The following is a 57,671-nucleotide window of genomic DNA, read 5'->3' as shown; positions in this document are numbered from 1 at the left end:
CCCATTGTGGAAGATTCCCTACTGCTGCCTCCCGTAGGAGTCTGGGCCGTGTCTCAGTCCCAGTGTGGCCGATCACCCTCTCAGGTCGGCTACGCATCGTCGCCTTGGTGAGCCGTTACCTCACCAACTAGCTAATGCGCCGCGGGCCCATCCTATAGCGACAGCCGAAACCGTCTTTTAGAATTGTCTCATGAGAGACAACAAGTTATTCGGTATTAGCCCCGGTTTCCCGGAGTTATCCCAAACTATAGGGTAGGTTGCCCACGTGTTACTCACCCGTCCGCCGCTAACGTCAAAGGAGCAAGCTCCTTATCTGTTCGCTCGACTTGCATGTATTAGGCACGCCGCCAGCGTTCGTCCTGAGCCAGGATCAAACTCTCCATAAAAGAAATTTGATTAGCTCAAATTGTTTTGCTGGCATCAATTTTGATGTCCAAAATTTTGTTTCGTTCACTAACGAAGTTAGCTAGTAAAAACTATATTGATTACGTTTTGCTTGTTCAGTTTTCAAGGTTCATTTTGCTAGCTACTTAATAAGTAACTTTTTATAATTTAACATACATTCAATATGATGTCAACTATTATTTTCTTTCTGTATGTTGTTCGCTTGTTTCGTAACAACGTGTTTAAATATATCATCTCACATTATAGTTTGCAAGTGTTTAATTGAAATAAAACTATTCAGTCAATAGTATGATAGTAGTTTCTTCTATATTATTAAGTGCCAGGCACTCAAACAATTTTAAATAAAAAAAGCTCCACTTAGTTTTCACTAAGCAGAGCCCATTTCGGCCTTACATTATCGAACCCAGATAAAGTACGCAAGGAATACGAAGAATAATCCGTACATCATTGGGTGAATTTCTTTTTTACGACCTGCTAAAAGCATTGTTACTGGGTAGAATACGAAACCAATTGCGATCCCTGTTGCAATGGAATAGCCAAGAGGCATCATTAAAACAGTGAAGAACGCTGGAACTGCAATTTCGAATTTATCCCATTCAATTAAACGTAGTGACGAAACCATTAACACACCGACGATAACAAGTGCTGGTGCTGTTACAGCTGAAGTAACAACCGCAAGTAATGGTGAGAAGAATAGTGCTACTATAAATAATACAGCAGTAACAACTGCAGCAAAACCTGAACGAGCACCGGCTGCTACACCAGAAGTTGATTCTACATAAGCAGTAGTTGTTGAAGTACCAAATAAAGAACCAATTGTTGTTGCTAGTGCATCTGCCATAAGTGCACGGCTTGCACGTGGTAATTTATCGTCTTTTACTAATCCAGCTTGTGTTGCCACAGCCATTAATGTGCCGGCTGTATCGAAAAAGTCAACGAATAAAAATGTTAATACAACAACTAAAAATTTAACGTTTATTAACGAACCGAAGTCATGAATAATTGGGTTAAGTGCAACCATAAATGTTGAATCTACACTTGGGATCGATGCTACAACAGCTTCAGGAGGTGCAATAACACCCGTAATCATACCAACGATTGCTGTAATAACCATTCCTAAGAAAATACCGACGCTACGGAATTTAAGGATTAGGATGATTGAAATAATAATGCCGAATACTGCTAAAAGAGTTGAACCTGTAAATGCTCCTAATGTTACTAAAGTTGCTGGACTATCAACTACAATGCCAGCTCCTTGTAACCCTACAAATGTAATAAATAAACCAATACCAGCTGACACAGCATATTTAAGTTGTGCTGGAATTGCATTAATAACTGTTTCACGAATACCTGTTAATGAAAGGATAATAAATATAATCCCCGAGAAGAACACACCTGTTAAACCAGTTTGCCAAGGAATGCCATACGTCCCTACTACCGTGAAGGCAAAGAATGCATTTAACCCCATACCTGGCGCCAATGAGATTGGGAATTTAGCGAAAATACCCATAATCAAAGAACCGACTGCTGCTGCTAATGCTGTTGCCACGAAAACAGCACCTTTATCCATTCCCGCACTTTCCAGAATCCCTGGGTTAACAGCTAAAATGTATGCCATAGCTAGGAATGTTGTAATACCGCCAATTATTTCGCGGCGATAATTAGTACCTAATTCATCGAACATGAAATATTTTTTCATTTTAAAAATATCCTCCGTATTGTCGTCTTCAATATCGAAAACAAAAAAGACACGCTGACTATTCTACTAGTCGCATGTCTACGATACATTTCATCACTAATAATGTGTGAAATAAATTAGTTATTATACATCCGTATAAAAACTAAAATCGTAGTCAAGTTATTTACGGTAACTTGGTAGAAACTCACGGGCCATATTCCCGACATTATACGACGACTTATTTACTTTACAATCGTAATATATCATTTCGTTTTTTAGATTTCAACCCCATTTCCGAACATTTCTTATAAAAAAAATACGAAAGTTCGTGTAAAATACGGTATTATTGTTCTGATTTTGTAAAAACAGCGTAAAAAAACAGGAAAAATACTAACTTATACAAGTTGCTTTTCCTGTTTTTTATTTACGATTAAAGGCTATAATCGACCATTTTGCATTTGTTTTGAAAAAGTGAGCTTTTCAAATGTATGTAAATATGTCAAAGGCTTTTATATCGAATTACTCACCTAACTCCTACACAATAAGAAGTACTTAGGCAATAAATACGAAACCACCGAACATATTACGCAAGAGCTCCCATTCTCATTTCCATCATTATCCTTACTTCTCTACTCGACTCTCTAATAATTGAATTCTTTTTTCTAATTTTTGTTTCCAATCCATCGCTAATGCATCTACTGCTTGAATACGTTTCATCGCAAGTGCGTTGTTGTTTTCAAAATATACTTCATTGCAATGTAAAACCGATATACGAGCAGGGTGTCTTTCAACTATTTCAATTTTTGAGTCTACACATATTGTTCCCTCACTTAGTACACGTGCTAGGAAGCCTGTATAACCTGTTTCAATTAATCGTTTAAGTAATGTGTCAGCCTTTGTATATTTATCAATCGTACTACACGGAATACGTCCTTGCGTAATTTGAATGACTGCATCACCAATTTTATAAATATCTCCAATACAAACATCCGCTTCAAGCATATTTGTTACCGTTAAGTTCTCACCGAATGCTGCTGCTGGCAATGCCTTACCAAGTTCCTTTTCCCATTGTTCGTAATGCTCCGCAGGATATAGACAAACAGCGCGATCAGGTCCACCATGATGCTTTTTATCTGCCACATCATCTCCCTCAAATCCACGAGTAGCTAAATAAACTTCGTGCACTTTCCGTTTTTCAATCCCTGTAATCATTGATCGCCCTTTACTATAGTCCAATTCTTTCGGCATACCAACAGCAAGTGTATAAATCGTCGCTATACTTTTCTCCATTTTAATCCCCCTAAATTAAACAACAGCGTAATCATTTTACATAAATTCAGTTTACTATATCCAACGCTTTGCCAGCAATTTTGCCCTCACTACGTTAGTTTATATCATATAAATATTTCCAGTTAAAAATGACCAGAAAAGTTCTATTGTTACGTCACTTGGTGCACATCAGACAACTAAAAAAAGCCCTAAAAACCCTGTGTTACTAGGGCTTTTAGGACTCTTGCTATTAGCTATTATTCCCACTCAATTGTTGCTGGTGGCTTAGAAGTAATATCATACAGCACGCGGTTTACGTGTTTTACTTCGTTTACTAGGCGTACAGAAATTTTTTCTAGAACATCCCAAGGGATACGTGCCCAGTCAGAAGTCATACCGTCGATAGACGTTACTGCACGGATACCGATTGCGTAGTCATACGTACGAGCATCGCCCATTACACCAACTGAACGGATATCAGGTAATACCGTGAAGTATTGCCAAATGTCAGGGCAATTAATTTTATATATAAGTTAAACTTCTATTTAATTTCAACTTCTAAATAGTAGCACGTTTTTCATAAAAAATCTAGATTATTAATAAGGAAACTAGTCATTATGGGTCAACAAACTATCATTATATTTACAAAATGCACTCGAAAGAGTGCCCTGTTTTATTGCTTGTTGCGTAAGGTATGGATTGCGATGTCGTGTTCTAAAATCTTATCAGTGATGTATTTCAATGTATTAGATAGTTGTTCATCTGAATCTTGCTGTAGCTTCACGGTATGTTCAACCATTTCGACAAGACTGTCAATTTTGCCTTTCACTTCAGCCATTTCTTGCTTCATACCAACCATTTCGAATTTCATTTCAGCCATTTCAGCTTTCAATTCTTGCTTCATTTCGTCCATGCCTTTAGTGATGTTTTGAAGCATTTCAATAATTAAGTTTTCGTTTGTGTTTGTCATTTTGACCACTCCTAAGATGTTTTTATTTCATGTCTCGCATTAAATGAAGTGCTTATCTTGTTGTTCCTCTATCTATTCAGGAAACTTTAATCTTTCTAGCATTTCAGCGTACTGTGCTTTTCGGTTCTTTTCACGTTGTATTTCTTCTTCAGCTAGTTGACTGATTCTATCAAGACTTTTGTCGATTGAATCAAATTGTTTGTGCATGTCGTCAAAGTGCTTATCCAATGAATCAAAGCTTTCATTCATTGAATCAAAGCCTTCATTTATTTTACCTTGTAAAGCCTGTAGCATGTCCATAATCGCTTTTTTAGCTTCATTGTCGTTCATATCATCCATTGTTAATTTCCCCTTTCAGTCGGAATAAAAAGGCACTCATTTGAATGCCTTGTTTTACTTCTTGTCTATTACATTTAAAATCATGCTGTGCTTGCCAACTTCACCAGCTAGGTAATTAATATACCCTGCATGTTTAGCTGTTTTCTGTGTGATAGTGTCAACATTTTCAACTACTCTATTGTGTTCTTCCGTAGAAACCTGTTTGAACTCATTTACTTCAATTCGTAGTTCTTTGATTTCCTTTTCCAGCCCATCAAAGCGTTTGTCCATTGCATCAAAGCGTTGGTTCATGTCTTGGTTCATTTCATTCATTTTAGCTTGCATACCTTGAAGCATTTCCATCATTTGTGTAAGTTCGTTTGTGTTGTTTGTCATTTTAGTACACCTCAGTATATTCAACTTCATCCTAATGAGTAGCTTCTTGGATTAACTTTTCCTTCAATAAATTTATATCCTTATTTTCTTCCGTAGAAGTACAATATTCAAAATTACATCATCAGTAGCTTCATCCCTGACATTGAAGTCAAGGCAATTTAATAATATAGAAAACATCTTTAAGGAAGGTTAGCCAACTGGTCGTTATCTGATGTATTTTCTAAATATTCAGTTTCATTGTAAATGCTTATGTTCATAGTTTAATTTATTGTAGTAAAGTAGCGTCAGTTATCACTACCATCTTTTCTAATGATTCAAGTTTGATTTCGACTACCCTAAGACGCTGGTGTACTTCAGCAACTTCTTTCTTCAATTCTTTAATCTCGCCTTTCAAGTCTGTTTTCATTACACCTATATCTGTAGAAATTTCTTGAAGTCTCTCGATAATCTTTAATGTTTCAATTGCCATATTCCAACACCTCTAAACATGTATTTTAAGTATATATTAATTATGTATTAGTCATATTTTAACATGGGTTGTAGCATAATAACATGGGATTTAAGTGCTGTTTGACTAGAATAAAATGTATAACAATGCAAAAAAAATCCCCTACCAGTTCATAACGAACTAATAGGGTGACAACTATGGGGGCATAGCTGGTAATAAAACAATCTGAAGATGGCTGAAGTCTTCAGATTGCTACTAGATTGTAAAGTCTTTTAATTTCGCAACACTGTAAGGATTGCTTACCACAATTGAGACGTACCATTCAATTAAAGTTTCGTAGGTAGTCCCACGTAACCCATTATCTACGGCTGTAATTTCACCAGCCTGAATACCAGTTACTGCATCAGGACCAAGTGACATTGCATAGATAGCGTTGTCAGGCAAGAATGCATCTTCTACAACTGCAATTCGAACATCTCCGAAGCGTTGCACTGGACGTCCGAAGGCATCTTGTGAAGGTTCAATGAAGGCTTTCTGTGCCATGAATAGCTGATTCAATTTACGTCTTGTACGCTTATTCATAAAGATAACGCTAGCATTTCCCTGAACCTTATCTAACAGCTGGTGGATTAATCCTGTGTGTAATGGGAAGCCACTAGCATCAACTACCTGTGTAGCGTCCATTCGCTTATTTAAGCCGTCAAACTCCATAGGGTTTACAGATGAATCACCGTGGAAGAAAGTCTGTGTAAAGTGGTTGGCAATAGCCTTTGCCTTGCTTACTGTGGCTTCAGCACGTACATTGTTTAGATTTCCAGTCAATTCAATATAACGGTCAACTTCAACCTTTGAACCTAGTCTGCGTAGTTCCTCGAAGTGTTCCGAATTGGTAGGGTTCTCAACAATATATTCTTCATTTACTGCACGAAAAGTTGCACCACCGTCTGTTTCTTCACGGATAAAGCCATACGTAGCACCAAAAATCGTTTCGAATGGCAATACTTCTAATACAGCTGATTCACGTGCAATCGTTTGGATGATACCTTTCTTCATTGGGTTGCTTGTTAAGTAGCTAGCTTCAGTAAGTGTAATTCCTGGCATATAAAATCAATCTCCATTTCTTTGTAAGTTTTTTGCAATGAAAAAAGCCAACTGGATTTCATCAGTTAGCTTTGTTGGGGTGCATGGGTGCACTAATATTTGGTTGTTTTAAAGGTTGTTTTCTACTTCATGAATCGAAACTGTTGCACCAGCACCTAAAATCTCCATTTTGTATGGCAGATAGACGTTAGGTTGCTTTCCTAAATCCACTAAGAAGCTTTGCAGTAGTCCTTCTTCTTTAATTGCAGAATCATACTGTTCACCTAAAATTGAAAGCTTTTGCAGATATTCACTCTTTGCTTCTGCAATGCCTTCTTTAATTGCTTGTATTTCCTCTTGCTGTGCCTTATTCATTTCTGCTTTGTTAGATTGAATCTCCGCAATCACGGCATTTACATCTTCGGTCTTATACAATTCAATTTGTTTCATTTCAAGCTGGATAGATTGAATTTTATCAGTCATAGATGTCACAACTTGCTTCTGTTCCTCATACGTTTGTTCAGAAACTTGCTGAAGCAATGCTAGTTTGTGATAATCCTTTAACTTTATTTGTTCATCCTGAAGGTGTAGCTGTAGCTGAACCAACTCTTCTTGTTTACGTTCCAATGCAAGTTCATAGCTTGTGGATGCATCGGAAGCTTTGTTCAACAAGCCAGCCACTATTTTCTTTATATTTTTCATAGTATCTATTCCCCTTTTTGAATATAAATCTTCAATTGTTCAATACCTAGCCCTTCTTCATAAGCCTTCCCAGCAATTGTGTCTTGCGTTCTTCCACACTCATAGCATTGGAAGTCCCAGATGAAGTTTTAGTCAATCCTAATCGTTCCATTTGAATGCGTTTGTCATTCTCTGCTAAATACCCGAATACATCCATAAACAACTCTGTTTCTTTAATAGTAGGATTTTCTTTATAAGGAATCTTCAAGATGTGTTTTTTCATTTGCTGAAATGCATCCTTTTCATCTGCTGGTATAACAAGATTCTGTATATCTGCCATGTACTTTATGAAGGAAGGAATTTCGAGAAAATCATACCATGTATTTGTGCTGATTCTATTTGCTTTACAGAAACCAGCTATGGTATGCCCTTCCAGCATCTTTGCACGGGTGTACTGTTGTGCAAGTGCTACATGCCTATCTGTTAAATCAGGGGGCATGGGAACAGTCTTTAATAACTTTTCATCGTATATGGTCATACTAACTCACCTCCAGCACTTCAATTTGAACTGTTTTTTTACTTTTTACGGTGGCATCTTTTAGCAATCGCTTTTGTAATTTGTCTGTGTAGTAGCTGGTTTCTAGGATTGTATTCAACCAGTACAAAGCCAACTTCTTGTTAGGGTGCTTATAATTTAATTCACGCTGAACATCTTCCAAAGTGGTAATTAATCTTGCCTTGTTCTGCTTGCCATATGATTTGAAAGTTTTCAGGTGTTCTTGTAAGTCTGAATGCACCGAATTAGCCTGATACTTGAATGTGATTTCACGGGCTTCAGCAATCGCTGAAGTAAGTTTGCTATTCACGTGAGAAGAATCATATTTACTCTTTCCAATGGTGGAAATAAGGTACTCAATTTTTGTTTGTAGTGTCATGGTTGTTCACCAGCTTTCGTTTTTAATACTGCTTGTGCTTTTGCTGATTCAGCTACTAACTGCTGAAGCACCATCAGGTCAAGTTCCGTTATGCCGATTTCCTTTGCAAGTTCTTTCATACGTTCAGCAACTTTTGCTGGAATCTCAATAGTGCCAATTTCATAACAAGCAATCGTACTCTGTGATTTGCCGAGTAGTTGCCCTAATCCAGTTTGATTCAGTCCATAAAAGCCCCGTAATATGCGAAATAGTGTAATGTTCATTTTTTTCAAGCCCCCTTTTATACTCTTTGTGCTGATAATTTATTAGTCATAAGGCAATAGAAAAAGGACAACCCTGAAGGTTGCCCGTTAGTCTAATATGTAGTAGTGAATGGCTGATTCAACTAAATGCTTTATGCTTAGGTTTCTCTATATATAGGGTTCGTGAAAAGGGGCATTTGTAAGACACCGATTCAAAAGATGGTGGTTTGTACCCATGACATACAACTGGTACACCACTGGGGAAAACACAGGAAAACTTACAGTACAAAAAATTAGAAAAAAATTTAATGTTGGATATCCCATATATCAGAATCACTATTTATGAATGCCCCCCCTTGGAATTTTCAGGACATAAGTGCAATAGATGCGATTTACAACAAGCGTTCAGACGGATTCAGGTGGGTACTTATACGTTTAGAAGGATTTCACTTGCTTACAAGTCACTTTCACGGTAGTTACAAGAAGGGATTCTGGTGGATAGAAGGCATTCAGGTCACTTACTGAAAAGGTACTTAAAATATAGGGTGCTAAAAATAGGATATCCATTTTTAATACACTAAATTAATAAAAAGAGTACCCCTGTCCCCCGTGTACCCCCTATCAATATTTATTATTAATTTATTTTTGAACATTAATATTCAAGCATACAATTTACTTCGTTTGTATGAAAATGATACTTATTAAAAATGCATTCCTTCTTCATATGGAGTACGAATGTGCATGTGGATATGGGTAGTAATAGGCCGTGGCTGATAGTAGCGTAACTCTATTAAATAAAGCACACCCACCGTCTAAAAGTTACAACTTCAGGACACCCAACAAAGACAACCCAAAACTTCTAAAAATAATACTTTACATTATCTAAAAGTTAGTCTAGAATTCATTGTACATAAGTCCTTTAGACTTTAAGACTGAAAAAGGAAAGTGATACATATGGAAATTATAGGATATGCAAGAGTTTCAACAAAGGGACAAGATTTGACTAATCAAATTGAAGTATTAAAGGAATACGGCTGTGAAAAGATTTTTATGGAGAAGGAAAGTGGTGCAAAGTCTGATAGACCAGAACTGAAGAAAGCACTGGAATATTTACGTGAAGGCGATAAGCTGGTAGTTCATAAATTGGATAGGCTAGCACGTTCTACATTTGACCTTTTAAAGATTGCTGAAGATTTAGAAGCACGTGGAATTGGGCTAGTATTCATTAAAGAAGGCATTGATTTCACTACACCTAATGGAAAGCTAATGCTTACAATGCTAGGTGCTATTGCTACATTTGAACGGGATTTAATCAATGAAAGAACGTCTGAAGGTAGAGAACGGGCAAAGGCAAAGGGTACACATATGGGGCGTGTTGGACAAGATGAAAAGCAAGTAAAGAAAGCATTGTCACTCTTTCAGGATAGGGGCAATAATGGGTTATCAGTTAATGAGATTGCAAAAATGACTGGTGTACCCCGTTCAACCATATATGCAAAGGCTAAAGAACTGGTTTGATTACACTGGTTCTTTTTTTACTTCTTTGTTCAGGTACACTTCAGGAACACACCCCATCTAAGCCCACACACTTCATTTTAACAGGCTTCATTTATTCTCCAATATGAACATATGAACCGCTAGAACGCCTTCAGTGACGGGCTACAATCGTTATAAATTGCCTGTAAAAGAAGATAGGCACTCATTTTCGTTTACGTCCACGGGGTGCATTATATGGGAATTTCAGCTGTATTTTCACCAGTCATTCCACTGATATACAGTCACATTTATGACACAGATACCTAACACTTTCAGCACCATCAATAATTTCAGCCATTCACATTTCAAAAGCAGCTACATTAAATTTTTTATACAAATAAATTTTAACAAGTACCAAGTACCCCACTTCCCTTACGGTATCTGAAAATTAATATTCAATATTTAGCCTAATAGTTCAAGGTCAAAACATCAGCCGAAACTTGTTTCGTCTGCACTAAATCATCACTGTATCTTTTCATTGTTAGCTGAAGAAATATACGTACTACTTTTCAGATAGCATTTTTTCATTTTAGCGTGGAAGTGCTTTTCTTCCACGTGCGAAGCATCTTCTTTGTTCTTTTTTATACTCTTCTCTTTTAAAGGGAATTTGCTACAAACCCAGTCATATCAAGGGTTTCAGCAAACGTTTACTAAGCAGTGAAAGTAAAGATTTTTTTCAACATCAAATTACTTGTCTGAATATCCCCATTTCCTTGTTTAAAGGTATGAAGAAACATTTACGAAATCGGGGGAATATCACCATGAATCTAATCAATCCAGTACGACAACTAAACACTCCAACAATCAAAGTCATTGATTCAATTATGGGAAGTGGGAAATCCAGTTGGGCTATCCATCACATGAACAATGCACCAGCACGGCAAAAATTCATCTACATAACACCATTCACGGATGAAGTGAAACGTATCATTTCAGATTGTACCAGTAGAGAATTTGTTCAGCCATCAAATGAAGATGGCACAAAACTTGAAGATATTAAACGCCTGATTTCTGAAGGTGCTGATATTGCTTCAACTCATTCGTTATTCCAGCGTGTGGATGCGGAACTATTAGACTTATTAGCAAGCGAAAACTATACACTTATTTTGGATGAAGTAATGAATGTAATTGCACCATTAGAAGAATATACAAAGTCCGATTTACGGCTATTATACAGTGAAGGAATTATAAAGGTGGATGATGGGGGTTTTGTACGCTGGAATAAGCCTGAATACGATAGCGATGACGGTTATTTCACTAAAATACGCAACCTTGCTAACGCTGGAAATTTGATGATGTATGAGAATGATGAAGGGCAACCCGTTGTCTTGTATTGGACATTTCCAGCAGAATCTTTCCATTGTTTTGATGAAATTTATTTACTGACATATTTATTTGATGGGCAAATTCAACGGGCATATTTTGACCTGTTCAGAGTTCAATATAATTATCATTCTGTTGCCAACATTGAAGGCACATATCAGCTAACTGAATACAACCAATATCACAACGAACAGCTTGCACATATCAGGGACAACATTAATATTTACACACCTTCACCAGCTGATAGAAAGGATATGAACAAAGTTGGCGATAAGCGTATAGATTTCAGCATGAGTAATTTGCGAACAAGAACCAAACAAACAGCAATAAAAAAGGTACTCAAAGATAACGCTTATAATTTCTACCGCAATAAATGCAAGGTTTCAACGGATGAAGTCATGTGGACAACATTCAAAGAATTTCAAGATACATTAACACCAACGGGTCTGAAAAATTCCTTTGTTTCCGTGAATTGTAGGGCTACCAATCAATATCAAGATAAATCTGTATGTATTTATCTAGCAAATCGTTTTATGAATCCAGTAACAAAGAATTTCTTCTTTAAGCATGGCGTTCAGGTTGATGAAGATACTTTTGCCCTTTCTGAATTGCTTCAGTGGCTGTTTAGAAGCCGTATCAGACATGGGCAACAAATAAACGTATATATCCCATCAAAGCGTATGAGAACACTTCTGACTGACTATTTGGAAGGGGACTTGTAGTATGGCAAATAGCATATATAACGTAAAACTCACTGATAAGGATGTTTACAAAATCCTATATCTAAACAAGGTTAAAAAGCTTCTTCCTTATCAGATAGAAAAACAATTTCCAGTATCAAAGGCAACAATTAAAAAAATCGTAAATGGCAAAAGCAGAAAAGACTGTTACTATTCATTTATGGACTACATGGAACGCCATCCAAGAAAAATAAAGAAGCTATTTCCTGACCTTACACAACAACAATTAAACGGTATGGAAAAAGAGTCGAAGGGGAAATCTGAAGGATAGGATATTCAAATTCCAATAAGCCCACCGTTTCAAGAAAGCCCATCAACTAAAGGTGGGCTTTTCTTATTTTTCCAGGTTTTTCTACCCTAAATTTACCTCAATAATACAATTAACACCAATGCCCTATCAGCTATGCAATGTGTGGTAAAAATTGTGCCTTGCGATACAGTTGCAAAATGAATACCATTAACATTGTTTGTAGAAAGGTTTGGTGAAAATATATGAATTTAAAAACTGCTAAGGAAGTTATTAAAGAACTACATGTAACAATGAAGTCAAATATGAGTTCAGAAGAAAGAATGAACTTGGAGGTTTTACTTATTGAATATTATGTAGACGAAATAGTTAAACAAGAAAGCATAGAAACACTTCAAGGAACAGCTTTAAATTAAAATCCCATATTGCGATAAAAAAAGCATTCTATATACTTGTTTAAAAAGGGGAACGAAGGTGGCTGTTAATGGTTGATAACAAAAATTCTTTATACGGTGAATTATCGTTAGAAATGTTAGCAGGGTTTTATTATCATATTAGCAAAAATATAGAGAATGGAATTTTGTCTAATTCTATGTACCACGAGATAGATTTAATTAAACAAGTAGCTAAAAGAAAAGGTGTCTCATTGACATACTTATATAAGCAGGGTTCACTTCTAAAATGATATATTAAGTGTTATTCCATATTTCCACATTCATAAATAATACATTTCAAACCCAAGCTAATATAGGGTGATAGCAAATGCATGATACCGTTTTTTATTTAAAATCCTTAAATTCTCCACATGGAATAGGAATATTATTCTTAACTGGAATTGGTCTAATCATTTTATTGTGCTAGTGGTTATATAAAGGCGTAGACAAACAGAACTAATGTTTTCCCATATACAGACTCCAAAAGATTGATTTTACGGGCATATATTACTTCCGAGTAACTTAAAACATGCCCGTATGATTCTGTATTCTTGCAATTAACGTATCAACAACTTTTTCGGCTGGTAAAGCGTGTGGAAGTGCTTGAACGTATGAAAGGGTTGTTACTACTTCCAGCGTTAGAAATGGCGACACTGAAGCAAGTTGCAACGTTTTATGATGTTAGCGAAGATGTAATTAAATTTTTAGTTCATAATCACAAAGACGAAATTATTTCAGACGGGTTTGTCACATACAGGAAAGATGAAGTTATTGATTCTTTAAAGGTAGATGTTCTATCTTTTACAAACTGGTAGAGGGAAAACAATCGTTACAGTGTTAGGTGGGGGTGAAATAACTATTCCTTCACGTGGCTTACGGCTATTTCCAAAACGTGCGATTCTACGTGTAGGAATGCTATTGCGAAATTCAGAAATTGCAAAGGAAGTTAGAACACAGCTATTTCCGATGGCTACACAGCCAAAAATGGTAAAGAATTAAAAGAGTTCATGCAATAATCATAAAAAACAAAGTCGAGTTCCAGTATGTTAAGGAATCGACTTTTCTTATTGAATCTTATTGAATTAAAGCACTTGTTAGTTGAATAATAAATGAATCTTAAATTGCTTTAATAATCTCTACTCTATTTCCAAAAGGGTCTCTAAACTCAAAACGTTCAAAATTTGGAATTGGTACTGAATCCAATATTTTTATATCATTTTCCACCAATACTCTCCTCCAATATGATACATCTTCTACTTGGTATGCTAAGTGGGCTTTCGTTGTTAATCTATCAAAGCCATCTTCTGTTCCTACATGTATCTCTTTATCATCAACTTGTAACCAAAAGCCCCCTCTCCCTTGAAGTGAAACGGGCTTTTCAATTTCTTCTAATCCTAACACATTACAATAAAATTTCTTACCTTCTTCTTCAGCACCTTTCGGAATAGTTATCTGTGCATGATGTAATCCAAGAATCATATAGATACCCCCTGAGTATTAAAACTATTTCTTTTCATTATTATAGTACTAAACGATATATATAAGTAAATAATGGAATATTTATGTAAATTTATAATTATTTCTTATTAAAATAACTGGGCAGTTTAGTTGAATAGCAACAACAGCCATAAAGAAAGAATCGTAAGGAACTTAAAAGCCCTTCTGATTCCATTTAACAAACTCGGTTTTTGCAAATATACTGTCTATTGGTCCATCATCATTTTTTATAAACAGACTGTCTAAATGGTCTTTAACTTTTGAATACTCCTTTATCAGTGCTATTCCCATATAAGTTTTAATAAATTGGTTGACTAACTGATGCTTGTTATAGCGATTTTCATTTTTTTCATAAAAATCAGCCATCTTACATCCTAATTCAATTGGGTATATCTTCATAGAATTTTGTCCACCGTCTACTAAAGTAACGCAAAACATAAAAAACTTTGTCACTTCACCAGTAAAATACTCCAGCTTTTCATCTGTAACTTTATCCAACATTTTCACTCCCACTCACCCATAATAGATTCCCTAAAGATATATCCTTACAGGTAGATACTTCTCTTTTAATCTGTCACTTGTACTAATTTATCTTCAACTACTTTCAATACAGGACTTTCAAATGCTTTACGTATATACTCGTAATCTTCTTTTAATTCATCAAATGATTCAGCAGGCATTATTTCACCCCACGCATAAGGCTTATCGTTTTCATCATAATGAACTTCACATATCTCAAAGTATGGTTTGTTCTGTTTATTAGTAAATTCAACAACTCTATAATTCCAGTACATAAATGCCCTCTCCTTCATAAATAAAAACATATACACCTATATCTTAATTTGAATCCTTAATGAAAGTACAATCTTATTTTTCTAACATTACGTTATATCGTATAACGATAGTACATGAGACAAATCGACTGCACAACCTTGTCACAATTATAAATCCACTTCATTAAATCTCACTTTCAGTAAAATAACTCTTTACAGTTTTAACAGTTCCCTTCACCATGAAACCGAGATATGGAAAACGGCTGGTGCAAAAAATGATTGCCTACGTTTCAGAAAACTAAATTAATAGAATCTGAAACATAGACAAACATCTGCATTATGTATTTTCATGAAACGTCAATTATGGTTTCCGTATGTATGCCCTTGTTTAAATGCGTGATTTCTCACAATACACCTACTGCACTACTATTGCCCCCATGAGTTCATACAATCCGTTAAATAGCGTTCTTGCTATAAAACGTTAATACATATCCAACTATTGTGGAACTCTGTAAAATCGTATTCTATGGTGTATCTTGCGTTGCCGTAACAACTCAATACTTCCACTCCTGACCGATTATGTGCGTCAACCACATTCAGATACCCAAGCCAACAAGGAAGCTTTTAGTGATATCCTAGACGTTTGTGTGCGATGGGAACGTCATAACCTGTCAAGTTTAGTTTCAATTGGTGTTACTAGGTTTCCACCAATGAGTTTTTGCTAAAAAAGGCAATAGCAAAATAGGCCTTTGCATTTTAACTTTTTTTCAAGTAAAATAAAGGCAATATAACTCATATTCAGTTATCGATTGTTGGTCGATTTGTTAATGGGTTCGCACTACTATGTCACAAAACATATAGTGCACTTCTTCAAGAGGGTGTTCCTAGCACTCTCTTTTTTCTTTTTATAGTCGTACTTTGTTTAAAGGTGACTTTATTCTCCCTATTTGTAGTATGGTTTCTTCTTCTAATCCTCGTAAATAGTTAGACGTAATTTGGGTATCATAATGCCCCATTAGACGGCTAAGGCTATAGATGTCTGTACCATTCCTTAATTGCTTATGTGCGAAATAATGGCGACAATCGTGTGGTGAACACCTTACTTCTTTCCTAACACCAGCATTTTTACAATGTTCTTTCAGAATTTTATTTATCCTAGACCTTGATAATCTTTCAGCTGATTGGTCTAAGAAGTAATAGTCTGCTATCTCTTCAGGATGCTTATTTTTGAATCGTAACTTTTTTAACGCTTCGTACTTCCGCATATATCTTCTCATAATACGTGATACATAAATTAACCGTTGTTTCGAACCTTTACCGTGAATGACAATGTGCTTACTAGTAACATCTTGTACTTTAATGTCACACAATTCGCTAACACGAATGCCTGTATCGAATAAAATGATAAGAATCAACTTGTCACGTACATTTGAATACGTATACTCCTTTACATCACGTAAAATCCGTTTCACTTCTTCGTCATTAAAAGTATGAATGATTTTACGTTCCTCTTTTAAATTCTTAATCCTTCTCATCGGATTGTCCGTTTCATCAAGAAACTCTTCTTCAACTAGGTCATTAAAAAACACCCTTAGCGTGGCTATACTACCGTTGATTGTAATTGCCTTCTCTTTACCTAACTCCTGACAAAAACGAATGTATCGCTTAATATGAATGGTTTTAACACCTTCAATTTCAGTGATGTTAAACTGTTCTTCCATGTAGTCTTTCCAGCGGTTTAAACGATACCTACAAAGTGCAATATATTCCTTCTTCCGTTCCTGAACCTGTTGATTCAATTCAAAATCATCTATCAGTTCCATAATTTTAACCAATAAAAAAACTCCCCCCTATTTTAGTCGCTGAAACTAAATAGAAGAGAGTTTAAATTTACATATAAATAGTTGCACGTTAGAAGTGATTTCACTAACTAAGAATACAAGATAAACGTTGATACATCAACATTTACAGCGTATAAACAACCTTATAATTCACAAGGTCATTCCCACTCAATTGTTGCTGGTGGCTTAGAAGTAATATCATACAGCACGCGGTTTACGTGTTTTACTTCGTTTACTAGGCGTACAGAAATTTTTTCTAGAACATCCCAAGGGATACGTGCCCAGTCAGAAGTCATACCGTCGATAGACGTTACTGCACGGATACCGATTGCGTAGTCATACGTACGAGCATCGCCCATTACACCTACTGAACGGATATCAGGTAATACCGTGAAGTATTGCCAAACGTCGCGTTCAAGGCCAGCTTTTGCGATTTCTTCACGTAAGATGAAGTCAGATTCACGAACAATTTCAAGTTTTTCTTCTGTTACTTCACCAAGTACACGAATACCTAAACCAGGACCTGGGAATGGTTGACGCCAAACGATTTTTTCGTCAAGACCAAGCTCTAAGCCAAGTGCACGAACTTCGTCTTTAAATAATGTTTTTAATGGCTCAATCAATTTGAACTGCATGTCTTCTGGAAGACCACCTACGTTATGGTGAGATTTAATTGTTTGAGCAGTAGAAGTACCAGATTCAATGATGTCTGTGTATAAAGTTCCTTGTGCAAGGAAATCCATACCTTCTAGTTTTGAAGCTTCTTCATCGAACACGTAAATAAACTCGTTACCGATAATTTTACGTTTTTTCTCTGGATCAGACACACCTGCAAGTTTGTCCATGAAGCGTTGACGTGCATCAATCTTAATTAGGTTCATATCGAAATCTTCCGTGAAAGTTTTCATAACCTGTTCAACTTCACCTTTACGGTTTAAGTTGTGGTCTACGAACATACATGTAAGTTGATCACCAATTGCTTTATGAATAAGTACTGCAACAACAGAAGAGTCTACTCCGCCTGAAAGTGCACATAATACTTTTTTATCGCCAACAATTTCGCGAATTTTTGCGATTTCAATTTCGATAAAGTTTGCCATTGACCAATCGCCTTTAGCACCACAAATATCGAATACGAATTGACGTAGTAAATCGTTACCGTATACAGAGTGACGAACTTCTGGGTGGAATTGTACTGCATATAATTTACGTTCTACGTTTGCCATAGCAGCAATAGGGCATGATGCACTTGTTGCGATGATTTCAAAGCCAGCAGGTACTTCTGTTACGTGGTCGCCATGGCTCATCCAGACGATTTGTTCTGTTGGTAATTCACCGAATAATTTATTTGTAGCAGTCACTTGAATTTCCGCTTTACCGTATTCACGTGTTTCAGCGCCTTCAACTTTACCGCCTTGAGTATAAGCCATTAATTGCATACCATAGCAAATACCTAGGATTGGTAAGCCTAATTCAAAAATGGCTTGATCTACATGGAAAGCATTCTCATCATAAACTGAGTTAGGACCGCCAGAAAAGATGATACCTGTTGCGTTCATTTCTTTAATTTCTTCTGCTGTAATCGTATGTGGATGTAATTCACTGAAGACACCGAACTCACGAATACGACGCGTAATTAATTGGTTAAATTGGCTACCGAAGTCTAGAACGACGATTTTTTCTTGCTCTTTTAATAAAGGGCTTGCTGACAATATTTCCACCTCTTCTTGTATTTTTAAAGGACGTTTTCATAGGTTCAAAGAAAAACGCGTATGAAAGTAAAAAAACTTCCTACGCGTCCATAAGTTCATGATTTATAAAGGGGAATGCGTAACAAAGAAAAGTGATTTATAAAAACTCCTCACCTAACCAAAACATTCACCTTCATAGAGAAATCATTTACGGTGATTTCGTAGAAACATCCGAACCCTATTTTCGAACTTATATGAAAGCCATCCTAATCATATATAATTTTTTTCATTTTACTCTTTGTGCCCATTAAAATCAACTGATAGTGCGATTGATTAAATATTCCCAACTTTCTCTCAGTTTAACGTAGTCAACATTCTGCGTATTCTTGCTATAAATATGTTGCTCGTATATCGCTGTTAACTTCCGCATTTCTTCCGTTTCTAAAGCGGCATCCACCCGTTCAGCAAACACTCGTAATGTCTCGCCATCTTTTCGACGTAAGCCAATACGTACTAATTGTTTCGTTAATGCCTGATAAGATGAATCAAAGCTCGTCCAATCCGCTTCTTTTTTACGATAGGCACGCACATGCATTTTAGGAATCCATGTTTTTCGTTGTACAAATAATGTCACACCAATAATTATTAGCAGAACAATGAGTGCCAACCAAACATATTTTAATGTTTTTATCCACGTCCATACACTATCAAAACTAAATGCTGACTGGGTAGTTGTTTTCTTAGTTGGTTGGTCTTTCTTTTGTTGTTGCTCTGTTTTTTCTTCTGGTTGCAGTTCCTGTTCTTGCTGAGGAACATCTCGTTGCAAATCATAATTGATATTAACATTCCCAGAAAAACCAATTGTAGGTTCAAATTCTATCCAGCCTGTACCTGGAACATACGCCTCTACCCATGAATGCGCATTATCATTTGTTATCGTATATTTACGATAACCATCAGATACTCCACCTGCATTACCTGGTGCAAAACCCTTCACCCAACGGGCAGGAATACCAATAGACCGAAGCATAACGACCATTGATGTAGAGAAATTATCACAGTACCCTACTTTCGTATCGAACAGAAATTGATCTACATAATCTTGATTTTCCGAAGGATAGGCGGCAGCTGTTTTATCATAACTAAAGTCACCTTTTGAAAAATACCCTTCTATCGCCTTTATTTTTTCATATATCGATGTTTTATTGCGCGTAATATCAATTGCTAAATCTTGTACTCGCTGCGGAAGCGTATCTGGTAATTGTAAGAAACGATTATAGGAACTATCTAATGTTTCTAACATAGCTGGCTCTGACGTCTGAAGTTGTTGCAAGCTATAATTTGGTTCACTATAAGATATCGTGTAACTTGATAGTAATTTATTACTACCATTACTCATAGTTACTAATTCACCACTTGGTTGTTTCGTTACTATTTTTTCCGTTTGTCCATCCTGTACATACAATGTTGGCTCCTCTGCAGAAACGGACAGCATACCATACGTTTGAATTAAAAATGGCATAGGTACAGCCATCTTCATCTGTATTTGGCGTTCATTCTGTGTTGGTCCAACAGGCAGAGAAGTAAAGATCGGGGTATCATTTTCAAAAACTGCTTCCCCTATATATTCACCAGACAATACCCAACCTTTTGATGTATACGTATCTTTTGTATCTATACGCCAATAATGACGGTCGCGGGAAGTTGCAGTGAAAATTAATGTATTATCGCCTTTATACGGGCCACCTAATCTACTATCATCATCACTATAGCCAACTGTTTTTTGACCATCTCCCACGCCACCTTGTCCTGTAACGCCTTTAATAAACGGCACTGGATCGGCCCACGTAGGCCCTGCTTTTGGTAAAAAGAATGCTACCATACTAACGAGTGCCACCGAAATTAACATCGGTAATATAATTTTCCACTTTCTAACTAAATCACTTGGCGCATCAACTTGGAGTCTTAATCGTTTTAAGAAAAGTACACCAGTCATAATAAGACCCAGTACTACTACTTTAATAATAGCCGGTTTTCCATTATATTCGCTGAAAGTATCAAGAGTAGCGATGAAAAATACAGTTAGTACGAAGAAATAGAAAATATTATGATGTACCGTAATCCAATGGTGAATTAAATATATTAACATCCAGATCAATGCCAAAAACAGTACTGTTCTAAATGCATCTGATACTTGTCCGAAATTACCCGAAAAAATATTCACCATATTCAATGTCACTTCATTCACTAAAAATGGAATAGTGTGACCTGAGAAAAAAGGGTTCTCGCTATAAACAAATATAACGAACCATGTAATGTAGCCTAACTTGACAAGCCCCGACAATAACGGCCGAACTTTAAATAGGCACAGTACTAGTGCTAAGCCAATAAAAATTAAAAACAAATGACTTACACCTGTATTTGTTAATTGCATTACTGGTATTAACCACTCACGTAATATAAAGAAAATAATGAGATAAGCTATAGCCAATTCAATAAAACTTTCTAGTGATTTTTTCACGGCTTCATCACCTCCGTGAACAAGTGGTAATAATCTGTTGGGTCTACATACACGACTTGAATATGTTTATAACGCTTTATTACATCAGACTGTGTTTCTGTCTGTTGTGTCACAACAAAACAAATACAGCTTTTCACCGAATTACCTAAAGTATGTAATAGTTCATCTGATATATCACTCGTAACATATAAAAGTGTTGCAACACGCTGAAAAACTTGTTGATCGCGTAATTGGAATTGTGCATTTTCAAGAGGTTTTACACTAGCTAAATGTTGCATCACTCGATCTAGTTGCTTTTCCCCTTGAATGGAAGTGAACACTTTCGTCTTCGTGCCTGTTGACACAAAAGAAATTTCTCCACGACCTTGCACTATTGCTTTAAACATCGAAGCTACCAACTCAATTTTCTCTTCAAATAATGGAGAAGCACCTTCATCAAGCATTAACAGAAGTTCCTGAGATTGACGATCCTCAAACTCCTTAGACTGTAGCGTTTGCGTTTTTGCAAAAGACTTCCAATGAATCCACGAAAAGCGGTCTCCTGGTACATATTCGCGTAAACCAATAGCCATTGATGTGTCTTTCACAATGGAATAAGGAGCCATCATAGACCCAACATCTAATTTTGCTTGCAATGTAGCATATTTCATATCATGCACTCTTGGATAGACAAGAACTGTTTGTTCTTTTTCTATCTGAATGCGTTTTTTTGCCCATCCGAAAAAATCATAGAAGATTATATTTGCACCTAAATATTGATGTTCACCGCGCGGTAAGCTTTCAAGAGTATAACTCCAATTAAAAACCTTTTTAAAGCCTACAAATTTGATAGCGTCTTTCTCTTGTACCTTTGACTGAACTAGCATCGTGCTGCCAACAAGCTCTTCTACTAGCATATATGCAAATGGAAATCGTGTTTTTCTTTCAACACTAATTGTTACGTTAACGGATTGTCCGCTTTCAACACGGGAAGGCTCAATTTTCCGCTCTATACGGTAAATGTCCTCCCTAACAAGTTGAAAAATAAAGGCGTATAGCAAAAATGGACTCACTGTGAAAAATACAAACCAGCTTACAAAACCGCCTTGAAACATTGCATAGCAAAACGTAATAAGCATTAGAAAGCTCACTAATAGAAAATGTTTACTTTTCTCAAAAAGAGCACGCCACTTCTTCATTTCTCTGCAAACCTCTTTGTTGGCACAGGGGTTTTCGCCAAAATACGCTCAATAATTTCCTCTGCTGTTACATCATCATAGCGTGCATCTGGCTTAAGCACTAATCGGTGACTAAAAACATATGGCGCCAAATGTTGAACATCATCTGGTATTACATAGCTACGCCCTTTCATAAACGCATACGCCTGCGATGCCTTCATCAAAGCAATTGTTGCGCGAGGACTAACCCCTAAATACACATAGTTATTCTCTCTCGTTTGAGAAGCAAGCTCAACCATGTAGTTTTTTACGGAGTCTTCGACATACACACCTTGCACAAGCTCCTGTAATTCAATTAATTGCGCAAGCGTAAGTACAGCATCAATTTTTTCAATGGACTTACCGTTTTCTGCACGTCGCAATATTTCTACTTCCTGTCCTCTAGTTGGATAGCCCATTTTTATTTTCAGTAAAAAACGATCGAGCTGCGCCTCTGGCAGTGGATACGTCCCCTCATGTTCAATCGGATTTTGCGTAGCCATAACGAAAAATGGCTGGTTAATTTCAAGTGTATTGCCGTCTATTGTAATTGACGCTTCCTCCATTGCCTCAAGTAACGCTGATTGTGTTTTAGGTGATGTTCTATTAATTTCATCAGCTAATACTACATCACCCATAATTGGTCCTGGTCGAAATTCAAATTCCATTGTTTTAGGGTTATAAATAGAAACACCTACAACATCTGATGGCAGTAAATCTGGTGTAAACTGAATACGTTTAAACTGAGCATCGAATGATTTGGCAAGTGCACGCACCATCATTGTCTTACCCACTCCAGGCACATCTTCAAGTAATACATGACCTTGGGCAAGCAAAGCGACGATACTAAGTTCAGCAACCTCCCTCTTCCCAATCATTACTTTTTCTATATTTTCTAATACCATTTGTATTTGTAAATTCATAAAACAAAATCCCTCCCATTTCCACAAACCAATTATTTGAATTGCACGATAATTTTAGTTTAAGCATATCGAAAACTGCAATGTAACACAATCAATGTGCCATTAGCCGTCGCATACACGAATTATATATTAAATCCACGAGAATATTCCCCTTGTATTTACCTCAAAAAATAGCTTATTTGAAGTTTTTTATAAAACAAGCCTATCTAGTAGTATAACGGTTCACTTACAAAAAAGTTACAAATTTTAATTTTTTAGCCATGAATTTAATAGGTCAAAAGAACTGATTATATAACTGATGGCTTACCGATAACTTAAAGGGAATCAATAGAGCAATGTTTAGTAATATCCAGTAGCAAAAAACCCTATACCAAGTTTGGTATAGGGTTTGATTTTACTTTATATGGAAGTTCGGTAACTATTGTGGCGCTTCTTTAGCTTGCTAAGACGGCTCAGCTTTCCAGCTGTTTCATTTAGTTCATTATGAATTTGTACGTTGCCTTCACTATCAACAAAAGTAGCCTCAATTTTATTGTGACGTTGTTGTTGAATTTGTCTCTTCTTATTTAGTAGTTTTTTATCTTTAATTTTTTGAATACTTTTTTTAAATCGTTGCTGTGCGTTATGGCTAAAGTCATGACTAAGATCACCAGCATGTAAATACTGTTGTTCATTACGAAAAGTACTATTTGTCGTCGCACTTACACTAGAAGTCCTCATAATTAGTTACCCTCCTTTTTATTTTACTACGTTTATAGGTATTTATATCGACATTATATGCAAGAAATTAAGCAAACAGAACCAAAATACATAAAAAAGAATAGAATCGTTAAAAAAGTTTCTATCACTTTTTTGTACAACTCTATTCTCACAGGCTTTATTTCCAAAAATCATCAAAAATTGTGATAGGCATATGACGTTTATGTTGAGATCGCAAATAGTGCTGCTCTAGTGTTTCACGAGCATCCTTAGGAATTTCCTTCCCTTCTAAATAATCATCAATTTGCTCATATGTTAAACCAAGCGCCACTTCGTCTGGTAGAGATGGGCGGTTTTCCTCCAAGTCTGCTGTCGGCACTTTCAAATACAGATGCTCAGGGCAATCAAGCGCAGCTAACAATTGTTTTCCCTGACGCTTGTTAAGACGGAAAATAGGCATTAAATCTGCCCCACCATCACCAAACTTTGTATAGAAACCTGTAATTGCCTCTGCTGCATGGTCTGTTCCTAAAACGACTGCACTATTCATAGCAGCAATAGAAAATTGCACTTTCATGCGCTCACGTGCTTTTTCATTCCCTTTTACAAAATCGCTAAGTGTAACACCGGCATTTTCTAAAGCACGTACACTGGCATCGACTGCTTCCTTAATATTCACTGTGTAAGTATTCGTAGGCTTAATAAAATCAATAGCGTCCTGACAGTCCTGTTCATCCATTTGAACACCATATGGCAAACGCACTGCCCAAAATGAATATTTCTCCTCGCCCGCTTCAGCATTTAACTCATCAATAGCTAGTTGTGCTAATTTCCCAGTTAAAGTAGAATCTTGTCCACCAGATATACCAAGCACAAATCCTTTTACAAAGCTATATCGACGTGCATATGCCTTTAAAAAATCAATGGATTTACGAATTTCTTCCTGTGCATCAATTGTTGGCAAAACGCTTAATTCTTTAATTATTTGTTGTTGTAATGCCATAACATTCTCCACTCCTTAACCTTTCACAATTCGATTAACCATTTCGCGCACTTCTTCTATATTGCGCATTTTATTGTCCCAGCATTTTTGACTTAAATCGACTGGATATTCTTCTGGATTCATCGCACGTTTGTATTCATCCCATAACAATTCTAAATTTTCAGCTGCATAATTGCGCATGTCTACCAACGACGGGTTTTGATAAATTATTTCCCCTTTATTAATCACATGTTGATGTAAGTTTTTCGCCTCGAAATTCGTCACGAATTTTGACACAAATGTATGCACAGGGTGGAACATTTTTATGCGTTCTTCGGATTGAGGGTCTTCATCGTGCATTGTAATGTAATCGCCCTCTGATTTACCATTTTTCAAGTCGATAATACGATAAACATTTTTCAAGCCTGGTGTTGAAACCTTTTCCGCATTCGCAGATATTTTAATCGTATCTTCCAACTGACCTTCTTCATTTTCAATAGCTACCATTTTATAGACAGCTCCTAATGCAGGCTGATCATAAGCTGTAATGACCTTTGTTCCAATTCCCCACATATCTACGCGCGCGCCTTGTGCCTTTAAGTTCAAAATTGTGTATTCATCTAAATCATTCGAAACAACAATTTTCGCATCAGGGAAGCCCGCTTCATCGAGCATACGACGTGCTTCTTTTGACAAGAAAGCAATATCTCCACTATCTAGACGAATACCTATAAAATTAATTTTATCCCCTAGTTCTTTTGCCACTTTGATCGCTGTCGGTACACCAGATTTCAACGTGTTATAAGTGTCCACTAAAAACACACAATTACGATGACGTTTAGCATAGGCGTGGAATGCATCATAATCATTTTTATATGCTTGCACAAGCGCATGAGCATGCGTACCAGCTACTGGTATGTTAAATAGTTTACCCGCACGAACATTACTTGTGGAAGCAAATCCGCCTATAAAGGCTGCACGAGTTCCCCAAATTGCTGCATCCATTTCATGGGCACGGCGTGTACCAAATTCCATAGCCATTTCATCTTTTACGATTTGCTTAATACGACTTGCCTTAGTAGCAATTAGCGTTTGGTAATTCACAATATTCAAAAGAGCTGTCTCAATTAGCTGAGCTTCCACTAACGGTGCCTCAATGCGTACAATTGGTTCGTTTGCAAAAACGAGTTCCCCTTCCACCATTGAATACATATCACCTGTAAAGCGAATATTTTTTAAATAATCAATGAAATCTTCTTTATAGCCAACTTCTTCACGTAAATAGTCAATATCTGACTCACTAAAACGAAAGTCTCGTAAAAACTCAAGCATGCGTTCCAATCCGGCAAATATGGCATAGCCATTACCAAATGGTAATTTTCTGAAATATAACTCAAAAACCGCTTTTCTATTATGTATACCATCAGCCCAATAAGACTCTGCCATATTGATTTGGTATAAATCTGTGTGTAGCGCTAAGCTATCATCAGCATAGTTTGATCTCATAGGAAATCCCTTCTTCCACTATCATTGTTAGTCTTAGTATACACTATATACCCAAAATCTTGCGTTTTACACGTTTTCCTTCCTATGTTAGGTTTTCTAACATGAATATTCAGAAAATTTAGAACCGTTCATAATTTAGACACAAATTTTAGTACCGCTTTCATTCCTTTAATAATTAGCTTTTTAGTAATCTATTACGGAAAATGAAATATATGATGTCATAAAACCTAACATGTAAATCAAAAAAACAATTGCGCCGTTTAACAGCTCCCTATAGTATGTAAATTAAATTTACGCAAGGAGCTGGTGTGAGTGAAAAAAATCGAGGCAATTATTCGTCCAGAGGTATTTGGGGTTGTACGAGACGGACTTGCAAAGGTTGGTATTGCAGGTTTAAGTATTTCTGAAATCGCTGGCTGCGGTCGTCAATTAGGTCATACAGGTTTGTTTCGTGGAAATGCTTACGAAATTGAGTTTTTACCAAAATTAAAACTTGAAATGATTATCGACGACGAAAAAGTAGAACCGATTGTGGAGGTTTTATTACGTGATGCTGCAACTGGTAAGGTTGGAGACGGAAAAATATTTATTTATCCAGTAGAACAGGCAATTCGTATCCGTACTAAAGAAGTCGGATCAATTGCTGTAGATTAAGGGGGAGATAGCTATGGAAGACGTTATATTATCTGTAAATTTAGTTTGGGTTATGCTTGGTACAATTTTAGTTTTCTTCATGCATGCAGGATTTGCAATGGTAGAAGCAGGTTTCACACGTTCTAAAAATGCCGTAAACATTATTATGAAAAACTTCTTAACTATATCGCTTGGAGGAATTGTTTATTTTCTATGTGGCTATGCAATAATGTTTGGCGACACAGCTGGGGGCATCTTCGGAACGAGTGGATTCGCTTTAAACGGTGTAGATGACCTCTCCTTCTTTATTTTCCAAACGATGTTTGCTGCAACAGGTGCGACAATCTTATCTGGTGCCGTAGCAGAACGAACAAATATTTTTGCTTATATCGGTGTAATTATACTTATGACATTACTCGTTTATCCTGTTGTTGGGCATTGGATTTGGAGCGGTCAAGGCTGGTTAACTGATTTAGGCTTTATCGATTTTGCCGGTTCTACAGTTGTCCATTTAACAGGTGCTGTAGCTGCCTTTGTAGCTGCAATAATGATTGGGCCACGTCTAGGTAAATACGAAAATGGCCGCGTCAACGTTATTACTGGTCATAGCATTCCACTTGGCGCATTAGGCGTGTTTCTACTGTGGTTTGGCTGGTTCGGCTTTAATGGTGCCTCTACGTTAGCTGCAGATCCTACCCTCGTTCCAAAGGTAATTGCCAATACATTTTTCGCAGCTTCTGCAGGCGTTGTTGCTACTGCATTTTATACAAAATTCCGCTATGGTCACATTGATGGCTCACTAACTCTCAACGGTGCGTTAGCAGGGCTCGTAGGTATTACAGCCGGTGCAGCGAACGTCAGCATTATCGGTTCACTCATTATTGGTTTAATTGCAGCACCCTTATTAGTAGAAGGTGTCCGCTTTATTGAATGGAAATTAAAAGTAGATGATCCTGTAGGCGCAATTGCAGTTCATGGTATTTGTGGCATTTGGGGCACACTTGCGGTCGGTTTATTTGATATTAGCGGTCAAGGGCTATTCTACGGTGGTGGCCTAAGTTTACTAGGCATTCAAGCAATAGGTGTAATTGCGACAATCGCTTGGGTTGGCGTTTCCGTCTCAGCGGGTCTATTTATCATTAAAGCATTTATCCCTTTACGTGTGTCAGTAGAAGAAGAAATCACAGGCCTCGATGTTATCGAACATGGTACACCCGCTTATGAATATCAAGAAGTTTTTAAAAGCTCTGCTATTAATGGTGAAACATTTGCACACCGTCTAACTCACTTTGGTAAAACTCAAACGAGTGTCACAGAAGAACATGTCTAGACATTAAAATGATTGCACCTATGAAAAAATTACAAAAACCTGCTGGATGTCCCTAGTGAAGTTATGGGAATCCAGCAGTTTTTTGTTACAGCACTGCTTAAATATTTATTCAGCTCTTTCTAATTCAAGTAAAAATTCTTTCATTGTTAGCCCACTACGGAAACCTGTCAGCTTACCGTTTTTTCCGATGACACGATGACACGGAATAATTGCCAATATAGGGTTGGCACCTATTGCACTGCCTACAGCTCTTACCGCCTTTGGATTACCAATTCGCTCCGCAATTGCAGAATACGATGTCGTCGTTCCATATGGCAACTCTTTCAACGCATCCCATACAGCTAGCTGAAATGATGTTCCTTTCACATGTATAGGTAAATTAAATTCAGTAAGCTCTCCATTAAAGTAAGCTGTTAATTGCTCAACATACGGCGTTAATTTTTCTTTATTTTCTTCAAAACTGTAGCCCTTAAACGGCTTTTGAGCCCATTTTTCTACTTCTTCAAACGCTGTATTCGGTGTTCCTATATATACAAGGCCTTCATCTGAAGCAATAATATACATATCACCTTGTGCGTATGTTAGTGTATCTACATATAAAACATTCATTATTCCATTCTCCTTACTTGTTTTCATTAGAAGTTTTCTTTAAATAAGGTAAAATAACTGTAGCGTCGAATCATTTCATATGAAAGTTATTTACCTATAATCTTAAAGGAGGTTCAACGACATGACAACGTTATTTGAGCCCGCTATCCACCTTCAACAAGTGAGTTTTTCAGCTAACGATAAGAACATTTTAAAATTAATTACTGGTTCATTCCCAAAAGGAAAAATTACAACACTTGTTGGTCCATCCGGTGCTGGCAAAACAACATTACTGAAAATGTTTAACGGCCTACTCTCACCGACAGATGGCCTTATCTTAATTGATAATCAGCCGATTGCTTCCTATGAGCCTACCACTTTAAGAAAACATGTAGGAATCGCTCTTCAGGCAGCACCCATGATTAACGGAACCGTATTTGACAATTTGGCACTTCCACTTGTTTTACAAGGAAAACAACTCTCACAGCAAGATGCATTCCGCTATTTACTGGACGTTGGTCTTGATGAAAGTTTTTTACATCGCTCCATCAATAAGTTATCTGGTGGGCAACGTCAAAAGGTTTCAATTGCGCGCACTCTAATCAACCAATCTTCTATATTATTGTTAGATGAAATTACTTCTGCATTAGATCGTCAATCCGCACAAGATATCGAAACACTCATTGTGAAATTAAACAAAAAATATGATGTCACGATAATATGGATTACACATAATTTACAGCAGGCATTAACGATTGGGCATTATACATGGGTCATGATGGGAGGAGAGCTGATTGAAACAGGAGAAAGTTCGTTATTAAAAGCTCCTAGTAATCCGAGAGTCGCTGAATTTGTACAGGGGGTAAACTCATGACTTATACATCGCTTTCGCTGACATTAATTTTCGTATTAATTCCGCTATTACTTTCAAAAACGTTTAAACTAGGCCTTGAAAAAGACACCGTTATTGCAACAATTCGTTCTATTATTCAATTACTTGCAGTCGGCTATATTTTAAAATTCGTTTTTGAAGCTGGAAGTTTTATTTATATATTTCTAATGGTAGCATTAATGATTTTAGTTGCAGCGTTTAATGCCCGTAAAAATGGTAAAGGAATTAAGGGAATCACTTGGAAAATAATAATTACGCTTGTTGTGGTGGAAATTGTCACACAAGGTGTTTTACTTGGCTTCGGTATTGTCCCTAGCACCGCACAGTATATTATCCCTATTAGTGGTATGTTAATTGGCAACACAATGGTATTATCCATTTTATTTTTAAATCGTTTCACTGCAGAAATTACAAGTCACCAAAACGAAATCGAACTCATTTTATCTCTAGGAGGCACACCTAAACAAGCAATTCATCGCCAACTAATCAATGCCATTAAAGCAAGTATGATTCCTACCATTGAAAGCCAAAAAACTATTGGACTTGTACAATTACCAGGTATGATGAGCGGTCAAATTATCGGTGGTGCAGACCCTATCCAAGCAGTTCAATTTCAACTTTTAATAATTTTCGCGCTATTAACAACCGCAACATTATCGAGCATAATGATAGGCTTTTTAAGCTATCCTGTGCTTTTCAACGAGAGATTACAGATGTTGGAAATGAAATAATTGTTTTCGTGATATCATGACATTCTCTATAAATATGTTATACTAGTAAGAAAAATGCAGTGAGGAGAATGACCCATGTTATTACGCGATTTTTTCATCCAATTATCTGAAAACCAACTATTAAATAGTGCTGCTAAAAAATACGGCTTAAAATTAGGTGCCCAAAGTGTGGTGGCTGGTACAAATATAGAAGAAACGATTGCAAGCATCAAAGAATTAAACGCACATAATATCTCTTGCACAGTGGATAATCTAGGGGAGTTTGTTGCGAATGAAGAGGAAGCTACAAAAGCTAAGGATCAAATCCTCGCTGTCATTGAAGCTATTCATGAAAACAATGTTGATGCACATATTTCGTTAAAGCCTTCTCAATTAGGCTTAGACATTGATGTTGATTTTTGCTACGACAATTTATATGAGATTGTAGAAAAAGCAGCAGCCTATGATATTTTTGTAAACTTTGATATGGAAAATTACGGCCGTCTACAAACATCATTTGATATGGTAGAAGAGCTTTCAAAAACATTCAATAATGTCGGTACTGTTATTCAATCATACTTTTACCGAGCAAAAGACGATCTTGAGAAATTTAAAAACTACCGTTTACGTATCGTAAAAGGTGCATATAAAGAGCCTGTGGAAGTAGCCTTCCAAGATAAGCTAGATATTGATTTAAACTATATCGAACTAATTGAATACCATTTATTACATGGTAAATTTACATCGATTGCTACACATGACCATAACGTCATTGCACACGTAAAGCGCTTTGTTGCTGATAACAATATTCCATTTGATAAATTTGAATTCCAAATGTTATATGGCTTCCGTACAGATATGCAAAAAGAACTTGCGAAAGAAGGCTATAACTTCTGTGTCTACGTTCCATTTGGCGAAGATTGGTACGGTTACTTTATGCGTCGCTTAGCGGAGCGTCCTCAAAATCTTAACCTTGTGACAAAACAAGTATTTACGAAGAAAACGAATACAGTTCTTGCTGTAGCAGCTGGTGCATTCGTTCTTGGTCGCTTAACAAAGCGCAAAAAGTAATAAAAAGAAGTTGGGACATAACTATTAAAATATTAAGCAGATAATACCAGTTGATGGTAGCGAAGGCGGTGACTCCTGCGGAAACGCACGCAAGCGTAAGACGCAACAAGTCGCGCGTTAGCGAGGGTTGCCGCTTACGTGTGTGCCCGCCGTAGCGAACATCAACGGCATAGCAAAAAAGTGTTAGATTGATGGCAGTCAATCTAACACTTTTTCTGTTGGAAATCTACTTTTAAGGGTTTGTTGACCATAGACCTGCATGTTTTAAAACAACACGCGGATGTAATTTTAATTGAGCTACCATTAAGTCTGCTAAATCTTCTGCCTGCATGACTTTTTCCGGATTGCCATCAGTTAATTGTAATTCAACTGCCATATCAGTTGCAACAGTACTTGGTGTTAACGTTACAACACGAATATTATGTTTTCGAACTTCTAACATTAATGATTCACTCATGCCAATAACAGCCGCTTTCGATGCACTATATGCACTCGTAATCGGGGCACCTTTTTGACCTGCTGTAGATGAAATATTAATAATATCCCCTGACTCACGTTCAATCATTTCTGGTAGGACGGCACGTGTTGTGTAATAAACACCTTTAACATTTACATCTACAATATTCGTCCAATCTTCAGGTGAAAGTTCTAAAAACTTACCGAATTTCGAAATCCCCGCATTATTTACTAAAATATCGATTGGTCCTAATTCAGCTCGAATACTTTCTACAGCCGTTGTGATGGATTGCAGATTTGCTACATCAGCTGTAGCAATCGCGACTTTTACATCATATGCCTTTAGTTGTTTTTCAACTTGTTGTAAATTCTCTAATGTACGACCCACTAGCCCAACGTTGATGCCCTCTTTTGCAAAGGCGATGGCTGTTGCACGGCCAATACCACGACCGGCTCCAGTAATTAAAGCCGTTTTACCAGTAATAGTTTGCATATATCTTGCTCCCTTTTGAATAGTGATAGATAAAATCTATGTTTTTTAGCATACCTATTCGCCAATCAAAAGTACATTCAGAAGACTTACTTATTCCATCCTTTTTCCTTAAAGCGTGCAATAGCCTCAATACGGTTCCCGACATGGAGCTTCTCTAATATTGTTGAAATATAATTGCGCACAGTCCCTGCCGATAAAAATAACTCCGCTGCAATTTCTTTTGTTGTTTTACCTTCTGCTACAAGTGTTAACACCTGACTTTCACGCTCAGTTAGTGGATTTTCACTATCGTCCTCGTAAACAAAATCAACAAGTTCTGGTGCGTAAATTCGTTTACCATCTACGATTGTCCGAATAGCACTCACCAATTCCTCGATAGGACTATCCTTTAATAAGTAACCTCGGACACCTGCTTTTCTTGCTCGTTCGAAATAACCAGGTCTAGCAAATGTAGTTAATATAATTACTTTACAGTCGGAACTCTGCAATTCTTCAGCCGCATCAAGTCCAGTTTTCACTGGCATTTCAATATCCATAATACAAATATCAGGCTGATGCTCTTCTACAAGCGCCAATGCTTCCTCACCATTTTTTGCTAACCCGACGACCTCCATATCTTCCTCCATACTAAGTAAGGAACGAAGTGCGCCTAATAGCATCCCCTGATCTTCAGCAATTACAATTCGTATCAAGCCATAACCCTCTTTCTATAGGTTCTTCAAATTTTCTTTAACTTTTTGATGTGTAATAGTCACCGGTATAGATACCGTTAAAGTAGTGCCATTTTCACTTTCTATTTTAAATGAACCATTTATAAACTCTAAGCGTTCATGCATCCCTTTTAAGCCATTACCTGACTTCAATGCTTGTTTTTTCGTAATCCCCTGTCCGTTGTCACGAACAACTAAGTGTACTTCTTTAAAATTTTGATGGAAGGCAATTTCACATTTAGTTGCTCCGCTATGCTTTACAATGTTCGTTACCGCTTCCTTTAAACACATAGATAAAACATTTTCCACGAGAGGTGGAACTTGCAATGATTCCTTATCTCCCTCAAAAACAAATTCCATCTCTGCCGCTTTTAAAATTTGAGAAATACGCATAAGCTCATCTTCAAATCTAGTTGTCCGCATATCTGACACCAATTCTCGTACCTCTTTTAAGGCAATACTAGCTGTTTGACGAATATCCTTAATTTCAATTAAAGCTTGCTGTGGATCACGAGCAATCAGTCTCGAGGCTAAGTCGCTTTTCAAACCAATCATCGACAACTTTTGACCAAGCGTATCATGTAAATCACGTGCAATACGTTGTCGTTCCTCAAAGACAATTAATTCAGCTATTCGTTCATTTGCAGTTTCTAGTTGACCTTCTAAATTTTCACGCTTATTTTTCGAATAAATCGTTAAAGGTAGAAGTACTACTGCCAATATCGTTAGTACGACAAAAGGTAGCTGCGATAAAAATAAATGTAGCTCTACAAAGAAGCCAACTCCTGTAGAAATCACTGTAAAGCCGATATGGAGCCCATACATTATGTAAAAGCCAACAGGTCTACGGATATTGCCTATGAAAAAGGCCGTAAAAATCGATAAATACACATAACCATACAATATAGTTAAAATAATATTAATGACCATTTCAAAGCTAATCCACATATACACTAGTCCGTTTTTAGAGTTCACAGAAAATCGATAAAAAATAAAATAGAGCATTAAAAAAGTTATCCCAATTGATATTTCAATGTACGATGATTTTCTGAATATAAAGAAAAACGGTAGAAAACAAAAAATAACCCATAAATAAACACTGAGCATAGGACTATTCGGAATGATACTATGCCATTTCTTCATCATAATCTCACGCTCTTTCCTACTTTTCCCTACATTATAACAAGAAAAGAATATTTGCGCCTTCACTTGCTATCCTGTAACTATCAAACGGACATATCCTTATTTATATAAAACAGCCATCCCAAAAAGAGATGGCTGGCTGTATTCTACTAAGCAGCAATACTGCCTTTCGCTTTTCGTTTTATAATTTCATTTACATCTTTAAAAGTTACAAATTTGCCAAGGTCTTCATCGTATAATTTATAGCGTAAAGATTCTAAGCTTGTACGCAATGTAATTGTAGTAGCAGAGTGCAATGGCGGTGTTTCATTATGTGCTTTTTCAAGATTATAGTTCGGTACACGCGGTGCTAAATGGTGCACGTGGTGGAAGCCGATATTGCCTGTTGCCCATTGTAATAGCTTCGGTAGTTTATAGTACGAACTGCCTTCAACAGCAGCTTTTACATAATCCCACTCTGAATCGTGCTCGAAGTAAGAATCCTCGTACGTATGTTGAATATAAAATAACCAAATGCCAAGGGAACCAGCGACAAATAAAGTAACGCCTTGAACTAATAAAAATGCTTGCCAACCCATAGCGTAAATAAGACCTACACAGATACCTAAAATAATTATATTTGTTACGTAAGTGTTCGTGCGTTCCTTTTGTTTCGCATCTTTTCGGTTAAAACGATTCAAAATTAACACCATGTATAACGGCCCTAAGCCGAACATTACAAGTGGATTACGGTAAAAACGATACCATAAACGTTGACCTTTAGAACATTGTAAATATTCCTCTACTGTCATCATATCAATATCACCAATACCACGCTTATCTAAGTTCGAGCTTGTTGCGTGGTGGATTGTATGCTCACGCTTCCATTTTTCATATGGGAAAGATGTAATTACCCCAGTTACTAAGCCAACCCAGTCGTTTGCTTTTTTACTTTTGAAAAATGAACCGTGGGTACAATCATGGAAAATGATAAATGTTCTAACGACAAATCCAGCAGAAATAATACTTAAACCAGCAGTTAACCATGGCGAAACATCCACTAACATATAACCAGCAACCCATAGGACAATTAACGGAACAATTGTATTGACCATTTGAAAAATACTTTTACCTGTATCTGATTTCGCAAATGGCGCTACATCTTGGCGCAATTTCTTCGTTTTTTCTTTATCTGTTGCCATTCCCTTTTCCCTCGTTTCCTTTTGCTTATGACCTCATCATAAAACAAGAGTATAACTAGCAACAGACGCAAACATCATGAAAAGCGCATGACATTTGTCATACACATCTACGATAGCCAAGTAAGATTTTTACTCCCCACTATGCATACGTTTTTATCATTAAAGCCCATTCACACTACTTTTGTGGTCCAGGTAAATGTAGTTGATAGAATACTAAATCCAACCATTCGTCAAATTTATAACCAGCATTTTTAATTGTTCCTGCATATTCAAAGCCTAGCTTCTCATGCGCCTTTATGCTTCCAATATTTTCTCCGTCAATACCAGCAACTAACGTTTTCACACCTTGCTCCTGTGCAAGCTTAATCAACTGATGCATTAACTTTGTTGCGATGCCTTTCTTATAATGGTCCTTGTGCACATATACCGAATGCTCCATCGTATACTTATAACCAGGGTAAGGACGGAACTGACTATAATTTGCAAAACCTGCGACTACTCCGTTTTCTACATAGACTAGCAATGGATTACCAGCTGCCTTTTGCTCTTGAAACCATTGTTTCTTTTCTTCTAACGATTGTATCTCATACCTATACACCGCTTTACTCGTTAATATAATGTCATTATAAATAACTAAAACCTCTGGCAAATCTTTTTCTTCCATAAATCGAATCATCCTATTCACGTCCTCACCATAAAAGAAATAGACCCCACCGATAACGGCAGGGTTGTACCTAATGCAACTATTTAATTTGCCTCACCACAAAGGGCATATTGCGCTTTGATTGGTCATACGATCACACCATTTCAATATCCGCAACACACCCCTCATAGACGTAGACGTTCACTTTATTAAATTGGCATTAAACCTTCTCCATAAAGATAAACCTTTTTTATCTATATTACACGTTAAAATATCTTGCATCTGGATGTGCAAAAACAATCGCAGATACGGATGCTTCTGGCTCCATCATAAAGCCTTCTGTTAAATGAACCCCAATGTCTTCAGGCTTTAATAAGCCAAATAATTTCTCTTGGTCTTCCAAGTTCGGGCAGGCAGGATAGCCAAATGAGAAACGTTGCCCTTGGTATTTCGCGGCAAAACGGTCGCGCATTGTGAAATCTGTATTATCAGGGAAGCCCCATTGGTCACGAATTTCTTGATGCATACGCTCTGCAAAGCCTTCTGCAAGCTCTAGAGCTGTTGATTGAAGGGCATGACTTTCAAGGAATTTCCCTTCCTCTTTTAACTGACGAGCTTTCGCCATAACACCTTGACCAGCAGTTACAACCATCAGTGCAATATAATCCATCTCTCCGCTATCTACTGTTTTCAAGAAATCAGCTAAACACATAAACGGTTCAACCTGCTGACGCGGGAAGGTAAAACGTTCAATTTCCGTTTTACTATCTGATGGATCATAAACGACAACATCATCTCCATCAGCTTGCGCTGGGAAGAACTGATACAAGCCTGAAGGTTTTAATAGGTCACTTTGTAAATAACCATCGACTAGTTGTTTTAGTTCTGTTGCCCGTTCATCTCCTGCATCAAGCAATTGCTGAACTTGTCCTTTTAGACCTAAGTGGTGACCAATCAATGTTCGCATATTCACATATGGATATAAATGTGACACGGAATAATCCTTTTTCACATGACGACGAACATCCGCAGGCAGGAACACAGTCGCATCTTTTACTGTACGTACAGGCTTCACAGTAATTTCTTTCGCAGGTCGCGCTGCACGTTTCTCATCAGCCTCTAACCGTTTTTGACGTGAGTCTGCTATTTCAGCTAAAAAGTTTTCTCGCGTCTCTGTACCCATTAAACGATTTACTTGCTCTAGCCCCTGCATCGCATCTTTTGAGTATATAACAGGACCTTCATATTCGTTTGCAATTTTCGTTTCAGTAAAGCGACGAGACAACGCTGCGCCTCCTACTAATATAGGAACATTAATACCTGCTGCTTTAAAGTCCTGGGCAGTGATAACCATCTGCTGAGCAGATTTAACAAGTAATCCCGACAGACCGATAAAATCAGGCTTTTCCTTGCGAATAGCCTCGATTAACTGTGATGGCGTTACTTTAATGCCTAAATCAACCACCTTATATCCGTTATTACTTAAAATAATATCTACGAGATTTTTACCAATATCATGCACATCGCCTTTTACAGTAGCAAGCACCATTTTACCTTTACCAGAGCTGTCCTCATTTTTCTCCATAAATTGCTCAAGATGCGCTACAGCCGCCTTCATAACACCTGCTGATTGTAATACTTCCGCTACGATAAGCTGATTATCATTGAATAAGCGACCAACCTCAGCCATCCCTTCCATCAATGGTCCATTAATAATATCAAGCGGTGCGTCAAAAATTTCACGAGCGGCATCAAGATCTTCAATAAGCCCTTCTTTAGTACCTTCTAAAATATAATAAGCTAAGCGTCCTTCCACTGTTTTCGGAATATCTGCTTCAGTTTTCTCTTTCTTTTTATCACGATAAAAATCAGTAAATACCGCTAATGTTTCATCATTTGTATTGAATAATAGGTCATTTGCAAGCTTAATTTCCTCTTCAGGAATTGATGCATAACGCTCTAACTTCTCTGTGTTGACAATCGCGTAATCCAAGCCTGCCTGTGTACAGTGATATAAATAGACAGCATTCAATACTTCACGGCCAACTGGTGGTAAGCCGAAGGAAATATTACTTACGCCAAGAACCGTTAACGTGCGAGGCAGTTTTTCTTTAATAAGACGAATGCCCTCGATTGTTTCAAGTGCTGAACCAATATATTGTTCATCCCCTGTACCAACTGGGAACATTAGCGGGTCAAAAATAATATCCTCTGGAGCTAAGCCCCATTTCTCTGTTAATAATTGATAAGAACGCTCGGCAATTTCTAGTTTACGATGGCGATCTACTGCCATCCCTTGCTCATCAATCGTACCGACAACTAAAGAGCCACCATATTTTTTCACTAATGGCATTACGGCGTCAAAACGTTCTTCGCCATCCTCTAGATTAATAGAATTGATAATGGCTTTACCTTGTGAAAATTTCAGCGCTTCCTCAATTACTTTCTCATCTGTAGAATCAATTACAAGCGGTACTTTTACTTTTTTAACAACTTCCTGCATAAAGCCACGCATATCCTCTAATTCATCACGATCTGGGTTCGCTAAGCAAATATCTATAACATGTGCCCCATTTTTCACTTGTGCACGTGCGATTTCTGCCGCTTCCTCATATTTACCGTCAATGATTAAATTTTTGAATTTTCGGGAGCCGATAACATTCGTTCGCTCCCCAATAAATAGCGGACGCATCGAATCATCGTATACTAAAGGTTCAATACCAGATACAACATGACCATGTGTACTTTCCGGTAATTGACGCGGCTTTTCATCCTTCAGCACCTCTCGGATTGCCGCAATATGTGCTGGTGTTGTTCCACAACAGCCGCCAACAATATTAAGCCAGCCTTTTTCAGCAAAACCTTTTAATTTTTGAGATAAAGTTTCTGGAGATTCATGATAACAACCTTCCTCATCTGGCAAACCAGCATTTGGATAACAGCTAATATAGCCGGTAGAAAGCTCCGCTAACGAACGAATATGATCTGTCATAAACTCTGGACCTGTCGCACAGTTTAAGCCGACAGATAACGGCTTAATATGCTCAATTGATATGTAAAAGGCTTCAATCGTTTGCCCTGCTAGCGTTGTGCCCATTGGCTCAATCGTGCCTGAAATCATAACAGGTAGTTCTTTTCCAGTTTCCTCAAACGCACGTGATACCCCCAGTGTCCCCGCTTTTACATTTAGCATATCCTGACTTGTTTCAAGAAGCAGTACGTCTGAGCCCGCTTCGATTAGTGCCTTTGCCTGTACATAAAAGTTTTCTTCAAGTTCATCAAAGGTAATACCGCCAGTTACTGATAATGTTTTTGTCGTTGGCCCCATTGCTCCCGCAACAAAACGGGGCCACTCTGGAGTAGAAAACTCATCCACTACTTTGCGCGCAATTTCTACCGCACGTTTATTAATTTCTTCTGCCTTAGACCCAAGGCTATATTCATTTAATACGAGAGGCGTACCTCCAAACGTATTTGTACAAATAATATCCGCACCAGCCTCTAAATATTTTCGGTGAACTTTTTCAAGCACATCAGGTCTAGTTAATACAAGATTCTCGTTACAACCATCAAGCTCCTCGCCACCAAAATCTTCTGCTGATAAGTTTTCATTTTGAAGCATTGTACCCATTGCGCCATCCAGAATTAATATTCGTTTCTCTAGTTGCTCTTCAATCAAGTGCTTAGCCATCTATACTTACCCCTTTTTTCTGTTCATCCAATTGCTCAATAAATTTCATTAACTCTAGCGTCATATCATAGCGTAAAAACGGTGTAATTAAGTAAATACCATTGAAATACTCTGCAGCTACTTCTACTAACTCTTTAGCAATTGCAATCCCTTCTAATGTTGAACGTTCCTTATCTTCACCACATGCCTTCATGCGTGACAGTGCATCGTCAGATAGTTTGATACCTGGTACTTCATGGTGTAAAAACTCAGCGCTCTTATAGCTCGTTACTGGCATAATACCAATATAAATTGGTGCATCTAAATGCTTTGTTGCCTCATAAATTTCAATGATTTTTTCTTTCGTATAAACTGGTTGAGAAATAAAGTAATCCGCACCATGCTCTATTTTTTTCTCTAGTCGAGCTACTGCTCGGTCTAGTACACGTACATTTGGGTTAAATGCTGCCGCTACAGAGAAGTTTGCCTTTTTACGAAGTGGCTTTCCGGAAAATGAAATACCGTCATTTAACTGTTTAATCAGCTGGATTAGCTCCATAGAAGATACATCATAAACGCTTGTGGCTCCTGGGAAATCACCTACCTTAGTCGGATCTCCAGTAACCGCTAAAATATCATGAATGCCAAGTGCATTTAAGCCCATTAAATGTGACTGTAATCCAATTAAATTACGATCACGGCACGTTATATGCGTTAACGGTCGGACACCGTGCGTTTCCTTCAATAACGCACCCATTGCCACATTACTAATGCGGGGCGATGCAAGTGAATTATCTGCCATCATCACTACATCAGCGCCTGCTTCATATAATTTTTTCGCACCTTGAATAAAGCCGTCAATTTCTAAATGCCTTGGTGTGTCTAACTCCACGATAACCGAACGCTCGCGCTTTACCTTCGCGTGCAATGGCTCATACGTCGCAGGCTCTGCTTCACGTACAACCTGTACTTTTTCAGGCTTTGCTAACTTTTCTTCAATAGGTGTTAACTCTTCTAAATATTTTTTCGCTGCTGCTATGTGCTTTGGTGTTGTACCACAGCACCCACCGATTAAACGAACACCTTGGTCAACCAGTGCAACTGCGGCACGACCAAAATAATCAGCTTCTGACTCATATACGACACGCCCATCCTCTAAATCTAGCAAGGATGCATTTGGATATGCAGACATAAATGCTTTTTCAGGAAGCTCAACTCCTTCAAATGCTTGAATTGTATGATGCGGTCCTAAACGACAATTTACGCCTACTACATCTGCACCAAGAGCCTCTAACTCGTGCAATGCTTGATTTAATGCCATTCCATTTTGTAACACGCCTGGTTCATGCATCGACACCTGCGCAATAATTGGTAGCTTTGTTTTGGCACGTAACATTTTCAACGTTGCGCTTAACTCTTCGAAATCATAATACGTTTCAAGTAAAAGGCCATCTGGATTGCCTGCAAGTAACACATTTGCTTGCTCTTCAACTGTCGATAAAATTTCCTCTAACGTTGCATCACTTTTACGAATACCACGGATGCCTCCAATTGTGCCTAACACAAATTGTCCGCCATCTGCTGCAGCACGTTTCGCAATCGTGATTGCAGCTTCATTAAACTGCTGAACTCGCGATTCTAAACCGTAGCGTGCTAATTTAATCGCATTAGCACCGTAAGTATTTGTCTGAATCACATCTGCACCAGCAGCAATATATTCTTTATGGATTTTTTCAATTAACTTCGGTCTCTGTACATTCATTTCTTCATGGCAGTACTCCAAGCCGTAGCCATATAATACAGTACCAATGGCACCATCTGCAGTTAACACATGTGATTTTAACTTTTCTAGCAATCCCATAAAACGTAACCCTCACTTTCCTTGTATCCAAAAATATAAAAAGCCTTCTTTTAAAAAAAGAAGGCTTTAACGAATCGTAATTGTTTTTCCTTCTCATCTTCGACCAAAAAGGTCTTCTGGATTTAGCACCTGACATTAGTTGGTTGCTGAAGCTTCATAGGGCCAGTCCCTCGGCTTCTCTCGATAAGAATGTAGTATGAATTTTTCAAATAATTAAAAGAATCATATCGTTTACAGGCGATAGAGTCAAGACTATTTCACTTAACAAAGGAGATTTCTCCAGAAAAATATCAAATTTCCGCATTTGTTTTACCGTTATACTAGTTTTTCTCCAAGCTCTTCGCCTATTTTTTTACCATTTTGAATACAAGCACCAATGCCTACTCCGAAATAAGAACAGCCTGCAATCGATAAATTTGGATACCTTTCTGCAAGCTCAGCTATTAAGCCCTTCAATGCCTCATGATGTGCTAAATCGTATTTTGGCATTTGATTAATCCATTTCGCAACATTAACTACAGTTGGCTTTTCATCAATCCCTAAACTTTTCTTTACATCGTCTAATGCGACAGCAGCTAGTTCTTCATCTGTCATCTTACGTAATTTTTCATACGCAGGATTGATGCTCTTATAAAAGAGTCGTACAAGCAATTTACTATTAGCAGATGTATGCTTCCATTTTCGACTTGTCCAAGTTGCTGCATTGCATTGGACATTTGAATTATGTGACACAATAAAACCCGTTCCATCTGCTGGTAGCACTGCATCCGGTACATCAAAACCTAAGTAAATTGTTATTGCAGAAGCTGTAGTAAATTCCTTAAAATAATGATCTAACGATGGGTCCTGTAATAAGCTTTGCACCGCTTCATTGGGCAACGCTAGAACAACGTGATTAGCCTCAAGCTTTCTACTATTTGCTAATGTAATTGTATATTGCCCTTCATGTTTCTTTACACTTGTTGTTGCTACACCTTTAATAATTTCTACTTCTGTTAACGTTTCTTCAAGACGGTCAATTAGAGATGATAAGCCTTTTTTAAACGAAATAAACTTTTTATTGGAAGCTTTCATAAATTGTTCGCGATTTGCATCAAACCCCTTGATGATGCTACCGTATTCATTTTTATAATCGATTAAGTACGGCAATGTAGAAGCAATCGAAAGTTGATGTAGGTCACCAGAATATACTCCTGCTAATACTGGCGCTATTTGATTTTGCACAAGCTCTTCACCTAAGTAATACGTTAAAAACTCGCCTATTGAGCTTTCTTTCGTAAAACCTTTATTCGGCATCGTTAAGTCCTGTAATGCGATTTGCTTACCAGCTTCTGATACAAGCGTACTTGCTTCCAGAGATGCTAAACTCATAGGAATACCGAATGTTGAATCAGCTGGTATTGCATGTAATTCGTCGTTTGTATAGATATAAGATACTCCTGTTTCGTTGTACACTAGCTCCTGTTCAAAGTTAAGCTCCTGTACTAGCTCCATAACACCTTTATGACGAGCTACAATTGAATCAGCGCCCGTTTCCATTATAAAACCATGGTCATATGCGGAGTATAGCTTTCCACCTAAGTATGCATTTTTTTCAACAAGTACTAGGTTTACATCTATTTTTTTCTCCAATACTTGACGTTGTAGATAATGCATCGTACATAAACCTGTAATCCCGCCACCCAATACAACTATTGTTTCCATGAAGATCGCCCCTAATTTCTTTATTTATCTCCTATTAGTATAAACTGTTTTTGCAAACATTTACGTTCAACCCATTACAAATTTAGCAAAAATGAAGCAATCAAAAAATAAATAGCCGTTGATTGCGCTACGGGTAAATTGTTTGAGTGCCTGGCACCCTTAATAAAAATCCACTTCGTTTTCCTTATAGGAGGGCAAGAGCACAAAGACGATAAAGCTCCTATCCTACCTGCGGAAAGCAAAGCGGATTGTAAATTAATTTTTTATTTAGAGGACATTTAAGCCCCATTTTATGAAATCATTAAATTAGTTTAAGTTTTGGGCAACATTCGCTAATTTATCTGCTGAATTTGTAACTTCATTAAATGCAAGTCCAAGCTCATTAAGAATCTCAGCCACAGCGAGCACTTCTTTTTCCATGCGATCATTTTGACACTTAGCTTGTGTCATAGCATCTAAAATTTTGTTAAATTGCCCCTCAGTTTGAGTCATGTTTTCCTCACCTGACGCAACTTCTTCCTGAATATGGCTAAGTGTGTGAGCAAGCTTATCCGTTCGCTCCGTCGTCTTTTCTAATAATTTAGCTACGGATGTGACAGATTCCTTTGTTTGACTAGATAATTTACGAACTTCATCGGCTACTACACTAAAGCCTTTCCCCGCTTCTCCAGCACGAGCTGCTTCAATAGCTGCATTTAAAGCTAATAAATTTGTTTGATTTGCAATGTTCGTCACAACATTCATAATCGCTTCCATTTCCTTAGACATTTCTGTCAATTGCTTAATATTGTCTGTAATATCATCTACTGATTGAATAATGTTACTCATATTTTTTGATTGATGTTGTAGACGTTCCCGACCTTCAATCGCCTGACTTTCAGCTAGCGTACTAACCTGCAATGATCTTTTCGCCAATTCCTTAATCTCATGTGATTGATTATTTAATTGATGGAATGAGGCATTTGTTTCTTCAGAAATTGCAGCAAGCCCCTCTGAAGATTCCACGATTTTTCTCTCAACTGCTTCTTTCTCACGTTCTACATTTTCCTTTAGTCGTTCGACTGTACTTTCAAAAGCCTCTAAGACAAGCTGCTGCTCAAAATTAGAAATTTTAGAGATTGCACGAATTGTATTAAATTGGTCCATAGGGTGTTCTACATGTTTTTCTACCAAGTCAATAAATGAAATGGCTAAATCTTGGAAAGCACAAATATACCATTGTGTTCTAAGGCCGATATGTACATGTACTTTTGCGATACTTACTCGTCTTTTATAAAACTCTTCATCTATTGTACCGTTAAACATTTCAATAATATGACGGCGCAATGTGACCTTCAACTTATCTACAGAACTATGTTTATTAATAATATCTACTAAACTTTGCTCAGTTCCAATCATTCCATAAAATCGGTCTACGATTTGATTTATGTTGTCCTCAACAAATGGTTTAAAAGCCTTTAAATATTGTAAATCTAGTTTGGTCAAATTTAACATTTCAATCTGCTTCACCAATGTTCGTGAGTTCGGAACATCCATTGTCACTGAGTATTGTTGTAAATCTAATGGCATTGCCTTTTTCTGTTTTTGAAAAATCACACTTTTCCCTCTTTCATATACATGTTCTTTTGAAGAGCTGAGCATAATCTATTTCCGTTTACCCAAATATATTTATAAATATACGAAAAAATACCACGACCGCTAATAAATTAACAAGAAAATAATATAACAAAATAACATCATAATAATCAATAATTCATTAATTTTACATTTTAAAATTACTCATTTACAATATACACTTTAAATATAATTGTCAATTTATATTAACCTATTTTTTACCATTTATCATTATAATATTTATTACTAAACCAAAAAGTTATCCATCATGGAAATGTGATAAAATTACTAATTCAACATTTTTCGTTAACTATATCTACGGTCTTTTTACTAATTAAAGAATATTGTTTGAATTACTACGAGCATAATTAAGTAGCAGCAATTTTACTATCTATCATTTATTCATTCCAAAGAGGTCAATCAACCTAAAACAACAGCTAAAAACAGTTCTAAAAGACCAATACCGAGATAGTTAATAAATAGTTCTAAATAATCACAATAATCATTGGCCAATTATGCAAAGATTTAATCCATTGCGTCCTTATTTCTTTGTAATGTCGTATAAGCATTATTTTCTTTATAACAGCAAAAAACCCGCAATGGCTAGTTTATAGCTAACCATTACGGGTAATTCCAGTATAACAACAGTCGGAATTTACAAATTATCTAACTCCTCAAGTAATTGAGACGCTTCTTCAATCCCTGCTTCTGCAGCAAGTCCATACCATTTCTTTGCCTCTTTAATATTTCGTGGTATACCTTCACCTTTATTGTAAATGTGGCCAAGTTGTAATTTTGCTTCAGGATCTCCTTGAAGTGCCGCTTGCTTGAACCAATGAATACCTTTTTCAATATTGCGGATTCCCGTTAACCCCTTGCTCCAAATAAAGCCCAAATCATAAAATGCATCTACATGATATTGTTCAGCAGCTCTTTCAAACCAATATAAACCTCGATTTACATCACGAGTTTGCCCTAAATGACCTTCTAAATAGATTCCACCAAGCCTGTATTCCGCTTCAACATAGCCTGCCTCAGCCGCTTTTTTATAGAAGTTAAATGCCTGCTGTTCATCTATCGCAATCCCTAGCCCTTGCTCATGCATAATACCTAATGTAAACATTGCCTCAGCCACACCTTGTGTTGCGGCAACATCAAACCATTTCTTTGCAAGTACCATATTTTCTTGTACACTTTCCCCATTAAAATACATATCAGCTAAGTTATTGGCTGCATCTGCATGCCCTTGATTTGCAGCAGCTTCATACAATTGGAATGCCCGATCATAATTCTCGTCTACACCAATACCTTCAAAATAATAGTTAGCAAGTGCATATTGAGCATTTGCACTACCTTGTTTTGCTGCTAGTTCAAACCATTTTATCGATTTTTCGGGCTGGAAAGGTGTATCATCGTTTGTACTATAATATTCTCCTAGCTCAAACTGGGCATCTGCATCTTGTTCTTCAATTGCTGCTTTGTATAAATCAATGATTTCTTCATGATCTAAATCTTCTTCTTCAAATAGTTCGACCGCTTCGTCCTGTTTCATAACATACCATTCCAGTATATCGAGAACATCATCCACAACTTCTGTTGTATAAGCTAACTTCTCTAAAGAAGTAATTTGCCATATTAAAATATAAATAGGGAGTGGTATTGCCTCACGCAATAAGTCATCGTATTCTGCTAACAGTGTTAAAACATTATCTTGTACTGTTTGTGTTTGCTCTGGATGTACAATTTGCAAGTGACGTTGTTGTTTTTTTCTTAACAATCCTTGAATAACTTGATATAGCATTTTTTGCAAGGTCGTCAGTTGTACTTCATCCAAATTGAGTAAAGATAAATTTTGTGCAAACCATGTATTCTGTATATGTGTTAGCTGTTGTAAGGACTCCGTTCGTTCCTTATTTTGCTTTGCTAAAAATTGCCCATACATTTGTTTTCCCCCCTTGCACACTATGTAAAAAAACTGCCTTGCTACTATTATATGGAAGGCAGTTCAAGAATGGTTACACATATGCTCTTAACATGAGTCCTATTAATAATGTAATGACGAAAAAGACCGTTACATGTACCCATTTATACATTTCTAATAAACCGATAAATTCCCGAGTAAAAGCGTTAGGTATATAATACAACGCTGTTTTAGAACCTACACCTTGTGCATCTAGCTTTGCCCTTCTAGCATAAATGCTTGCGCGAAATACGTGGAAGTTATTCGTAACAAAAAGGGAACGATATTTCCTTCCTTGCGCATGCGCATCCATAGTTGCTTTTGAGAAAGCCATATTCTGTTCTGTATTTGTTGATCTATCTTCCATCAATATTTTGCGATGCGGTATTTGGTATTCATCTATTATATATGTTTCCATCGCAAATGCTTCTGAAACTTTTTCATCACTTCCACGCCCACCCGAGACGATAATAAAGGGACGTTCCCCATATTTTTTATATTGCTTAACAGCTTCATCTAAACGACTTGCTAGCAGAGGGGGAACTTTGTCACCGATAAGGCCCGATCCGAGCACAATAATATAACGAGGCTCGTATGTTATCGGTGTAAAATGATAAATAATAGCGTAGACCATCACACTTGTATATAAAAATACTGTATAAGCAAAAATCAAAAATGCATAAAAGAAAAGAATATGCCAAAATCCATTTTCGATATTTGTAAAAAATATAAAGACATATCCAATCATCATTAATAGGAAAGCCAATCCAAATACAGCTAATAATAAATTTCGAATTCTTCGTCCTTCTTTTTCAAGTAGGATTTTGCTATTGAAAAACATCGCGATAGATAATAACAACATTATACTAGGGATAATACCAAACAACGTCATTATGCCCATCTTGGACACAATGCCTTGTTCGTTAATGAATAATGCATAACGTGTTGTTATTCCTACAAATAAATTCAAGCCTATTAATCCTAAAACTACAGCATTAAAGAATCGCCTTTTTTCCGTAATATATAGCATTAAAAATACTGAAATCAATAATGTCATTGTTGGTAGCATTACATTTACCCCTTTCCTTCCTTACTATTCCCCATTCAGCAGTATATTGACACTACTTGTTCATATATTGCAAATTTCCTAAATTACAGGTAGTGAATATTTTATTTTTCACTATAGTTCATGTAAAATTACTATTAAGAACTAGTTTATGACAAAATATAAAATTATATTGGAGGAATGTAAGTAATGAAAAAAATTATTGCTGCTCTTTTCGCAGCGACACTTATGTTTGCGTCAGTTGGTGCAACATTATTAATTTCGGACACACCGACTGCTGAAGCGAAATCTTATAAGTCAGGTAAAAAAGGCTTCTCAAACAATAACAATAGTTCAAATATCCAAAAATCTCAGGATAAATCTAAAGACCAAAATAATGCTACAACAAATAAAAATAATACTACGTCTACAAACAAAACAGATACTACTGCGAAAAAAGGCGGCTTTTTCTCTGGTGGCCTAATGAAAGGCTTAATGCTAGGTGGTTTAGCAGGTCTATTATTCGGTAGTCTATTTAGTGGTCTAGGAATGCTTGGTAATATTTTAGGCTTATTAATCAACGTTGCTGCAATTGTTGTTATTGTGATGCTTGTCGTTAAAATTATCAATATGTTTAAAGATAAAAAACGTAAAGAACAGGAAGCTACACAATGGCACAAATAATTAACGAACAAGATATTATCAATGCGATTTGCCTATCACAGGCATATCATAAAAATCTTCGCCCAGAAGATGTACTTGTTGAGTTAACTTATGAAGATGAAACAGGCTTCGGCGCAGAAGTTGAAACAAATGGTCAAATGGAAGTTTTAAATACTGCCGCTATGATTGGCGCTCTACGTGTATGGATAAAAGACGTTCTACACCAAGACCCTTTCTCAACAGGTATTGAGCTAATATTAGATGATGAAGAAGGCATTATTGCCAAACTATCATAGTTCTTAACAAAAAGAATAGCCGTTCAATAAATCTTACAGTCGATTTATTGAACGGCTTTTTTGTAGGATTCATGGCCGTAAATCTCAACTATATTGGCGACATTACATTACCCTCACGAACACTTACTGCTGATTATTTCAATAGCTCACTAAAGTTAACAAAGATTTTAGCTGCATGACTACGCTTTGTTGCTGCTTCTGGAGAAAATTTTCCCTCACTCCCTATTACAATACCAAGCTCATATAGCATTGTGATAGCATTTTTCGTCTCTTCATTATAGCTATCTATATCCGTAAAGGGTGTACTACTTTTCGCAACATATGCTTGATTGAGCTGCTGATTATATGCGCGGTTAATCATTAATGCTAATTGCGCACGTGTAATTGGCTGACTCGGATTAAACTTGCCATCAGACCCTTTAATAAGCCCATGGGCGTAAGCTGCTGCAATTTCTGCTTGTGTTTCTGCATCGTAGCTTGCAATATCTATGAATGGAGCTTTGTCTTTCGTTGTTAAACCTAAACTTCTAACGAGCATTGCCGCTGCTTGGGCACGTGTTATATTTTGTTCAGGTCTAAATGTTCCATCCGCATAGCCCTTCAAAATGCCTGTTTCAGCTGCTTTTTGAATAAACTCCGTTGCCCAATGATTTTTTATATCTAGAAATTGTACTTTACTACCTGTTGTAAATGTTGCAGTTGGACTTTGAACACTTTCATTACCAGCCGCATCTAACGCTTTTATAGCAACTGTATAAGCAGTATTTTCTGTTAAACTATCGAGCGTTATCGTCATTTGATCAGCGTTAACTGTAGAGTAGAGCTTATTATTTACATAAACATTGTATTTCGTAACACCCTCATTATCTGTTGCTGCTTGCCAATTTACCTTTGCCGCTGTACTACTTTCAACATTGACTTGGATTGCAGAAGAGGCATCCCATAATGGGCTTGCTTTAATAATTGGTAAAAATGCTTGATTTGCTACAGCTAGATAGCCTGCTTCACTTAAATGAATGTTTTCTGGATTTGGTAAATAAGTTGGCACATCTTTAGCCACAACGTCGAAAGTCGGCACAAATATTGCACCTGCTTTTTCGGCAGTTGTTTTAATAGAAGCATTCATAATTCCTAATAGCATTTTAAATTGTGTCTGCAGCTCTTCGCTATAATATGGGAAAGAATTATAGTAGCCCATAACATAAATTTGCACTTGCGGATTCAGCTTTTTAATTTCCGCTAAAATGGCGGCTATATTACTTATCGCTTCTTGCGATGTTTTTAAAATGGCCGCAGTATCTATACCAGTTGTTGTTGCTTCTTTTAAAATAGGCAATAAATCGTTCGCACCAGCAGTTAACGTAACTAGCTCCGCTTCCTGAATCGACGCTCTAAGCTTTGCACGATCATTTGTATAACCAAACCCAGTCACAGGTTTTTCTACGTCACCTTGTAAGTCTGCCAACACATTTTTCGTTGTATAGCCTGAATAGGCAAAGCCTTTATTATAAGATGTTAACAAACCCGCTTGTTGCAATGCCTGTGCAACAAAATCTGTATAACCAAGACCTATTGCTCCAACCTCATTCATGCCATGTGCCAATGAATCACCTAGCGCCACATAATCAGCTTGTACGACCCAGCTTGGCGCAATGTCATCTTGCTTATTCTCTGCACTTGCTCCTACAGGGACTATTAACTGTAAAGCTAGTACACTAGCAGCTAAAAAACGAAATTTCTTTGAAAATTGCATATTCCCACTCCTCCTGCACATCTAATAATTTCTAGTTTACTAGATTGAGGATAAAAATGGGAACATTAATAGTAAATACCTAAAATCGCCCTATATTCACCTAAAGATTTACCCTATTCAGATTGGACCTTTCCGTAGACGCCTCCTCCACCAACTGCAATATTTAATTGTCCTGTTCTAGCTAAATCAATCATCTTTGCTATTTTAAGTGGCACAATTTCTGCAAGCTGCTCGGTTGTAATACGATGTAAAATTGTCATTTCAGTTCCAAATGCGTGAAGTAATCTTTCCATCATTTTCGGACCTAAACCTGGTATAAAATCAAGTGGTACTTGATGAATATACGGTGGTCTCTCACGTTCAGCACTATTCAAATCAGATAGTTCCATAATTCGAGTCGCAACGCCTTTCACGATTTGTGAACTTCCACACGACCTGCAAATTGTATCCCCATCGTTTAACTGCTTACCACATTTAGCGCATACTGTTTGATGGTATTTGCCAAGCAATGGGTTTAACCCATAATTAGCTATTACGCCTCGCCCATCCTGTTCATGGAGTGCCATCTTTAATTCGGTAAAATTAGCTGCCTTTAATCGTAGTTTTTGATATTCACGTGCAATTTTGCCAAGCGAATGAGCATCCGAATTAGTCACAAATGTATACCGCTGAATTTCCCATATATTTTTTACCATATTGGTATCAGAGCTTAAACCAAGTTCTATAGCATCTATAAGCTGTGGATCAAACACTTCAGTTAAACTGTGGTGAACGCCTCTTCCAAATAAACTTTTAAATGGTGTAAAAACATGCGCTGGAATAAAAAGACCCCCTAATTCTCGAACTTTTTGTTGCAGCGCTTGTCCATCACAATAAATACGCTGTGAACTTAAATGAATGTTTTTCATAAAGCCTCTCATCCAAACCGAAAAATCTTCCATCACTGCGATAGTAGGAAAATAAGCTAGCACATGAATTGGGCCATGACAGTTGCTATCATAAATCTCAATTTCCGAGCCTGGAATAAGCGTAGTTTCTTGAAACCGAAGGCCCCCTTCCGATAACTCTTCTAGTTCACCGCGTTTTATCATCATCTCCATCTCAGCAAGTACTTCTGGCGAATGACAATCAATAATGCCGATTATATCAAGCCCTTTTTTTGCACTAGTCATCTCTAAAATTCGCGATAATGTTAAAGTTTTACTTCCCGTAATCTTCACTGCTCGCCCACTCATTGTTCGTCCAATGTGAATATGTAAATCCGTATAATAGTCCTGAAACATGTATACAGCTCCTTTTGTTCGATTATAAAATGAAAAAACCTTACATTGTTGCAAGGCGTTTTCATTATTTAAGATGGATGGTTTTGATTTGTACTATTATCAGTGTCGTATGAACCTGAACCTTGATTTGGTGTTGCCGCTGCATCATAAGCAACTAAAGTAACACCAATTTTCTTTTCTAGCTCATTAATTTTTTCTAGCTGTGTGTGATCTAATTGTGCAAATTTAATCTCTTCCATATTCGTCACGCATCCTTTCAAAAGTAACGTTCCCCGAATATCTCACAACTATACAAAAATTAAACCGCAAAAATCTTCTGAATTGTTTTGGTGACTGGCATTAGCATAGACCCTAACAAAAGCATCAGACTTCCTATATCATAAAAATCCACTTCGCTTTCCGGCGAGCACATTGTAAGCCGCAACCGTCGCTGCGCGCCGCTTGTTGCGTCTTACGTTACGTGCGTTCCCGCAGGAGTCTACGTGGATTTTTACTTGGTTAACCATAAAATTCAATACTTACACAGTAAATTATTTGTGTGACTGGTGCTCCGCATATACACCTAACAAAAGCATCAGACTTCCTATATCATAAAAATCCACTTCGCTTTCCGGCGGGTACATTGTCAGCCGCAACCGTCGCTGCGCGCCGTTTGTTGCGTCTTACGTTACGTGCGTTCCCGCAGGAGTCTGCGTGGATTTTTACTTGGTTAACCATAAAATTCAATACTTACACAGTAAATTATTTGTGTGACTGGTGCTCCGCATATACACCTAACAAATATCAGACTTCCTATATCATAAAAATCCACTTCGCTTTCCGCGGGCACATTGTAAGCAGCAGGAGTGTGCGTGGATTTTTACTTGGTTATTTATAAATACCCTACTTGCAATGCTTTATGCAAATTGTATCAGAATTGTTTGAGTGACTGGCACTTATGTAGTTTTTGTGAATTGTTCAGATACATATGTTAAATACGGTTTGCCTGTCAGTGGATGTGTTTGAATATCGGCGTATACTCCAAAAACATCACGAAGCAGTTTAGGCGTTAACACTTCTTCTGGTGTGCCGTAATGAACAATACTACCTTGTTGTAAAACATAAATTTGATCACAGTACATAGCAGCCATATTCAAATCATGTAAGGCAGCGACAACAGTCAAATGCAATGTTTGAATTAAGTCCATTAATTGTAATTGATGCTGAATGTCTAAATGATTAGTAGGCTCATCTAAAATAAGCACTTGCGCCTGTTGTGCTAGTGCACGTGCAACCATCACTCTCTTTTTTTCTCCTCCAGAAAGGGAACTAAAGCTGCGTGTTTCTAAATGGGCAATACCCGTTTGAGACAATGCCTCTTTCACTATTTTAAAGTCTTCCTTATCGTCCATTTCAAAAAGCTTCTTATGTGGCGTTCTTCCCATGCTCACCAAATCTTTTACATTAAAGTCGAATAACACAGGTGTTTCCTGACTAACTACGGCTAAATTTTTTGCAATCGCTCTACTTGATTGCTGAAAAATATCTTCCTCATTCAATAATACTGTTCCACTTTCGGGCTTTAATAACCGATACATATTTTTCAATAGTGTCGACTTTCCACTACCATTAGGACCAATTAAACCGACAAATTGCTTTTCCTTTATTTGAATGCTTACTTCTTTTAATATGCGCTGATCATGAATGGAGAATGATACATGCTTCGCCTCTAATGTCATACCTTTAATCTCCTTCACCAAATGAATAATTGTTACGGCGTAGTAGCCAAATGAAAAATGGACCGCCACAAAAGGCAGTAATGATTCCAATTGGCATTTCTTCTGGAGCTATTATCACGCGGGCAATCGCATCTGCCCAAACTAAGAAAATCCCTCCTAATAATGCGCTAATAGGGATAACATATTTATAATTAGACCCTACTATTAATCGCACGATATGCGGAATTATTAAACCAACAAACCCAATGGAGCCACTTACCGCAACGAGCACACCTGTTAGTAATGATACGAGTAGTATCAATTGAATTCGAAATTGTTGAAGATTAACACCTAATGTGACCGCCGCTTCTTCCCCAAGTAGTAATAAATTTAAATTTCGATAATGTAGCCATAACAAACCAAAAACGATGAAAAAGATAATAGCTGGAATGAATAAATTACTCCATTTTGCGCCCGCAAGACTTCCAAGCATCCAATACATAACGGCTTTTATACCGCCCTCTTCCTTAGACATCATTAACATAAAATTTGAAGTAGCAGATAATATAAACGATACAGCCATTCCTGCTAGCAACAAACGGAAAATAGAAATACGTCCCCCTACACGTGACAAGAAAAATACCAACACAATTGCTATAAAGGAGCCTAGAAAAGCAGCTACTGAAAGGGCGTAAATACCTAAAAATGAAAAAGCGCCTAAAATGATGACAGCCGTGGCACCAACTGTCGCACCTGAAGAAATACCTAAAATATATGGATCTGCAATAGAATTACGGACAAGTGCTTGCACAGCTGCTCCAGCAATAGCTAAACCTGCTCCAACAATGGCTGCAAGCATGACACGTGGGACACGTATTTGCCATATAATAATTTCTTGTGAGCGGCTCCAATCAGGCTCTATCGTATTTGAGAAAATAGGAATTTTCGAGAAAATAACCTTCCATACATGTAGCGGTGTAATTGACACTGAGCCAATCATAATAGCAACCGTCATTGAAGCAATCAGTACTAAAAGAAGGGTCAATGAAAATAGCATAAATTTTTTATTCATTTGCTTATTAACTCCTTATCAATCTTGATAAATACGAAGCAATAAAAAAGGGTATTCTACGCACGAATGCATAGAAATACCCTAGGTTAAACAAAGTTGGAGAAGTATCCATCAATTGTCCGTAATTGCTTGCATCCTCGTGGGCATTACAGGTATGAACTAATTGGCAGGTCTCCTGGCTTCGATTCAACGTTACTATGATTGCCTTCCCATTCTAAAAACAGTGGCTACTACATCATAGAACTCCTCGTTACAGTTGCGGGACAGCGTCGGACTTACACCGACTTCCCTTTTAAGTGGCACTTGTTAACAAGCGTCACACCATTAGTTTCTGAAATTTTAAAATTATGACGATTCTATCATACATAATTATCGTAGTCTATAGCTTCTTTCATCTAGGAATCAATCTTTCCTCTTTTCAACTTCATACAAATGGATTTTGCACAAAACCTAATCCATAATTTCTGCACATTTACTTGTTACATTAAAGACAAATAAATAGTAAGGAGGAAATTCATATGGTATTAAAAAGAAATTTTTTCCTAGGCTTTATAGCAGCAATGGCTTTACTAATATTATCAGCTTGCTCTGACGATGCAGCGAAGACGGACTCTGCTAATGGTGACGCAATGGACCATAGTGCAGAAACAGGCCATGGAGAAGAGATGAATCATTCCAGCTCGGGTGAAGTTCCATCCACTTTAAAAACTGCTAAAAACCCTAAATTCCCTGTAGGCAGTACTGCTATTATTAAGGAAGGACATATGTCTGGGATGGCAGGCGCCGAAGCAACGATTGTTGGGGCATATGATACAACTGCCTATATTATCTCCTATGAACCGACTACTGGTGGAAAGAAAATAGAAAATCATAAATGGGTAATACATGAGGAATTAATAGATCCAGGTGTTGCCCCATTGTCTCCAGGCACTGAAGTCAAAACAGATGCTGCACATATGAAAGGCATGGAAAATGCTACTGTTCGCATTGATGACGCAGTACAAACGACCGTTTATATGATTGATTTTCCATTAACAACTACTGGTGAAGAAATGAAAAATCATAAATGGGTTACAGATAGTGAACTAACGTCAAAATAAAAACGAAACACCCTCTGCCATCAGAGGGTGTTTGTAATTACTTTTTGTCAGCAAGCTTATGCCATTTATAGCCGATTCCCCACACTGTCTGTAAGTAATCATCAACAGGAAAGCCACTTTTCCTTAGTTTTTCCCGTAAATTGCGGACATGCGAATCAATTGTTCGGTCTTCAATAGTACCGTTATATCCCCAAACTGTATTAATTAAATGCTCTCTTGAGAAAACTTTATTTTGATATTCAAGAAACAGCGCTAACATCGAAAATTCTTTCGGCGTTAAAACAATAGCTTCTTGTTGAAAAGACAATTCAATAGATTCTTTATTTAATCGTAGCCCTTCAAAAAAAATGATAGTTTCTTCAGTTTTTGTTCTTCTTAATACAGCATGTATGCGTGCTACTAACTCTTCCTCGTCAAAAGGCTTTAAAATGTAGTCGTCTGCTCCCAAATTTAAGCCTTTTATAATATCAGCCTGTTCCGCTTTTGCTGTTAGCATAATGACCGGTACATCCCAAAACTTCCTTATTTCCTGACAAGCTTGCCAACCATCCATATCTGGCATCATAATATCTAACAGCACTAAATCTACATGATTTTCTTCTAAATAGTCTAAAGCATCTCTAACTGATGACATCGCTATGCAATGAAAAGAAGGCTCTAAATAAAGCGTTAGTAACTCCAGCATCCTTGGTTCATCGTCAATTAATAATAATGTTTTCATTTGTTCCTACCCCTTAAATAATAATTCAAAAGTAGTCCCTTTGTTTTCCTCACTAACAACGGTTACTTCCCCTCCGTGTGCATGGACAAGCTCTCTAACAATAGCAAGACCTAATCCCATACCTCCATGTGCACGTGCACGAGATTTTTCAACCCTATAAAAACGTTCAAAAATATAAGGTAATTCCTTCTTCGGAATCCCCTTTCCAGTATCTTTAACAATGATTTTTAGTAAGTTATTTTGCCTTTTTACTATAAAAAAAGTAGAATCTCCAGATGAACAATAAGTTAATGCATTATTTAACAGATTCAAAATAATTTGCTCTAGCCTTACTGAATCGGCCATTAATGTTAATCCCTTTTCACATTGAACAAACAAGTGTATCTCTTTTTCCTGAAAAGCAGGTCTTAGCTTTACTTCGATACTTGCCACTAATTCATCCAATTGAAGACGTTCTTTGTTAATTACAAATGCGTTTTCATCCATTTTTGCTAAATCAAATAAGTCTTTAATTAACGTTGAGAGCCGATTCATTTCTTCAATAATAATGCCTAAATATTTTTGGCGATCCTGCTCCGTTAAATCTCGCTTGTAAAGAATATCTGAATAGCCTTTTATAAAGGTAATAGGTGTTCTTAGCTCATGCGCAATACTTGCTAAAAACTCCTTTCTTTCCTCTCTTAAATGATTTAAATCATCGGATAACTGTTGTATGGCATTCGCAAGATCGCTTAATTCATCTTTGCCATTAGTCGAAAGGGCGACAGTAAAATCTCCTTTATTCATTTTCAACGTCGCTTCCTTCATAGCCATTAATGGTTGGGCTAATTTTCGAGATAACACAATAATGACGGCGATCGTCACCAATGCCGAAACGAGGCCGACAATTAGAAAATGTTTGTTTAGTCGTTCCATTAACGCATGGATGGAATCTGTATTTTGAAACATAAACACATAGCCAACAGTCTTTTGCTGTTTAAGAATAGGACTAATCGTTGCAATATATTTTTCATCCTGCCAATTTTTCTCTAATACCTGACCACTATAAGGC

The 57,671-nt window shown here is 37.1% G+C and carries 56 protein-coding genes, 1 rRNA gene, 1 pseudogene and 4 riboswitches (2 of these 62 only partly in view); of the genes and pseudogenes, 15 read left to right on the top strand and 43 right to left on the bottom strand.

Annotation, left to right across the window (positions count from 1 at the left end; all coding sequences use genetic code 11):
- From NSQ74_RS06445 to NSQ74_RS06385, 13 genes and pseudogenes are all read right to left on the bottom strand, one after another.
- Positions 1-386, bottom strand: a 16S ribosomal RNA gene (locus NSQ74_RS06445) (it extends 1,166 nt beyond the left edge of the window).
- A gap of 413 nt (positions 387-799) precedes the next feature.
- Entirely contained in the window at positions 800-2,104 is a 1,305-nt protein-coding gene (locus NSQ74_RS06440; protein ID WP_340822202.1) for an NCS2 family permease, read from the bottom strand.
- 131 nt (positions 2,105-2,235) lie between these two features.
- Positions 2,236-2,337, bottom strand: a riboswitch (purine riboswitch).
- A gap of 367 nt (positions 2,338-2,704) precedes the next feature.
- On the bottom strand, positions 2,705-3,373 hold the full coding sequence (locus NSQ74_RS06435; protein WP_340822201.1) for an MOSC domain-containing protein: 669 nt from the start codon (positions 3,371-3,373) through the stop codon (positions 2,705-2,707).
- Between the two features lie 236 nt (positions 3,374-3,609).
- Positions 3,610-3,861: pseudogene (locus tag NSQ74_RS06430) on the bottom strand (GMP synthase (glutamine-hydrolyzing)); the annotation flags it as partial.
- 164 nt (positions 3,862-4,025) lie between these two features.
- Positions 4,026-4,322 carry a hypothetical protein gene (locus tag NSQ74_RS06425; protein ID WP_340822200.1) on the bottom strand — a complete coding sequence of 99 codons (297 nt, stop codon included), beginning with the start codon at positions 4,320-4,322 and terminating at the stop codon, positions 4,026-4,028.
- Positions 4,323-4,394: 72 nt separating this feature from the next.
- Positions 4,395-4,661 carry a hypothetical protein gene (locus tag NSQ74_RS06420; RefSeq protein ID WP_340822199.1) on the bottom strand — a complete coding sequence of 89 codons (267 nt, stop codon included), beginning with the start codon at positions 4,659-4,661 and terminating at the stop codon, positions 4,395-4,397.
- Positions 4,662-4,715: 54 nt separating this feature from the next.
- A complete protein-coding gene (locus NSQ74_RS06415; protein ID WP_340822198.1) occupies positions 4,716-5,036 on the bottom strand; it encodes a hypothetical protein in 321 nt (106 codons plus the stop codon).
- A gap of 265 nt (positions 5,037-5,301) precedes the next feature.
- Positions 5,302-5,505: a hypothetical protein gene (locus tag NSQ74_RS06410; protein WP_333006916.1), complete on the bottom strand. Its 204-nt coding sequence runs from the start codon at positions 5,503-5,505 to the stop codon at positions 5,302-5,304.
- Between the two features lie 234 nt (positions 5,506-5,739).
- Positions 5,740-6,585: a major capsid protein gene (locus tag NSQ74_RS06405; protein WP_340822197.1), complete on the bottom strand. Its 846-nt coding sequence runs from the start codon at positions 6,583-6,585 to the stop codon at positions 5,740-5,742.
- Positions 6,586-6,693: 108 nt separating this feature from the next.
- The gene (locus tag NSQ74_RS06400; protein ID WP_333006914.1) at positions 6,694-7,266 is read right to left on the bottom strand and encodes a hypothetical protein; all 573 of its coding nucleotides are present in this window, start codon (positions 7,264-7,266) and stop codon (positions 6,694-6,696) included.
- 46 nt (positions 7,267-7,312) lie between these two features.
- Positions 7,313-7,783 carry a hypothetical protein gene (locus tag NSQ74_RS06395; protein WP_340822195.1) on the bottom strand — a complete coding sequence of 157 codons (471 nt, stop codon included), beginning with the start codon at positions 7,781-7,783 and terminating at the stop codon, positions 7,313-7,315.
- A 1-nt stretch (position 7,784) separates the two neighbouring features.
- On the bottom strand, positions 7,785-8,180 hold the full coding sequence (locus tag NSQ74_RS06390; protein WP_340822193.1) for a hypothetical protein: 396 nt from the start codon (positions 8,178-8,180) through the stop codon (positions 7,785-7,787).
- The gene (locus NSQ74_RS06385) at positions 8,177-8,443 is read right to left on the bottom strand and encodes a hypothetical protein (protein ID WP_333006910.1); all 267 of its coding nucleotides are present in this window, start codon (positions 8,441-8,443) and stop codon (positions 8,177-8,179) included. The genes NSQ74_RS06390 and NSQ74_RS06385 overlap by 4 nt, the downstream gene beginning before the upstream one ends.
- A 933-nt stretch (positions 8,444-9,376) precedes the next feature.
- On the opposite strand from NSQ74_RS06385, the gene NSQ74_RS06380 reads away from it, so the two are divergent.
- The 7 genes from NSQ74_RS06380 (at position 9,377) to NSQ74_RS06350 (ending at position 13,701) form a co-directional block, all read left to right on the top strand.
- Complete coding sequence (locus tag NSQ74_RS06380) at positions 9,377-9,940, top strand: recombinase family protein (protein WP_333006909.1); 564 nt, start codon at positions 9,377-9,379, stop codon at positions 9,938-9,940.
- Between the two features lie 779 nt (positions 9,941-10,719).
- Positions 10,720-12,003, top strand: a complete 1,284-nt coding sequence (locus NSQ74_RS06375; RefSeq protein WP_340822192.1) for a hypothetical protein — start codon at positions 10,720-10,722, stop codon at positions 12,001-12,003.
- Between the two features lies 1 nt (position 12,004).
- Entirely contained in the window at positions 12,005-12,292 is a 288-nt protein-coding gene (locus NSQ74_RS06370; RefSeq protein WP_333006906.1) for a hypothetical protein, read from the top strand.
- A gap of 221 nt (positions 12,293-12,513) precedes the next feature.
- On the top strand, positions 12,514-12,684 hold the full coding sequence (locus NSQ74_RS06365) for a hypothetical protein (RefSeq protein ID WP_333006905.1): 171 nt from the start codon (positions 12,514-12,516) through the stop codon (positions 12,682-12,684).
- A gap of 68 nt (positions 12,685-12,752) precedes the next feature.
- Positions 12,753-12,953 carry a hypothetical protein gene (locus tag NSQ74_RS06360; protein WP_333006904.1) on the top strand — a complete coding sequence of 67 codons (201 nt, stop codon included), beginning with the start codon at positions 12,753-12,755 and terminating at the stop codon, positions 12,951-12,953.
- Between the two features lie 360 nt (positions 12,954-13,313).
- Positions 13,314-13,517 carry a hypothetical protein gene (locus tag NSQ74_RS06355; RefSeq protein WP_333006903.1) on the top strand — a complete coding sequence of 68 codons (204 nt, stop codon included), beginning with the start codon at positions 13,314-13,316 and terminating at the stop codon, positions 13,515-13,517.
- The gene (locus NSQ74_RS06350) at positions 13,492-13,701 is read left to right on the top strand and encodes a hypothetical protein (protein ID WP_333006902.1); all 210 of its coding nucleotides are present in this window, start codon (positions 13,492-13,494) and stop codon (positions 13,699-13,701) included. Before NSQ74_RS06355 ends, NSQ74_RS06350 begins: the two co-directional genes overlap by 26 nt.
- 117 nt (positions 13,702-13,818) lie before the next feature.
- Here the strand turns inward: NSQ74_RS06350 and NSQ74_RS06345 are convergent, their stop codons facing one another.
- The 11 genes from NSQ74_RS06345 to NSQ74_RS06295 form a co-directional block, all read right to left on the bottom strand.
- Positions 13,819-14,181: a VOC family protein gene (locus tag NSQ74_RS06345; RefSeq protein WP_333006901.1), complete on the bottom strand. Its 363-nt coding sequence runs from the start codon at positions 14,179-14,181 to the stop codon at positions 13,819-13,821.
- Between the two features lie 171 nt (positions 14,182-14,352).
- A complete protein-coding gene (locus tag NSQ74_RS06340; protein WP_333006900.1) occupies positions 14,353-14,697 on the bottom strand; it encodes a hypothetical protein in 345 nt (114 codons plus the stop codon).
- 68 nt (positions 14,698-14,765) lie between these two features.
- The gene (locus NSQ74_RS06335) at positions 14,766-14,993 is read right to left on the bottom strand and encodes a hypothetical protein (RefSeq protein WP_340822189.1); all 228 of its coding nucleotides are present in this window, start codon (positions 14,991-14,993) and stop codon (positions 14,766-14,768) included.
- Positions 14,994-15,877: 884 nt separating this feature from the next.
- A complete protein-coding gene (locus NSQ74_RS06330; protein WP_340822188.1) occupies positions 15,878-16,795 on the bottom strand; it encodes a tyrosine-type recombinase/integrase in 918 nt (305 codons plus the stop codon).
- A gap of 176 nt (positions 16,796-16,971) precedes the next feature.
- A complete protein-coding gene (gene guaA, locus NSQ74_RS06325; RefSeq protein WP_340822185.1) occupies positions 16,972-18,525 on the bottom strand; it encodes a glutamine-hydrolyzing GMP synthase in 1,554 nt (517 codons plus the stop codon).
- 155 nt (positions 18,526-18,680) lie between these two features.
- Positions 18,681-18,782: riboswitch (purine riboswitch) on the bottom strand.
- A 35-nt stretch (positions 18,783-18,817) separates the two neighbouring features.
- A complete protein-coding gene (locus NSQ74_RS06320) occupies positions 18,818-21,025 on the bottom strand; it encodes a transglutaminase TgpA family protein (protein ID WP_340822183.1) in 2,208 nt (735 codons plus the stop codon).
- On the bottom strand, positions 21,022-22,203 hold the full coding sequence (locus tag NSQ74_RS06315; protein ID WP_340822181.1) for a DUF58 domain-containing protein: 1,182 nt from the start codon (positions 22,201-22,203) through the stop codon (positions 21,022-21,024). The genes NSQ74_RS06320 and NSQ74_RS06315 overlap by 4 nt, the downstream gene beginning before the upstream one ends.
- Complete coding sequence (locus NSQ74_RS06310) at positions 22,200-23,144, bottom strand: AAA family ATPase (RefSeq protein WP_340822179.1); 945 nt, start codon at positions 23,142-23,144, stop codon at positions 22,200-22,202. The genes NSQ74_RS06315 and NSQ74_RS06310 overlap by 4 nt, the downstream gene beginning before the upstream one ends.
- A gap of 399 nt (positions 23,145-23,543) precedes the next feature.
- Positions 23,544-23,864, bottom strand: coding sequence for an NAD synthetase (locus NSQ74_RS06305; RefSeq protein WP_340822178.1), 321 nt, complete (start codon positions 23,862-23,864; stop codon positions 23,544-23,546).
- 157 nt (positions 23,865-24,021) lie between these two features.
- The gene (gene nadE, locus NSQ74_RS06300) at positions 24,022-24,846 is read right to left on the bottom strand and encodes an ammonia-dependent NAD(+) synthetase (protein ID WP_340822176.1); all 825 of its coding nucleotides are present in this window, start codon (positions 24,844-24,846) and stop codon (positions 24,022-24,024) included.
- Positions 24,847-24,861: 15 nt separating this feature from the next.
- Positions 24,862-26,331: a nicotinate phosphoribosyltransferase gene (locus NSQ74_RS06295; protein ID WP_340822174.1), complete on the bottom strand. Its 1,470-nt coding sequence runs from the start codon at positions 26,329-26,331 to the stop codon at positions 24,862-24,864.
- Between the two features lie 312 nt (positions 26,332-26,643).
- Here NSQ74_RS06295 and NSQ74_RS06290 point away from each other — a divergent pair, with 312 nt between their 5' ends.
- Positions 26,644-26,985 (top strand): P-II family nitrogen regulator, encoded by a 342-nt coding sequence (locus tag NSQ74_RS06290; RefSeq protein WP_340822172.1) that lies wholly within the window; start codon positions 26,644-26,646, stop codon positions 26,983-26,985.
- A gap of 13 nt (positions 26,986-26,998) precedes the next feature.
- A complete protein-coding gene (locus NSQ74_RS06285) occupies positions 26,999-28,294 on the top strand; it encodes an ammonium transporter (RefSeq protein WP_340822171.1) in 1,296 nt (431 codons plus the stop codon).
- 105 nt (positions 28,295-28,399) lie between these two features.
- Here NSQ74_RS06285 and NSQ74_RS06280 read toward each other — a convergent pair whose 3' ends face one another.
- Complete coding sequence (locus NSQ74_RS06280) at positions 28,400-28,903, bottom strand: methylated-DNA--[protein]-cysteine S-methyltransferase (protein ID WP_340822170.1); 504 nt, start codon at positions 28,901-28,903, stop codon at positions 28,400-28,402.
- 121 nt (positions 28,904-29,024) lie between these two features.
- On the opposite strand from NSQ74_RS06280, the gene NSQ74_RS06275 reads away from it, so the two are divergent.
- From NSQ74_RS06275 to NSQ74_RS06265, 3 genes are all read left to right on the top strand, one after another.
- Positions 29,025-29,756, top strand: coding sequence for an ABC transporter ATP-binding protein (locus tag NSQ74_RS06275; protein ID WP_340822169.1), 732 nt, complete (start codon positions 29,025-29,027; stop codon positions 29,754-29,756).
- Positions 29,753-30,505: an ABC transporter permease gene (locus NSQ74_RS06270; protein WP_340822167.1), complete on the top strand. Its 753-nt coding sequence runs from the start codon at positions 29,753-29,755 to the stop codon at positions 30,503-30,505. The genes NSQ74_RS06275 and NSQ74_RS06270 overlap by 4 nt, the downstream gene beginning before the upstream one ends.
- 75 nt (positions 30,506-30,580) lie before the next feature.
- Positions 30,581-31,555, top strand: coding sequence for a proline dehydrogenase family protein (locus NSQ74_RS06265; protein WP_340822165.1), 975 nt, complete (start codon positions 30,581-30,583; stop codon positions 31,553-31,555).
- 232 nt (positions 31,556-31,787) lie between these two features.
- Here NSQ74_RS06265 and NSQ74_RS06260 read toward each other — a convergent pair whose 3' ends face one another.
- The 11 genes from NSQ74_RS06260 to NSQ74_RS06210 form a co-directional block, all read right to left on the bottom strand.
- Positions 31,788-32,504, bottom strand: coding sequence for a 3-ketoacyl-ACP reductase (locus NSQ74_RS06260; protein WP_340822164.1), 717 nt, complete (start codon positions 32,502-32,504; stop codon positions 31,788-31,790).
- Between the two features lie 86 nt (positions 32,505-32,590).
- Positions 32,591-33,196 (bottom strand): response regulator transcription factor, encoded by a 606-nt coding sequence (locus NSQ74_RS06255; protein ID WP_340822163.1) that lies wholly within the window; start codon positions 33,194-33,196, stop codon positions 32,591-32,593.
- Between the two features lie 15 nt (positions 33,197-33,211).
- Positions 33,212-34,357 (bottom strand): sensor histidine kinase, encoded by a 1,146-nt coding sequence (locus NSQ74_RS06250; RefSeq protein WP_445669072.1) that lies wholly within the window; start codon positions 34,355-34,357, stop codon positions 33,212-33,214.
- A gap of 149 nt (positions 34,358-34,506) precedes the next feature.
- Positions 34,507-35,538, bottom strand: coding sequence for a fatty acid desaturase (locus tag NSQ74_RS06245; protein WP_340822162.1), 1,032 nt, complete (start codon positions 35,536-35,538; stop codon positions 34,507-34,509).
- Positions 35,539-35,713: 175 nt separating this feature from the next.
- A complete protein-coding gene (locus NSQ74_RS06240; RefSeq protein WP_340822161.1) occupies positions 35,714-36,214 on the bottom strand; it encodes a GNAT family N-acetyltransferase in 501 nt (166 codons plus the stop codon).
- Between the two features lie 226 nt (positions 36,215-36,440).
- Positions 36,441-39,872: a methionine synthase gene (gene metH / locus NSQ74_RS06235; RefSeq protein ID WP_340822160.1), complete on the bottom strand. Its 3,432-nt coding sequence runs from the start codon at positions 39,870-39,872 to the stop codon at positions 36,441-36,443.
- Positions 39,865-41,712, bottom strand: coding sequence for a bifunctional homocysteine S-methyltransferase/methylenetetrahydrofolate reductase (locus NSQ74_RS06230; protein WP_340822159.1), 1,848 nt, complete (start codon positions 41,710-41,712; stop codon positions 39,865-39,867). Before NSQ74_RS06230 ends, metH begins: the two co-directional genes overlap by 8 nt.
- Positions 41,713-41,802: 90 nt before the next feature.
- Positions 41,803-41,902, bottom strand: a riboswitch (SAM riboswitch).
- A 125-nt stretch (positions 41,903-42,027) separates the two neighbouring features.
- Positions 42,028-43,416 carry a protoporphyrinogen oxidase gene (hemG, locus tag NSQ74_RS06225; protein ID WP_340822157.1) on the bottom strand — a complete coding sequence of 463 codons (1,389 nt, stop codon included), beginning with the start codon at positions 43,414-43,416 and terminating at the stop codon, positions 42,028-42,030.
- 306 nt (positions 43,417-43,722) lie between these two features.
- Positions 43,723-45,012 (bottom strand): globin-coupled sensor protein, encoded by a 1,290-nt coding sequence (locus tag NSQ74_RS06220; protein ID WP_340822155.1) that lies wholly within the window; start codon positions 45,010-45,012, stop codon positions 43,723-43,725.
- A 673-nt stretch (positions 45,013-45,685) separates the two neighbouring features.
- Positions 45,686-46,972, bottom strand: a complete 1,287-nt coding sequence (locus NSQ74_RS06215; protein ID WP_340822154.1) for an SEL1-like repeat protein — start codon at positions 46,970-46,972, stop codon at positions 45,686-45,688.
- A 73-nt stretch (positions 46,973-47,045) separates the two neighbouring features.
- Entirely contained in the window at positions 47,046-48,059 is a 1,014-nt protein-coding gene (locus NSQ74_RS06210; RefSeq protein ID WP_340822153.1) for a YdcF family protein, read from the bottom strand.
- A gap of 186 nt (positions 48,060-48,245) precedes the next feature.
- Here NSQ74_RS06210 and NSQ74_RS06205 point away from each other — a divergent pair, with 186 nt between their 5' ends.
- Positions 48,246-48,719 carry a hypothetical protein gene (locus NSQ74_RS06205; RefSeq protein WP_340822152.1) on the top strand — a complete coding sequence of 158 codons (474 nt, stop codon included), beginning with the start codon at positions 48,246-48,248 and terminating at the stop codon, positions 48,717-48,719.
- A complete protein-coding gene (locus NSQ74_RS06200; RefSeq protein WP_340822151.1) occupies positions 48,707-48,994 on the top strand; it encodes a DUF2653 family protein in 288 nt (95 codons plus the stop codon). The genes NSQ74_RS06205 and NSQ74_RS06200 overlap by 13 nt, the downstream gene beginning before the upstream one ends.
- 133 nt (positions 48,995-49,127) lie before the next feature.
- Here the strand turns inward: NSQ74_RS06200 and NSQ74_RS06195 are convergent, their stop codons facing one another.
- From NSQ74_RS06195 to NSQ74_RS06175, 5 genes are all read right to left on the bottom strand, one after another.
- Positions 49,128-50,747 carry an S-layer homology domain-containing protein gene (locus NSQ74_RS06195; protein WP_340822149.1) on the bottom strand — a complete coding sequence of 540 codons (1,620 nt, stop codon included), beginning with the start codon at positions 50,745-50,747 and terminating at the stop codon, positions 49,128-49,130.
- Between the two features lie 113 nt (positions 50,748-50,860).
- On the bottom strand, positions 50,861-52,030 hold the full coding sequence (locus NSQ74_RS06190) for an endonuclease Q family protein (protein ID WP_340822148.1): 1,170 nt from the start codon (positions 52,028-52,030) through the stop codon (positions 50,861-50,863).
- 68 nt (positions 52,031-52,098) lie between these two features.
- Positions 52,099-52,269 carry a hypothetical protein gene (locus NSQ74_RS06185; RefSeq protein ID WP_340822147.1) on the bottom strand — a complete coding sequence of 57 codons (171 nt, stop codon included), beginning with the start codon at positions 52,267-52,269 and terminating at the stop codon, positions 52,099-52,101.
- 696 nt (positions 52,270-52,965) lie between these two features.
- Positions 52,966-53,748, bottom strand: coding sequence for a heme ABC transporter ATP-binding protein (locus NSQ74_RS06180; protein WP_340822146.1), 783 nt, complete (start codon positions 53,746-53,748; stop codon positions 52,966-52,968).
- Positions 53,749-53,752: 4 nt separating this feature from the next.
- Positions 53,753-54,799, bottom strand: a complete 1,047-nt coding sequence (locus tag NSQ74_RS06175; protein WP_340822144.1) for a FecCD family ABC transporter permease — start codon at positions 54,797-54,799, stop codon at positions 53,753-53,755.
- Between the two features lie 148 nt (positions 54,800-54,947).
- A riboswitch (cobalamin riboswitch) is annotated at positions 54,948-55,140 on the bottom strand.
- Positions 55,141-55,317: 177 nt separating this feature from the next.
- Here NSQ74_RS06175 and NSQ74_RS06170 point away from each other — a divergent pair.
- Positions 55,318-55,899 (top strand): YdhK family protein, encoded by a 582-nt coding sequence (locus tag NSQ74_RS06170; protein ID WP_340822143.1) that lies wholly within the window; start codon positions 55,318-55,320, stop codon positions 55,897-55,899.
- Between the two features lie 37 nt (positions 55,900-55,936).
- Here NSQ74_RS06170 and NSQ74_RS06165 read toward each other — a convergent pair whose 3' ends face one another.
- Together NSQ74_RS06165 and NSQ74_RS06160 are read right to left on the bottom strand one after the other, a co-directional pair.
- Positions 55,937-56,620, bottom strand: a complete 684-nt coding sequence (locus tag NSQ74_RS06165; protein WP_340822142.1) for a response regulator transcription factor — start codon at positions 56,618-56,620, stop codon at positions 55,937-55,939.
- A gap of 6 nt (positions 56,621-56,626) precedes the next feature.
- A protein-coding gene (locus tag NSQ74_RS06160; protein WP_340822141.1) for a sensor histidine kinase crosses the window boundary here: on the bottom strand, positions 56,627-57,671 show its 3' portion. Its footprint extends 320 nt past the window's final position; 1,045 of the gene's 1,365 nt are visible here — the last part of the coding sequence; its start codon lies beyond the right edge, outside the window; the stop codon is at positions 56,627-56,629.

This window comes from Lysinibacillus sp. FSL W8-0992 (genome assembly GCF_038008685.1).
Classification (GTDB): Bacteria; Bacillota; Bacilli; order Bacillales_A; family Planococcaceae; genus Lysinibacillus.
The sequence above is the reverse complement of the archived record's forward strand: the minus strand, read 5'-3'. Positions and strand labels throughout refer to the sequence as shown.

Bases quoted from the DNA above. Each gene is read 5' to 3' on its own strand.
- NSQ74_RS06440 (WP_340822202.1), bottom strand. From the start codon at position 2,104: ATGAAAAAATATTTCATGTTCGATGAATTAGGTACTAATTATCGCCGC.
- NSQ74_RS06435 (WP_340822201.1), bottom strand. From the start codon at position 3,373: ATGGAGAAAAGTATAGCGACGATTTATACACTTGCTGTTGGTATGCCG.
- NSQ74_RS06425 (WP_340822200.1), bottom strand. From the start codon at position 4,322: ATGACAAACACAAACGAAAACTTAATTATTGAAATGCTTCAAAACATC.
- NSQ74_RS06420 (WP_340822199.1), bottom strand. From the start codon at position 4,661: ATGGATGATATGAACGACAATGAAGCTAAAAAAGCGATTATGGACATG.
- NSQ74_RS06415 (WP_340822198.1), bottom strand. From the start codon at position 5,036: ATGACAAACAACACAAACGAACTTACACAAATGATGGAAATGCTTCAA.
- NSQ74_RS06410 (WP_333006916.1), bottom strand. From the start codon at position 5,505: ATGGCAATTGAAACATTAAAGATTATCGAGAGACTTCAAGAAATTTCT.
- NSQ74_RS06405 (WP_340822197.1), bottom strand. From the start codon at position 6,585: ATGCCAGGAATTACACTTACTGAAGCTAGCTACTTAACAAGCAACCCA.
- NSQ74_RS06400 (WP_333006914.1), bottom strand. From the start codon at position 7,266: ATGAAAAATATAAAGAAAATAGTGGCTGGCTTGTTGAACAAAGCTTCC.
- NSQ74_RS06395 (WP_340822195.1), bottom strand. From the start codon at position 7,783: ATGACCATATACGATGAAAAGTTATTAAAGACTGTTCCCATGCCCCCT.
- NSQ74_RS06390 (WP_340822193.1), bottom strand. From the start codon at position 8,180: ATGACACTACAAACAAAAATTGAGTACCTTATTTCCACCATTGGAAAG.
- NSQ74_RS06385 (WP_333006910.1), bottom strand. From the start codon at position 8,443: ATGAACATTACACTATTTCGCATATTACGGGGCTTTTATGGACTGAAT.
- NSQ74_RS06380 (WP_333006909.1), top strand. From the start codon at position 9,377: ATGGAAATTATAGGATATGCAAGAGTTTCAACAAAGGGACAAGATTTG.
- NSQ74_RS06375 (WP_340822192.1), top strand. From the start codon at position 10,720: ATGAATCTAATCAATCCAGTACGACAACTAAACACTCCAACAATCAAA.
- NSQ74_RS06370 (WP_333006906.1), top strand. From the start codon at position 12,005: ATGGCAAATAGCATATATAACGTAAAACTCACTGATAAGGATGTTTAC.
- NSQ74_RS06365 (WP_333006905.1), top strand. From the start codon at position 12,514: ATGAATTTAAAAACTGCTAAGGAAGTTATTAAAGAACTACATGTAACA.
- NSQ74_RS06360 (WP_333006904.1), top strand. From the start codon at position 12,753: ATGGTTGATAACAAAAATTCTTTATACGGTGAATTATCGTTAGAAATG.
- NSQ74_RS06355 (WP_333006903.1), top strand. From the start codon at position 13,314: ATGAAAGGGTTGTTACTACTTCCAGCGTTAGAAATGGCGACACTGAAG.
- NSQ74_RS06350 (WP_333006902.1), top strand. From the start codon at position 13,492: ATGTTCTATCTTTTACAAACTGGTAGAGGGAAAACAATCGTTACAGTG.
- NSQ74_RS06345 (WP_333006901.1), bottom strand. From the start codon at position 14,181: ATGATTCTTGGATTACATCATGCACAGATAACTATTCCGAAAGGTGCT.
- NSQ74_RS06335 (WP_340822189.1), bottom strand. From the start codon at position 14,993: ATGTACTGGAATTATAGAGTTGTTGAATTTACTAATAAACAGAACAAA.
- NSQ74_RS06330 (WP_340822188.1), bottom strand. From the start codon at position 16,795: ATGGAACTGATAGATGATTTTGAATTGAATCAACAGGTTCAGGAACGG.
- NSQ74_RS06315 (WP_340822181.1), bottom strand. From the start codon at position 22,203: ATGAAGAAGTGGCGTGCTCTTTTTGAGAAAAGTAAACATTTTCTATTA.
- NSQ74_RS06310 (WP_340822179.1), bottom strand. From the start codon at position 23,144: ATGAATTTACAAATACAAATGGTATTAGAAAATATAGAAAAAGTAATG.
- NSQ74_RS06305 (WP_340822178.1), bottom strand. From the start codon at position 23,864: ATGAGGACTTCTAGTGTAAGTGCGACGACAAATAGTACTTTTCGTAAT.
- nadE (WP_340822176.1), bottom strand. From the start codon at position 24,846: ATGGCATTACAACAACAAATAATTAAAGAATTAAGCGTTTTGCCAACA.
- NSQ74_RS06295 (WP_340822174.1), bottom strand. From the start codon at position 26,331: ATGAGATCAAACTATGCTGATGATAGCTTAGCGCTACACACAGATTTA.
- NSQ74_RS06285 (WP_340822171.1), top strand. From the start codon at position 26,999: ATGGAAGACGTTATATTATCTGTAAATTTAGTTTGGGTTATGCTTGGT.
- NSQ74_RS06280 (WP_340822170.1), bottom strand. From the start codon at position 28,903: ATGAATGTTTTATATGTAGATACACTAACATACGCACAAGGTGATATG.
- NSQ74_RS06275 (WP_340822169.1), top strand. From the start codon at position 29,025: ATGACAACGTTATTTGAGCCCGCTATCCACCTTCAACAAGTGAGTTTT.
- NSQ74_RS06270 (WP_340822167.1), top strand. From the start codon at position 29,753: ATGACTTATACATCGCTTTCGCTGACATTAATTTTCGTATTAATTCCG.
- NSQ74_RS06265 (WP_340822165.1), top strand. From the start codon at position 30,581: ATGTTATTACGCGATTTTTTCATCCAATTATCTGAAAACCAACTATTA.
- NSQ74_RS06260 (WP_340822164.1), bottom strand. From the start codon at position 32,504: ATGCAAACTATTACTGGTAAAACGGCTTTAATTACTGGAGCCGGTCGT.
- NSQ74_RS06250 (WP_445669072.1), bottom strand. From the start codon at position 34,357: ATGAAGAAATGGCATAGTATCATTCCGAATAGTCCTATGCTCAGTGTT.
- NSQ74_RS06245 (WP_340822162.1), bottom strand. From the start codon at position 35,538: ATGGCAACAGATAAAGAAAAAACGAAGAAATTGCGCCAAGATGTAGCG.
- NSQ74_RS06240 (WP_340822161.1), bottom strand. From the start codon at position 36,214: ATGATTCGATTTATGGAAGAAAAAGATTTGCCAGAGGTTTTAGTTATT.
- metH (WP_340822160.1), bottom strand. From the start codon at position 39,872: ATGGCTAAGCACTTGATTGAAGAGCAACTAGAGAAACGAATATTAATT.
- NSQ74_RS06230 (WP_340822159.1), bottom strand. From the start codon at position 41,712: ATGGGATTGCTAGAAAAGTTAAAATCACATGTGTTAACTGCAGATGGT.
- hemG (WP_340822157.1), bottom strand. From the start codon at position 43,416: ATGGAAACAATAGTTGTATTGGGTGGCGGGATTACAGGTTTATGTACG.
- NSQ74_RS06215 (WP_340822154.1), bottom strand. From the start codon at position 46,972: ATGTATGGGCAATTTTTAGCAAAGCAAAATAAGGAACGAACGGAGTCC.
- NSQ74_RS06210 (WP_340822153.1), bottom strand. From the start codon at position 48,059: ATGCTACCAACAATGACATTATTGATTTCAGTATTTTTAATGCTATAT.
- NSQ74_RS06205 (WP_340822152.1), top strand. From the start codon at position 48,246: ATGAAAAAAATTATTGCTGCTCTTTTCGCAGCGACACTTATGTTTGCG.
- NSQ74_RS06200 (WP_340822151.1), top strand. From the start codon at position 48,707: ATGGCACAAATAATTAACGAACAAGATATTATCAATGCGATTTGCCTA.
- NSQ74_RS06195 (WP_340822149.1), bottom strand. From the start codon at position 50,747: ATGCAATTTTCAAAGAAATTTCGTTTTTTAGCTGCTAGTGTACTAGCT.
- NSQ74_RS06190 (WP_340822148.1), bottom strand. From the start codon at position 52,030: ATGTTTCAGGACTATTATACGGATTTACATATTCACATTGGACGAACA.
- NSQ74_RS06185 (WP_340822147.1), bottom strand. From the start codon at position 52,269: ATGGAAGAGATTAAATTTGCACAATTAGATCACACACAGCTAGAAAAA.
- NSQ74_RS06180 (WP_340822146.1), bottom strand. From the start codon at position 53,748: ATGACATTAGAGGCGAAGCATGTATCATTCTCCATTCATGATCAGCGC.
- NSQ74_RS06175 (WP_340822144.1), bottom strand. From the start codon at position 54,799: ATGAATAAAAAATTTATGCTATTTTCATTGACCCTTCTTTTAGTACTG.
- NSQ74_RS06170 (WP_340822143.1), top strand. From the start codon at position 55,318: ATGGTATTAAAAAGAAATTTTTTCCTAGGCTTTATAGCAGCAATGGCT.
- NSQ74_RS06165 (WP_340822142.1), bottom strand. From the start codon at position 56,620: ATGAAAACATTATTATTAATTGACGATGAACCAAGGATGCTGGAGTTA.